Source organism: Shimia litoralis, from assembly GCF_005518135.1.
Lineage (GTDB): Bacteria > Pseudomonadota > Alphaproteobacteria > Rhodobacterales > Rhodobacteraceae > Shimia_E > Shimia_E litoralis.
In genome coordinates this window covers 1-56,743 of the sequence record NZ_SULI01000015.1, presented here as the reverse complement: position 1 = coordinate 56,743, position 56,743 = coordinate 1, and the positions used below count along the sequence as shown (strand labels likewise).

Genomic DNA, 56,743 nt, shown 5'->3' with positions numbered 1-56,743 from the left:
GCTCTTGATGCAATATCCAGTGATCCGCATTCTGAATGTCCACGCTCACGAGCTTCGTGCAGAAATCACCAAGCCCTTCGCGGGTCTCGGGCAACAAAGCCACATCCTGCGCCCCCCACAAAACAAGATGCGGCATGGTCACCTGCAACCGCGATACATCGAATTCTGGCATCGCGCCCGCCGCTAGGGGATGCCCCGGTCGCGCGACACGAAGGGGAGAGGCGCAATACCAATTCAACATGGCCTGAACACCCGCAACGCCCCCCCAAGCTTGCATATATTGGGCGCGTTTTGCCGGTGTCATCCAAGACATATCCATGTGCTTGCCGAAAAACTCCCACAGCAATCGAAAATCATCTTTTGCCAAAGCCTCGGCGGTACCTGCCTTGCGAAGCGCCAAGATATACTGGCTGGCCTTGGTCTGCGCCCCACCCGAGGCAAGCGCTCGCTGAAACGGGACAGGGTGTACGCCGTTCACAACCACCAAGTTTTCCAATATCTGCGGGAACCGCATCGCCAAAGCATAGCCCACCGACGCCCCCCAATCATGCGCGACTACTGCCGCCGCAGCTCGCCCCTGACCAAAATGTGCGATCATTGCAGCGGCGTCAGAGACAAGGTGCGGCATGGAATATTGCGCAACCTCAGAAGGCTTCCAAGATTGACCGTATCCTCTCTGGTCGGGCGCCACACAATAGAAGTGCGCCTCAAGGTGCGGAAACACATCGGCCCACGCCCCGGAATATTCGGGAAACCCATGCAAGCAAAGCATCAACGGGGCCTGTGGGTCGCCAGCAACCATCGCATGGTATTGCTGCCCTTGAACATCAAACTCTACACTATGCATCAGGACTGGTGCCCTCTGCATACGCCTTGCGCAACGTGAGCTTCGATACTTTCCCCGTCGCCGTCAGAGGGAGCTCGTCTACGAACACAACATCATCCGGCAGCTGCCATTTGGCAAAGTGCTCCTCAAGCAATGCCATGAGTTCGGCCACGTCGGGTTTGCCAGAGCCAGACGGAACGACAATCAGCAGGGGCCGTTCATCCCATTTGGGATGTGGCACAGCGATAACCGCGCAATTGGCCACCTGAGGATGTGCCATCACAGCATTTTCCAAATCCAGTGAACTGATCCACTCACCCCCCGATTTAATCAGGTCCTTGGCACGGTCTGTAATCGTCAAGAAGCCGTTGGCGTCGATGCTGGCCACATCGCCTGTTCCAAACCAACCCTCGTTATCAAAGGCTTGCGCGTCTGCATCCTCGTTACGATAATACCCAGAGGTGATCGTGTTGCCCCTGACAAAAAGCTCGCCAGCCGCAATGCCATCATGCGCCAGTGCCGTACCGTCTTCATCCACAATTTTCAAATCCACCCCAAAAATCCTTCGACCCTGTTTGGATTTTATCGCAACGCGTTCCTTTATCGGAAGGTGCTCAAGGTGGACCGGCAAATTTCCCTGAGTGCCGACTGGGCTCATTTCGGTCATGCCCCACGCGTGGCAGACATTCACCCCTGCCTGTTCAAAGGCTTCGATCATGCTGGCAGAGGCGGCCGAACCCCCGACGACCATGTCCTTCAGACCATTTGGCAGGCGGCCTTGTTTGGTGATTTCCCCTTGCAGCCCAAGCCACACCGTCGGCACGCCCCAGGCCGAAAACACGCCTTCGGCGTCCATAAGCCGAAACAGGCTTTCGCCATCCAACGCAGCGCCGGGGAAAATAAGAGACGCGCCGGTAAGGGGCGCTGCATACGGCAGCCCCCAGGCATTCACATGAAACAGCGGCACAACCGGCAGTATCTTTCGGCCCGGTTGTAACGCAGACGGCAGCGACAGCCCCACCATCATCGCATGTAAGACCGTCGAGCGATGCGTATACAGCGTGCCTTTGGGGTTACCGGTGGTGCCGGATGTATAGCACAATCCGGCGGCGGTTTCCTCGGGAAAGTCGGGCCAGTCAAAATGCTCAGACTGCCCTGCAAGCAAATCTTCATAACACAACGCCTCCACATCTTGGGGCATGTGCGCACGATCCGTCATCACAACGATCTGCAATCCGGCGGGCCACTGGTTTCGCAAAGATTGCACCAGCGGCACAAACGTCAAATCGACAAACAGCATCGTGTCTTCTGCGTGCGTGATAATATAGGTCATTTGCTCGGCCGACAGGCGCGGGTTAATGGTGTGACAGACAGCCCCCATCCCCGAAATCGCATAATACAGCTCAAAATGGCGATATCCATTCCACGCCAATGTCGCCACGCGATCCCCCATCTTGGCCCCTTGCGCCGCTAGCCCGTGTGCAAGACACGCAACGCGCTTGGCGGTTTGGGCATATGTTGTGCGGTGCACATCCCCTTCTGTACGCACAGACACAATTTCGCCGTGCGGGTGCACTTCTGCTGCGAATGTCAGAATGTCCGCAATTTTTAGCGGACGCATCATCATGGACCCAAACATATCAGCCCTCCCCTGCTGCAATGTTGATCATCACTGGTTCAAATCACTATGCGCCTGCCAAATCCCATGTCAAAACACGAAAGGCCAAGTTCCGCAGCGTCGTATCGACGTTCACCACGTACAGTTCATGAGCGCACAGACTGAGTTCACACAAACACACTTCGCGCTATTGCGCACATCACGCCTACTCCTTACTTTCCATTCAAAGGAGACCACCATGTCGATTAGACCTGTTCTTGAACAACGCGCCGCAAAGCCCACAACCGAAGGTGCCGGCGTACATCTGCATCGGGCCTTTGGCTTCTCGGATCCAGAAGAACTTGATCCGTTCTTGATGATGGATCACTTTCGCAATGATGATCCGGACAAGTTCAGCGCAGGTTTTCCGTGGCACCCGCATCGCGGCATTGAAACTATTACCTATGTCCTGTCCGGTTCTGTGGATCATCAGGATTCATTGGGAAACTCGGGATCCCTTGGCGCAGGGGATGTCCAGTGGATGACCGCAGGGTCTGGTATCATGCATCAAGAAATGCCTACACCAGACGCCCAAGGCACCAATCACGGCTTTCAACTATGGGCCAACCTGCCATCTGATCTCAAGATGACAGCCCCCCGATATCAAGATGTGCAAGCGCGTGAAATTCCAGAGATCACAGAAGATGACGGCACACGGGTTCGCGTCATTGTCGGAACATTCTGGGGCAAGCGCGGCCCCGTAGACGGGATCGCTGCCGACCCTCAATATCTTGATATCTATGTTCCACCCGGCCTAAAGAAGACATTTCCCGTCGACACCTATCGGCGCGCGTTTGCCTATGTCTTCGAGGGAGATGCCGCCTTTGCTGATGCATCCCAGCCGTCCGGGATATTGCTCGAAAAAGAAGTCGCAGGCACCGAGGTCAACATCCGCGACATGTCCGGAGACCGCACGCTCGTCCGGTTCGGCACTGGCGACGAGGTCACAGTGCAAGCTGGCGAGCAGGGCGTTAGATTTCTGCTCATCTCGGGTGCGCCGATCCAAGAACCCGTCGCATGGCATGGGCCGATTGTGATGAATACACGCCAAGAACTTGAACAAGCATTTTCCGAGTTGCGCAACGGGACGTTTATCAAACCCGCACATTAACACTCGGTATTCCGGCATGTACCTTGCGCGTTCGATCAGTCCTCCGAGCGTAGCGAGGCCCGGCCCAACCGGTGTCACATGCCGCAAGGCATGTGGTCACTGGGCGGGAGCATGCGGCCCATTCTGTGCATCACGCGGTGACGGCTTTGCGTACCATATCCGCATAGACCTGCTCGACCTCGTCCAATGACAAACGTCCTCCTTCTTGGAACCACGTATTCACCCCAGTGAGCATCGCAATCACAGCCAATGTCGCAATTTTGGTGTCCGGCACGGCAAAATCGCCAAGTTCTTGCCCTTGCTGCAAGATGGCTTCCAATTCATCTTCATATTCGCGTCGCAACTTCCCGATAATTTCAAAATTCTCGGGTGCCAGATTGCGCAGTTCCATATAGGCGATAAAGACCTCCTCAGGACGCTGCGAGTGAAACCGAATGTGAAACCGTGTAAAATTTTCTAAGCGGGCTATGGGCGAGTCCGGTACGACATTTTTTCTTCGGGCATCAAGCAAGTCGCACATGTGGGTGTTCATCAGGTCAAACAGCAACGTCTGTTTGTCCGGTGTGTAATTATACAAGGCGCCTGCCTGCACCCCCACTTCGCGCGCGATCTGGCGCATCGACACCGCAGCAAACCCATGCTGCGCAAACAGTTTGAGAGCCGCCGTGCGCACACGGGGGCCAGTGATGTCAGAGTGTGATCCGGTGGTGCGTGCCATATCCCGAGATTAACTGAACATTTGTTCACTTAAAACCCCTGCTTGCCCTGATCGCCGGACTGAGGCAAAACCAAACGACCAAATACTGAAAGAAACACCGGTATGCGCCGAAATCTGTTGCTCACTGTCCCAATCCTGCTTGCGTCCTGCGCCCAGTTTCCAGCCGTCGACAGTACCGAGGACCCGGCCTTGGCCGATGCGCCATATCCCGAACTGGTGCCCGTTGAACAGGTTCTCATCGACACCCCTCCCCGCCTTGACGAGAACAGCGCAGACCAATTGCAATCGCGCATCAACGGATTAAACCGCCGCGCAGACGCATTGCGCAACATTCCAACACAATAAGCCCCGGGCGCAACGCCCACATATATCCCGCCACAAGAAAACTTGCTGCGTTGCGCAGCCATGCGGAACGCGCTACACGCGCTCCCAGATATTCGCAAAGGAGAGAACGATGACCACCCCCCTGCGTCTTGGTATTGCCGGACTGGGCACCGTTGGTGTCGGTGTCGTAAAAATCGTGCGTCAAAAAGCCAACCTTTTGGCAGAGCGCACCGGGCGTCCCGTGGTCATTACCGCAGTATCTGCGCGATCTCGCGATAAAGACCGCGGCGTGAACCTAAGCGACTATGCTTGGGAAGATGATCCGGTCGCTTTGGCGAAACGCGATGATGTGGATGTCTTTGTCGAACTCATGGGCGGGCACGATGGCCCAGCCAAGGACGCAACAGAGGCCGCCTTGGCAGCTGGCAAGGATGTCGTCACCGCCAACAAAGCCATGCTGGCCCACTTTGGCCAAGAGCTGGCCATCGCAGCAGAAGATGCCGGACGTGTGATTAGATTCGAAGCCGCTGTCGCAGGCGGTATTCCCGTCATCAAAGCACTGACAGAAGGCCTTGCAGGCAATCAGGTCAGCCGCGTGATGGGGGTCATGAACGGCACCTGTAATTATATCCTCACACGCATGCAGGATTCGGGATTGCCATACGAAGATGTCTTCCAAGAAGCCAGTGATCTTGGCTACCTCGAAGCAGATCCGAACCTAGATGTTGGCGGCATTGACGCAGGTCACAAGCTTGCGCTTCTGTCGTCGATCGCTTTTGGCACGCAAGTGAATTTCGACGGCGTCGAGCTGGAAGGCATTCAGCGTATTTCCATCGAAGACATCCACCAAGCTGCCGAACTGGGCTATAAGATCAAACTGTTGGGCGTGGCCCAAATGACAGGTCGTGGGCTTGAGCAGCGCATGTCGCCGTGTCTGGTTCCCGAAGATAGCCCCCTGGGTCAACTCAAGGGCGGCACGAATATGGTTGTGATTGAAGGCGATGCCGTCGAACAGATCGTGTTACGCGGCCCCGGTGCTGGCGAGGGACCAACAGCCAGCGCGGTGATGGGCGACGTCTGTGATATCGCCCGCGGATTCCGACTGGCCACCTTCGGCGCTCCAGCACAAGGCTTGCAAAAAGCCAAGGTCGCGCAGTCAAACTCTCCGGCCCCATATTATTTACACCTGACTCTCGAGGATAAACCCGGAGCACTCGCCAAGATTGCCACCGTTTTGGGCGACAATGGCGTGAGCATTGATCGCATGCGTCAGACCCGTCACAACAACACCAACGCCCCTGTTTTGATTGTCACCCACAAGACCACCCGCGCTGCGCTGGACCTTGCGGTCACAGCGATGAAAGATACTGGTGTGATGGTGAACGACCCTGTGGCGCTTCGGATTGAAACCGTCTGAGACGAACGTCTAACGATGTCGTAAACCTGTTTCAGATGCGCCCCATATTTTGAGGCGCATCTTTTTTGTATTGTGAGTTTAGTAAATGTCATTGTTTTCTTCTGTTGATCTGTATTGCGAACGTCTTTCGCCCGAGTTTTGGGCCGAGCCGGTAAACGCATGGACCAATTTGGCCTTTGTAGCCGCCGCTCTTTGGGCGTGGACCGAAGCGCGCAAGCGCCCTCCCGTTCCTAGGGTCATCACATTACTGATCACTCTCACGGCGTTGATTGGTGTGGGCTCATTTCTGTTTCATACTTTTGCAAATGGCCTGACAGAATGGGCTGATGTGGTGCCAATCTGGAGCTTTATTGCGCTCTATGTGTTGACCGCGATTCATTTGGTTGGGGGTGTTCCGCCCCGTCGGCTTGTACGGATTGGGGCGATTGTCGCAGCCGTCGTTGTGGTCGTCTTTCTGGCGACGGGATCTTCGGAGCCCGCCTCGGGGCCATCAGTATTGAACGGATCACTACAGTATGCCCCCGCCCTGATTGCCCTGTGCGTGTTCTCCATTTTGACCCTTGCGCGCAAACATCCTCTGTCACCTTGGGCCGTTGCGGCAACAGTCGTATTTGCGATCTCGCTGGTGTTTCGCACAATCGACCTTGAAATCTGCGCCGACTTTCCGTTGGGAACCCACTTTATGTGGCACGTCCTGAATGGCGCGATGGTGGCGTTGCTGTTGCAGGCTTTGGTGCGCAACAGGCTTTGACGCTTGTGTGACGTGACATCGCCGTCTAACATTTCTGGATAACCATTGTATCTCACTCAGGGGTCTCATGTCCGGCAATTCAGATTTTCAAGACCGTATGCTCTCTCTGGGGTTGGCACGCGTTGCCGAACAAGCTGCACTGGCCTCCGCAAAGTTCATCGGGCGTGGGAACGAACAAGCCGCAGATCAAGCTGCGGTCAACGCCATGCGTGAACAGCTAAATATGCTTGATATTTCGGGTGTGGTTGTCATCGGCGAAGGCGAGCGTGACGAAGCCCCAATGTTGTATATTGGCGAAAAAGTTGGCACCGGAAACGGACCCGAGGTCGACATTGCGCTTGACCCGCTAGAGGGCACAACGCTGACAGCCAAGGACATGCCCAATGCCCTGACCGTCATTTCCATGGGGCCACGCGGATCGATGCTGCATGCGCCCGATGTTTACATGGACAAGTTGGCCATTGGCCCCGAGTACGCCAAAGATGTCGTATCTCTGGACATGTCGCCTGCCGAACGGGTGGTCGCATTGGCCGCCGCCAAACGCTGTGACCCCACCGATATTACAGTTTGTATTCTTGAGCGTCCGCGCCATTCGGACATGATTGCACAAGTCCGCGAAACAGGCGCGGCCATTCGCCTGATTACCGATGGTGACGTGGCAGGTGTCATGCATTGCGCCGAAAGCCGCATAACGGGCATTGATATGTATATGGGCACGGGTGGTGCCCCCGAGGGCGTGCTTGCGGCGTCTGCGCTTAAATGTATGGGAGGACAAATCTGGGGCCGCCTGATGTTCCGCAATGACGATGAACGGCACCGTGCCACAAACGCAGGCATCACCGATTTCAACCGAATTTATGCAAGAGATGACATGGTCACCGACGACGTCATTTTCGCCGCAACAGGAGTCACTCAGGGCTCACTGGTGTCCGGGATAAAACGTGAGGCAGGCTGGTACACAACCGAAACCCTGATCATGCGCTCGAAAACTGGCTCCGTCCGTCGCATGACCTATCGCACACCGGCCTGACCTGTCGTGACACGCGCCCTGTTATTGATCGATATCCAAGAGGGCATGGACAGCCCCGAGTGGGGATCGCGCAACAATCTGGATGCTGAACACAACGCATCACGCTTGCTAAGCCATTTTCGGCAAACCCACGCGGACGTGTGTCATGTGCGCCACCTGTCGACCAATCCAGATAGCCCTTTGCACCCTTCCCGTGCCGGGACATCGATCAAGGCCGAAGTCGCGCCCATGCAACAAGAGCCAGTGTTCCACAAGCATACGAATTCCGCGTTTATCGGCACCGCTTTGGAAGAATATCTAAAACAGCAACGCATCACAGGGCTGGTGATTGCAGGTCTATCCACGCCACAATGCATCTCAACATCTGTGCGCATGGCCGCGAATTTGGGGTTTGATGTATGGCTGGCCCACGATGCCTGCGCAGCCTTTGCACATCATGCGATCTTTGATTGGGCCCCCCACATCCCCACACTCTCCGCCCAAGACATTCACAATGCCGAAGTATCCATGCTACATGGCGAGTTCTGCCGCGCACGCAGTACCCAAGCAATCATTAGGGCCATGACATGAGCAATTTTCTAAACGTCTCGGCGTCACTGACAGGGAGAAAATGGGTTGGGCCCTCCATTGATGTGGATCGCGCGGCCTTGGCTCTGGCTCAGGACACAAATCTTCCGCCAGCCCTGTGTCAAATTCTGGCAAGGCGCGGTGTATCTTCTCATGACGCCTCGGTGTTTCTGGAACCCAAGCTCGCTGACCTGTTGCCCGACCCTCGCACGCTCAAAGACATGGAGCTTGCGACCACCCGCTTCTTAGACGCTGTCAAATCTGGCCAGAAAATCGCGGTCTTTGCAGATTATGATGTGGATGGCGGCACCTCAGCAGCGCTGTTGTTGACTTGGTTGCGCGACATGGGACATCGCGCGACGCTTTATGTCCCGGACCGGATTGACGAAGGCTATGGCCCCAACGAAGAGGCCATGGCGGAACTGGCGAAAACGCATGACCTGATTGTATGCGTTGACTGCGGCACCCTTTCACATGGACCGATCGCGGCTGCCAAAGGTGCTGACGTTATTGTTCTGGATCACCACCTCGGGGGCGAAACTCTTCCCGATGCGGTCGCGGTGGTCAATCCAAACCGACAGGACGAAGAAGGGCATCTGGCACATTTGTGCGCCGCTGCCGTGGTCTTTTTGATGTTGATCGACGCAAACCGGGTTTTGCGGGAAAATCAGACAAAGGGCCCTGATCTTATCGCTATGCTTGATCTTGTCGCATTGGCAACAGTGGCAGACGTGGCGCCGTTGATCGGGGTCAATCGCGCACTTGTCCGGCAGGGGCTGCGCATCATGGGACGGCGTGAACGCCCCGGATTGGTGGCCTTGGGGGATGTGGCACGTATGGATGCCGCCCCGACCACCTATCACCTTGGATTTTTATTGGGGCCTCGTGTCAACGCAGGCGGGCGCATTGGCCAGGCGGACCTTGGCGCTCGGCTGCTCACCACGGATAATCCCCACGAGGCGCAAGCCTTGGCTGAAAAACTGGATATTCTAAATACGGAACGGCGCGACATCGAAGCATCAGTGCGCGCAGCAGCCATGGAACAGGCCGAAGACCGCGGGTTCGAGGCGCCGCTTGTGTGGGCCGCTGGCGAAGGTTGGCACCCTGGTGTCGTGGGGATCGTTGCCTCGCGCCTCAAGGAGGCCACCAATCGCCCTGCGGTCGTCATCGGGCTTGAGGGGGACGAGGGCAAAGGGTCAGGACGTTCGATAAACGGTGTCGACCTTGGCGCGTCCATTCAAAAGCTTGCTGCCGAGGGTCTGTTGGTCAAGGGCGGCGGCCACAAGATGGCTGCGGGCCTTACTGTCAAACGCGACCAACTGGAATCGGCAATGGCGCGACTCACCGAGCTTTTGGCCCATCAAGGTGCGGGTGATGCTGGCCCTGCTGATCTCAAGTTGGACGGAATGCTTATGCCAAAGGCGGCGACCGTCGAATTGCTCGAAGACATCGACAAGGCTGGTCCTTTTGGCGCGGGAGCCCCCGCCCCCAGATTTGCATTTCCTGATGTCGAAATCCGGTTTGCCAAACGTGTGGGAGACAGTCACCTCAAGCTGAGCTTTGATGACGGGATGGGCACACGTCTTGATTCTATTTGTTTTGGGGCATTCGATACGCCGCTTGGTGCGGCCCTGTTGGCACACGGCGGTGCAAGGTTCCATTTGGCCGGCCGCTTGGAAATAAATGTGTGGGGCGGGCGGCGCTCCGTGCAATTGCGGCTAGAGGACGCCGCCCCCGCATAGGTCACAAGGCCTTGAGAAACTTACCAGACTCGCATGACCAATGCACGGCCTCAGGTCGCGCTTTCCGGTATGCCCATAGGGGTTTGGTAAAAAATCGAACGGACTCTGCAATTTATGCTTGCGCCCCGCAAAGCCATTGCCTAAATACCGCCTCACACTTCGGTATGGCCCGTTCGTCTATCGGTTAGGACGCCAGGTTTTCAACCTGGAAAGAGGGGTTCGATTCCCCTACGGGCTGCCACCGAGTGTAAAAGAGCAAAAGGACCAATTGGCCCTAATGTTTGTGNAAGAGCAAAAGGACCAATTGGCCCTAATGTTTGTGTGGCCCGTTCGTCTATCGGTTAGGACGCCAGGTTTTCAACCTGGAAAGAGGGGTTCGATTCCCCTACGGGCTGCCACAAAAATCCACACATCGTTGATTTTTCAGAGAAAACGCCAGATCTCAAGGCGGGTTACCCACCTCTTTTAATCAAGACACGCCTAAAGCGGTCCCGTTTGGTGACTACCATCAATACTCTGGCACGCGCGTCACTGACCAAGGACCAAAGGCCGATCAGCGCGCGCAGAATACTGTCATACTACAAGCCCTAGCTAGGATTTGATCTTGTCCATCGTTGGGTCAAACAACGGCCGCAAAGATGCAACTGCATCAATACGTGTGCCCGCCACATCAATCTGCCACCCCCCGTCGTGAACGATTGTGCTCGTGAGGGGTTCACCCAATTCGACAAAGCCGATTCCCACTGCCCCGCCAAGCGAGTGGCCATACCCTCCGATCTGCAGATAGCCGACCTCTTGGCCGTTCAGATAGATCAATTCGTTGCCATACAGCAGCGGCTCGGGGTCTTTCAGCAAAAACTGCAGCATACGGGTCGATGGCACGCCCTTGCCTTTGATCGCAGCCAGCGCATCTCGGCCAATGAAGCCGCCAGATTTGTCCAATTTGACCGCAAAACCCAACCCAGCTTCAATCGGATTGTCGGTGTTATCGACGTCCAGCCCAAAATCCCGATAGGCCTTTTCGAGGCGTAGACTGTTCAAGGTTTGCATCCCCGCATCACGAAGCCCGAACTCTTTTCCTGCCTCCTTGAGCAAATCATAAACTTGCACTGCGGCGTAAGACGGCACCTGTAGCTCCCAGCCCAGTTCGCCCACAAACGTGACGCGAAAGGCTTTGATGACCCAATACCCGACATCAATGTCCTGCCATGTCATAAACGGGAATGCCGCATTCGACAGATCAGCGCTGGACACTTTTTCCATCAGATGGCGCGCCTTGGGGCCATGGATGTTAATTTGCGTGATCGCAGGTGTCAGATCGGTGATGACGACCACCTCTCCATCTTGGATATGGCGCTTCATGTGCATCAATGTATGACCATGGCTGTTTTCACCAACCACCACCATAAACTTGTCTTGCGCCAGGCGTGTCACGGTCAGATCGGCCTCAAAGCCACCCTGTTCATTGACCCATGCCGTGTATACCAGACGCCCAACGGCGACGTCCACGTCGTTACACGACAATCGGCTCATCAATGCCAACGCGCTTGGCCCTTCGACATTGAATTTGGACATCGTGGACATATCCATAATGATCACATCTTCACGCGCGGCACGGTGTTCCTCGGCATGCCAATCGAACCAATTCTGGCGATGCCAGCTATAGTTCTCGATTTTGGCTTGGTCTGGCGTCGGTGCGAACCAGTCCGGCATTTCCCATCCATGACCATCGACAAAAAATGCGCCACTCGCAGCCAGTCGGTCATGCAAGACCGACCGTTTAAGATCGCGCGCAGTTTCATAGCCTTCGTTATGATAGTGCTGACCAAACATTTTCCCCAACAGCTCGGGGCCACGGTCCCGGCGGAATGCGCGAGTCGCTTCGTGACGTGTAAACCGGTTTACGTTGATACCCGTCACATCAACGGGGGGGATGCCATCGACAATCCAGTGCGCCAGCACCTTCCCGGTGCCCGCGCCATTCAAAATGCCCAGTGAATTCATACCACACGCGACAAAACAATTGCGCAATTCTGGTGTCTCCCCGACCAGAGGTGCCAAATCCGGCGTAAAGCTTTCGGGACCGCAAAACAGTTTGCGTACGCCAATATCCAAGGTCGACGGAACCCGAGAATAGGCCTTTTCAAGATGCGGTGTCACGCGATCCCAATCCGGATCAATTTCACCGAACGAAAAATCCTCGGGAATGCCATCAAGCTTCCAAGGAGCGGCACCCGGTTCGAACAGACCAAGCATCAGCCCCCCTACCTCTTCGCGGTAGTAAGTATAGGTCGACGGGTCTTCGAGAACAGGCAGATCACGGCTTAGACCCGGCACATTTTCGGTGATCAGATAATAGTGCTCGGCGGCTTGCAGGGGCAGGTTTATCCCGGCCTTTGCCCCCAATTGACGCGACCACATGCCCCCACAGATCACCACGTTCTCGGCGGTGATTGTCTGCCCGTCCGCAGTTTTCACGCCTGTCGCGGTTCCATTCTTGGCCAAGATTTCCGCAACGATCACACCTTCAAAAATCTGGGCGCCGCCCATACGCGCGCCTTTTGCCAAGGACATCGTCACATCAACTGGGTTCACGCGCCCATCTTCAGGAATGTAAAACCCCGCATGGACATCAGACAGGTCACCAATGGGAAACAGCTCTGCGGCCTCTTGCGGAGAGACCTCGTGGATATTGATCCCTTTGCGGCGCATAAACGGCGCCAAGCGGCGCATTTCATGAACGCGTTCTGGGTTACTGGCGATCTGCAAATAGCCCACATCCCGAAACCCGGTCGGCAGGCCGGTTTCCTGCTCCAGATTGGCATAGAGATCGCGGCCATGTGTATAAATCTCGCACTCGGCCTCTGATTTGAGCAAACCCGCGACAACCAGCCCTGCGGCATGCCATGTCGTGCCACTGGTCAATTGATCACGCTCGAGCACCACGACGTCTTTCATTCCCAATTTGGTCAAATGATACGCCGTATTACATCCGATAGAGCCGCCACCAATGATCACTGTTTGAGCGTGTTGAGGAAGTGTCCGTGCCATCTTGGGGCTCCTTGACGCAAGAATTAAATTTGATCAAATTTGTGCATTATCCTCCGGGGTAAATCAAGTGAATGATTGAATGACCATTCAATAGATATCAGACAAAGCACCCTTTATCCTCAATCTGCATATCCCGATACTATCCTACGCGGTCGGATCAGCGCGTTTGACCGCTTGCATCCATAATGCCTGCATCACGTAACAGTTCGAATTTCACCCGCGTCGCACTGACCTCTCGATAAAACGCAATAAGAAAGGCTGTCGGCGCCTGAAGCCTCTGAAGCCCCATCACAGCGGCAACGATTGTTCCAACATCTGTACGCCCCTCAATAACCAATGATCCCCCAAGCAATAGAACGGCAACCGTCCCAGCGCCATTAAGCGAGCTTAAGATGAATTTAGTCGACAGCTTCCAACGGAATATACTGCGTCGTGCAGCATAGATATCGTCAAAGGCCTGATGCACCTCTCCTTCAAGTGCGACGGCATCCTCAGAGCTCATTTGGCGATTGGCGCGCCGCAAGATATGCACGCGCTCGGAGATCAGCCCGTTTATCTTGGCCTGCGTAAGCAAGACCACAAACACTTGCGGAAGGATCATGGCAATCGCGATCAACCCCAACCTTGGTTGTGTAGACGCAATAAAGCCGATCACACTGATCAATGTCCCCACTTGCATCACAGGTTCGGAAAATGCGCTGCCGGTGAATTTCCCCAACTCCTCGGCCTCGGCAGAGATCATTGTGGCGCTTGTACCGGCATAGCTGGGATCATGCGCCACCTTTTCGGCGGCGTCGCGCAGTACCAGCCGACGCAAGAGACGGATGATGTCCTCGCCCAGCAAATTCGCACGATACCCCATTACCCACTTAAGCGCTAAGCTGATGAGAATCGTCGCCATCATCCCTACGCACATCCACACCAACGCGGCCCTGTCCATGCCCCCATCTGTCAGCCCGTTAATGATGTCCTTTTGAAAGTTCAGTGGCACTGCCGCGAGAACTGCAATCAACAATGACAGTACAATAAGAACAATCTGGCGCTTGCCGCTGGCGCGCCATATGGCGGAATAGAGTTGAAACACTGAGCGCTCCGGACATTGTTTTCTAGATACTGCGAACTGACCGGACTATTGGCAAGCCTGTTCACAGCAAACAGGTCTGCAAACGCCCCTCAAGGCGACCGACGAGACTCGCCGCCATCTTGACGCAGATCGTTATGCAAGGCCAGTGGCTGGTAAATCGATACTGGGCAACCAGGGTTTGATATCCACCAGAGGCGTGCGGTCAAAACAATCGATGGCGTCGATCCCGATCCTGCCGTTGGCAATGTCTAGGCTTGTTATTGTCACCGTTGCCAATGACACGGGGTTTGGCCGATTAGGAGAGCGCAGGGAAAACGTCCCGCGGCTGTTCTCAAGGTGTTTCGGGGTTTGTGTGATCAAATCACGGCGTGCCCGATCCATCCAATACATCAATACGATATTTTGCCCGACCTCAATTCCTTTGAGCCCTGCAAGATATGCCGTGTCCAGTTCGACCCACGCGTTTCCCCCGTTTCACGGGCCTGAATGATGTTCTTGGGGCAATTTCCGCGTGCCCAAGGGGTTCGAATGACGCCCACAAAACAGATACCGACATCCGCGCGCTCTGATGGATCGAACTCAAGCATCTCTTCGCCTGGTCGCACATCTGGAAGGTCCATGGTGTTCTCCGGGTCAGAAAGGATTCAAAGGCACAAGCTTTTGCCCACTGCCCGCCTTCTTGGATACAGCAAGCCGCGCGGTGCGCAAAGCTTCGAAACGGGCCATCACATCATTCCACGATGCCTCGCCAGAGTGCGATACAGAGCCAAACCGCGCACGGCCAATTTCAAACAGGCTCTGCTCGAAGGCATCTACATCATTATCTGCAGCAGGTGTCGTGCGCCGTTCCCATATCTGGCGGGCATGTGCCGTCTCGTGTAAATCTCTGGCTTGGATGGCCGCGCGCACTAAAGACGCCGCATAGACTTCGCTTTGTAAGTATTGTTCTTTCCGACGCTGACGACGCAACGATATCACAGGCCAGACGTACCGAATAAACCCCCAGACAATCAGCCCCAGAACCACGGCGGCCCCAGCCAAAATGGTTATCTGCTTGGGGGTAAACAATGGCTCGCGTGGTGCGGCGGGGCCGTCCACATGAAACCTGTGTTCCGCAAGCGTTTCGGTCACAATGGCATCGTTTTCAATATCAAACCATTGCACCTGAATTTCGGGCAAGATCACCTGCCCCCCGTATCGCGCCACATAGGTCACCGTGTCGACCCGCACGCCGGATAAAATGCCCCGGTTCTCTGACTCTGTGACGGTCGCCTCTTTCGGATACGGCTGGATCGCTTCGTTCGCAAACGGTGCCAACAGAGGCGGCACGAACAATGGCGACGTTCCGGTCACCTTGGTCGTAATCGTACGCGTCACCGCGTCCCCGGGGGCAAGTGTATCTTCAAACCCTTCCAGTTCCTCGGTAAGCGTCAGCCCCTGCGCCACAATCAACGGGCTCAGATCGCGCGCGTCTTCTGGCACCGAGGCCACGAAGGTGAGCTCTGGCAGGGTGACCGAGGTTGACACCGGATCAGGTGTCGGTGGCGCGGCATAGACCAGTTCAATCTGTTGCGACGGCATCGTAAACCGCCCCGGAACCATCGGATACAAACGATACGCGCGGGAAATACCAGACCACGTCTGGCCATCAATTTTCTGACTGACAGGGCCAGATGCACGTTCGGGCAAACGCACCATCAGGTTCGGGGTCTCGAAACTTGGGAACACGGGCGGGCTGGGCATCCAAGTGGGCACCAAAACCGTGATCCGCAATACTACGGGCTGGCCGACGGCAACTGTCTCGGTACTTAGTTCAGCCGTGACCTTGGGGCGTGGTGGCACGTCTTCTGCGCGCCCAAAAGTAGGAGACCACATCAAGCACAGAGCCAAGACCGTAAGCAGCATATGTCTCATTTCTGTGCTCCTGCCGCTTCGAGCAAAAAGCGGCTTTTCAGAAAATCCGCCATATTGGTGTCAACAGACCGCATCCACTGTTCTGTGGATTGAAATTCAGGGCCCTTTTCTGCGTAATCTTTGACGGTCTCTGCCCCGCGTTCTGCTTCGTTGTCAAACACCACATCATCCGCTCCAAGTCCGGCCTCTTCGCCAGTGTCACCTTGCTCTCGTGCAGTTTCGACATATTCAAGGGTATACTTTGCGACCTCAAGGTTATGCTGTGCCTCTGGGAAATCAGGCTGCAATTCCAATGCGCGTTCATAGGCGGCGATGGCGGGCCGATACTCGCGGTTGCGTATGCGCGACATACCCTCGCCCATTGCGGCTGACGCTGTATCGATCCGCGCAAACATCTCTGCGGCTTCGGGATATTGCCCCGCGCGATATTTTGCATACGCGCGCCACATTGGATCAACAAACAATTCACCAGCGTCATCAAAGCGTTTGTCGTGATAGGCAAGCATCCCCTGCTGATCCGGCGTCAGAAACCAGTCGGCAACATCCGCCTGAGCCGATTGAGGCCCCATCACCGTACTTGCGAGACCCAGCAAGATGATCCAGCGCATTGTCCATCCTCTTCTGAACCAGAGCAGTAGAATGAGCATCGCAGGCCAACCAAACATCCAACCTCGATCATCCCAATCCAAACGATCATCTCCCAACAATGACGCCCGGTACGCAGCCGCCGCTGCGCGCTCGATTTGGTCAAGATCCGTGTCATCCACCGAAAGCGGTACCACCTTCACGTTCGTAAGTTGTGCAAGTGCGCCTTGGGAAACATTTTCTGGTGCTGCAAATAGCACAATCACAGGTGCCTGGTTTTCGGATATCGGCGAGAACGCCGCCACATCAGCATCATCCAACCCATCAAGCACCAACAAGATGGCCCCGGGTGTCTGCACGCGTGCCAACTCAGCGCGCGCAAGGTCAAGCGCTGCGGTCGCATTTTGTCCCGCAGACGGCATGATCTCGGGGGATAACCCCTCGAGCAGTGCTTTCAAGATATTTGGATCATCTGTAAGCGGTGCCACGCGGTGCGCCGTGCCACCATAGGCCACAAGAGCAGTACTCGCACCGGCGCGCCGTCCAACCAAATCTTGGATCTTGAAACGCGCCCGTTCAAGACGGCTTGGCGAAACATCAGGGTTGGTCATCGACTCGCTGACCTCTAGAGCCACCACCAAAGGCGCTGTTTGCGACAAAAAGGGATTGGGTACACGGCTCCATGTGGGTCCCGCAGCAGCCAAGGTTCCAAGGCAAAGTGCCAGCGCGATGCCATCGATGGGCTGAAGGTTTTTCGTAGCATTTGACCCCACCGTCAGGGCTTCAGCCAGATGTGGCGCAATCCCCGACGCAGCATCTTGATCTTGTGCACGCGGATTGCGGACATTCCACCAAAGACCCAATATCACCGGAATCGCGATAAGAAACCACGGCCGCAGCACATGCAGAACACTTATGGCATCAAGAAAGGCTTGCATTACGTGCGCCTCCGCGTGCTCGTCGTGACCAGCCAAATCATCGCCAGAAGCGCAACCAACATCCCTGCACCGAAAGCCACCCAACCCAACGGCTGGCGAGGCTGAAACGTGATCGTTTCGGTGATACGCGGATTTAGGCGTTCGATCTTTGCGTAAATTTCGGCCAGACCCGCTTGGTCAAATCCATAATAGAAGGATCCTTTTGCGCGATTTGCGATATCTTCCAAAGTTCCCAAATCCACACGATCATCCCCCCCTGCCTTGGGATCCCCGACACCAATGGTGTAGATGGTAAGACCTTCTTGTGCTGCAATTTCGGCGGCATTGATCGGACTCATCGTGCTGGATGTATCAGCGCCGTCAGACAACAAGACCAACAGCCGTTGATCGACCTGACTTGTTTCAAAGGTTCGAATGGCAAGACCAATTGCATCGCCAATTGCGGTGTCAGGCCCCGCCATACACACCTGAGTATCCCCGAGCATGGTCGCGACGCTCTCAAGATCTTCGGTAAACGGTGTTTGTACATAGGCACGCGAACCAAAAACAATCAGGCTAATCCGGTCGCCATCTCGCTGCGCAATGAAATCTTCGACCACATCTTTGACAACCTGCAACCGCTGCTGTGGCTTGCCATCTGCATCTTTCATGTCCCGCGCATCCATGGATCCCGACAGATCAACGGCCAACGCCAAATCACGCGCGGCCTTTTCAACTGTGACGCGCTGACCCAGCAATTCTGGCCGCGCAAGCCCGACAATCAACATCACCCAACACAGAACCGACGCAATCATCTGGATTTTACGCCGCCTGAGCACAACGGCCCCTTGCTTGGGCGTTAATCCAGTCGCCTCTGAAACCTCACGAAAGAACGGTATGCGAATGGCTTGGCTAAACGATCGATACGGCGGGGCATAGCGCCAGACAAGATATGGCGCGGGCAACAACAAAACGGCCCAAGGAAAGGCAAAAGACAACGTCATTATGCGTGCCCTCCGATCGGTTTTTGCGCGCGCACCCAAGTTTCGGCCAACTTCGCCAGCCCCGTCACTGGCGGCGCGTCTTTGGCATAGGGCGCGCGGGCAACAACTTGGCCTATCCCGCTCACAAACTCAGTGCCTGCATAATGCTGGTCCAGAAAATCAAGCCACTCTTTGCCGACCAGTCCAGCAACATCAGAGCGTGGATACGCGGCCAAGGCCGTGCGCCGCAAGATGTCCGCCACCATGACTGGATCGTCATGACAATTTTGCAGTTCTCGCAATGCAGCCCGCTGATAGGCTGTGCGCCGTCGATATGACATCCGGACAGCCACGGCCCATATGCAGAGCGCAAGCATGCCAAGCCCCAGCCAGATCCACCCTTGGGTCTGGGGCCACATCGAAATCGGCGCGGGCTCTGCTGGTGGGATCAACATGTCCAAGAGTTGAACAAGGTTCTTTCCCTCGAAATCCTGATCTGTCATCTGCCCGGCCTAGCCCCAAATAAAGCCAACATTTGCGGCAATGTCTCTTCGGCAGCACTGAGCGGCAGAACCGGAATGGCATATTTGCGACTCCAGTCAAGCAGCGGATCAAGCCGTTTGCCTAAATACTCTTGCAAGCCAAGACGCGTGGCCTTGTCACGCGTATCAAGCGCCATCTGCAGTGTTCCATCGGACGCGACGATACGAAACCCGTCAGGCATCTCTGCTCCACTGGGGTCCGAGATCGGGAAAAGAATAAGATCATTGTGTAATGCCAGACGATGCATCAACTTCTCGGTGCGGGCATCAATGCCATCAAAATCGCTAAAGACAAGGATCATCGCGCCTGTTTTAGAGATGCGCACCGCCGCTTCGAGCTGAGCGTTCAAGGTCACGGGGCCTGTCGCATCTTGTCCAGCATGCAGCCGTTGGTTGGCTTGCGCGAGAATGCCCAAAAACTGGTTCAACGCGACCGTGCTGGCCTTGGGCTTGAGTTCAGCAATGTGATCATTGCCAAACACCAGCCCCCCAACACGATCCCCCTGAATACGCAAGCGCCATGCCGCCAGCGCGGCGGCCTCGGCGGCGGTCACAGATTTCATGTTGCGCACGGTGCCGTAAAACATCGACATCCGCTGATCGACCAACAACAACGCAGGCCGGTCTCGCTCTTCTGTGTACACCCGCACATGGGGTTCGCCGGTGCGCGCCGTGACTTTCCAGTCAATCGTGCGAATGTCATCACCCTGTTGATAATGACGCAATTCTTCAAAGTTCAGACCACGCCCGCGCAGCTTGGACGCATGTCGCCCATTCAATGCAGATCGCGCCGGTTGCTTTGGCAAGAAACTGAGCGCGCGGGCATGCCGTTCCATACGCCGCAACTGTGCCATATCCACATGTACGCGTGGATCAAATGTCGGATTTGAAATCTTATCAGGCATCACCGTCTCAAGGCAAAGCCACAAGCGACAAGATACGCTTGATCACCTGATCTGCCGACATTCCGTCGCCTTGTGCCTCATAGCTCAGAGAAATACGGTGCCGCAAAACGTCGGGCGCAATGGCGCGAATATCTTCTGGATCGACATAGTCTCTGCCCGCCATCCACGCATGCACACGCCCACATTTATCAAGCGCCAACGATGCCCGCGGGGACGCGCCGATTTCGATCCACCGCCCCAGTTCTTCGTCCAAAGCAGCGGGCGTTCGCGTGGCCTGTACCAAATCCGCCATGTACCGATCCATGGCATCCGCAACATGGATTTCCCCAATCTCGGCGCGTGCATCAAACACCGCTTGCTGCGGGATAACCGCTGCGGCCTCCTGCGGTTTTCCATCTGGCGCGTTTGTGGCGTGCTCTTCTGCGCGCACAAGCCGGATCACTTCGACTTCGTCTTCCACCGGCGGATATTCGACTTTGACCAGCATCAAAAACCGGTCCATCTGCGCTTCGGGCAGAGGATATGTGCCTTCTTGCTCAATCGGGTTTTGCGTCGCCATCACAATAAACAATGGCGGCATTTTATGCGTCGTCCCTGCCACGGTCACTTGGCGTTCTTCCATGGCTTCCAACAGGGCGGCCTGAACTTTGGCAGGTGCGCGGTTGATCTCGTCAGCAAGCACGATGTTGGCAAAGATCGGCCCTGCCTCGAACCGGAATTCGCCGGTCCCACCTGCTTGATGGTATACTTCCGTGCCGGTCACATCTGATGGCAACAAGTCAGGCGTAAACTGGATTCGGCTAAAGTCCGCCTCAAGATTCTTGGTCATTGCTTTGACCGCGCGTGTCTTGGCCAACCCGGGTAATCCTTCGATCAACAGGTTTCCGTTGGCAAGCAAACCAATCACAAGGCGATCAATCACATCACGCTGACCAATGATTGTTTTGCCCATCTGTTCTTTGAGGGCCATGATTTGGGCGTGCGTCGTCATTGTTTTGAAGTCCTGCCTAAAGTTATTGTGGGGCCACTGGGAAAATCTTGGCCCAATCCTTGGCCATGTCGATCACCAACCAGCCTCGGTCCTCAGCTTCATCCAGCCCGCGTTTCAGAACACCGATGTGCCCATCACGATCATAGGCCCATTCGCGGTTTGCATCGGTGTGGTGCACATAGAGGCCAAGGCGCGCACCTTCACCGGCAGTTGTCCACTCGAGCATCTGGAAATCACCGTCAGAGTTGCCACCGGCCATAATTGGACGGCGTCCGATATGGCGGTCAATCGCGAGAGGTTTTCCCTCTTTGTCATCGTTGAAAAACAGTTCCGCTTCTTTTTGAATGACGGGCGTGGCCCCCGTCACATCATAGCTTGTGACGATTGATGATCCGATAACATGCTCAGGCGGAATGCCGTAGGCTTCCTCAGCAAACACGCGCATGAAATGGATGCCCCCACCCGAAACAATGTACGTATCAAAATCTTCGTCGCGCAAATACCGCAACAGCTCAAGCATGGGTTGATAGACCATCTGGTCGTACCGCAACCCTGTGGTTGGATGACGTGCAGTCTCTAGCCACATGGCTACACCAGCTTGAAAGTCTTCGACGCTTTGGCCCGCATGCGACAATGCCAGAACATCCAACAGCGCCGCGTTCCCGCCAGCCATTACGGCTTGCACGTCGCCTTTTGCGGCGGCCTTACGAGCGTCGGTTGTCAGGATAGACGGATCATCTTTGGCCATACGCGCGACGGTATCGACCGCATAAAACAATTGAAAATATAGCGGTTGTTCCGCCCAAAGTGTGCCATCGTTGTCAAATGTCGCGATACGCGCTGCGGGGGTCACATACATTTCGGAAGCTGGATCAGTGACAGCCTCAACAAAAGAGATAACCCGTGCTTTGGCCGCAGTGTCATTCCATGATGGCAAAGGGTCAGCACTGGCTCCGGTTGCAAAAAACAAAAGCATCCCAGCAGCCGGGACATGCCGAAAAAGGTGACGCAACATCATACTGAAGCCCTCAAAAATTAGGTGTGTACTCGAAATCTAGCACTTAAAATTGACACCGCCCAGCAAAGTTCATGCTGGGCGGTATGTTTGCTAAAGGTTACTTCGAACCCATTTGGCTAAAGATCTTGTCCTTGGCGTCGCCGATCGTAAAGCTGCCCGGTTTTTGACGTGGCGGGAACTCTTCAAAGGTAGCCAGGAACTGGGCGGTGTACTCTGCAGCAGGAAGCAACAGATAAACCCGATCCAAATACCAATCCCAATAGGTGTTGGATGTAATGGTGGCGCGTTCATATGGATCGCGACGCAAGTTGAACAACAGCGGAATACGCAACTCGGTCCAAGGCTCGGCCCAAGCTTGCAAAGTCTGCGGATAACGATGCTCTAGGAAGATTGCTTTCCAGTCATCATAGCGCAGCGCCGTCAGGTCACCATCATCCGAGAAATAGAAAATCTCGTGACGTGGGCCTTCTTCGGCTTCACCAGTCAGGTATGGCAAGAAGTTATAGCCATCCAGATGGACCTTGTATTCACGACCAATCGCCTGAACACCACCAGCTTTCAGCTGCTCTTTGATATCCGGGTTTCCGGCAACAGCCACATATGTCGGCAACCAATCCATGTGGTGCATGATTTCGTTGCTGACAGATCCAGCTTCAATCTTACCAGGCCAACGCACCATAGATGGCACGCGCCAGCCACCTTCCCAGTTGGTGTTCTTTTCACCACGGAACGGTGTCATCGCCGCATCAGGCCAGCTGTTCATGTGCGGGCCGTTGTCGGTGGAATAGTGCACGATAGTGTTATCGGCGATTCCCAGTTCATCGAGAACTGCGAGAAACTCACCAACATGCATGTCATGCTCGACCATGCCAGCCTGATACTCGTCAAGATGACGACCGGCCAACTCATCAGCCTTCACACGCATCTCGTCTTTGACGTGCGTACGGAAGTGCATCCGAGTACCCGACCACCAAACGAACCAAGGCTCACCTTCTGCAGTTTTACGCTTGATAAAGTCGATGGCAGCTGCGGATGTTTCCTCGTCCACAGTTTCCATACGTTTTTTGGTCAACGGGCCGGTGTCTTCGATGGCACCGTCAGCTGATGACTTGATCACACCACGCGGACCAAACCGCTCGCGGAACTCCGCATTTTGTGGATAATCTTCGTTCTCAGGCTCTTCTTCTGCATTCAAGTGATACAGATTGCCGAAAAACTCGTCAAAACCATGGTTGGTGGGCAGCATTTCATCGCGATCACCAAGGTGGTTTTTACCAAATTGGCCCGTGGCATACCCTTGTGCTTTCAAGAGGCCAGCGATGGTTGGATCTTCAATCTGCATACCTTCTTTGGCACCAGGCATACCCACTTTGGACAGCCCCGTACGGAACACTGATTGGCCCATGATGTAAGAAGACCGGCCTGCAGTACAGGACTGCTCGCCATAATAGTCAGTGAAGATCATGCCTTCTTTGGCGACGCGGTCAATATTCGGCGTTTGATAGCCCATCACGCCCATTGTGTAGGCAGAAATGTTTGACTGGCCGATATCATCGCCCCAGATCACCAAAATATTTGGTTTTTCATCTTGCGCCCATGCGGGCGCCGCAAGCATCACCGTCGCAGAGGCAAACGCCAGCTTTCGCAGCGGCTGTCGCCATCGGTTGTGTGAGAGGTTGGTTTGAAACATCAATATCTCCAGAACAAAGGCCCAAAAACAGCCCATAACGAAAAAAGAGTGCCGACCTGAACACCCTTCAGGTCGAACACACGAGAACTCGTGCAACGCACAGTATGGACAAAATCAGCTATATTGACATTGCCCCTTGAAACTAGACGAAAAAAAATACACCAATTCCATCAAATGAAGGAATTCACGTGAATGACCTACAAAATTCTACCCGGTGACGTAGCGCAAGTTTTGAAAACTGGATGGCTCTCGGAACGCGGGGAGAAGTTTCAAAAAGCGGCCCTGAAAATGGCCGTTCTCAGAACCTTTTCTGATGGCGAGATGCTGTATCACTATGGGGATCGCGCCGAAGGCCTGTATGCCATTGTGACGGGATCTGTCCGCGTTGCCGCCCCAGCAGACGACGGCCAAGAATTCACCGCACATCGCGGCGGAATTGGTTTTTGGATCGGAGACCTCGCCATGCTGTCAGACCAAACACGTCTGATTTCGCTTCAAGCCGTGGGCGATGTGCGCACTTTGATGCTCAAAAACTCAGAGATTCTCGAATTGGTGCGCAAGACGCCTGAATTTTACAAAGACTTTTACGCACTCACTCATAACAACATGAAAACTGCATTGCGCATTATGGCTAATCTCGCCGTTCAGCGCGCAGACCAGCGCCTCGCTCTGCGGTTGCTGCATTTGGCAGAAACAGCACATGATCACGAAGGGTGGATCAAAGCCTCTCAGGAGGAAATTTCTTCGATGATTGCCGCCTCTCTGCCGACCCTACAACGGATTTTACGGCGATTTTCCGACAGCGGGTATGTGGAAATCGGGTATGGTCGCATTCGCGTCAAAGATCGCAAAGCTCTGCTCGCGTTGTGCCAATCCTGACGTGTAACGGTTGTTTCAACCTACATGAAGTTTGGGCGTGCCTTCTTCAAAATTGGCGTTATGTATAGTGTTCGCTGGTCTTGTCTGTTCTGGACCAGTGTGTCGTCTTTACTTTCTGTCAGCGGGTCTAAGTGCAATGCGTGTCATGATTTTCCGATTATTTGCTTTGCCTCTGGGCCTTTACTTGCAGTTGTTTTCTGTATCGCTGGTGCACGCTCAGCCCGATTTCGTCGGAAGCGAGACCTGTATTGCCTGCCACAAAGACCAAGCCGAGGCATGGCGTGGATCACATCATGATTTGGCATGGACAGAGCCCAGCGCCGATACAATATTGGGCGACTTCGAGAATACCGAATTCACCCACCAAGGTGTGACGTCCAAGTTTTCAAAAGATGGTGACAGCTTCATTATTGAAACCGAAGGCCCGGACGGAGAAATGACCAAATTTCCCGTCAAGGCTGTGCTCGGGGTTGCTCCGCTTCAGCAATATGCCGTGGAAACAGAACCTGGGCGGCTGCAAAGCTTTGACATTCCGTGGGATGTTCCCCAGCAGGAATGGTTTCACATGTACCCCGACCAAAACCTGCCCGCTGGGGATGGCTATCATTGGACGGGGCCCTATAAAACTTGGAATGCGCGGTGTGCCGAGTGCCACGCGACGGATTATCAACGCAACTATGATGCCGCCACGCGCCAGTATTCAAGCACGCAATCCGAAATTGGCGTGGGCTGCGAGGCTTGCCATGGCCCGGGCTCATCGCATGTAGACTGGGCCAATGATGTCCCCATTCGCGAACGGGTCCACGGATTGTCGGACAAGGGTCTGATGGTCGACTATGCTGCGGGCGATGCGGAAACCGAAATTCAGCAATGCGCAAGCTGTCATGCGCGGCGCGAACCTCTCTTGGGTGGATCACCCGTTGCAGGCACGCCGTTCCATGATGCATATCGCTTGTCCACACTGCGCGCCCCCCTGTACGAGCCAGACGGGCAAATCCTTGACGAAGTATACGTATATGGCTCGTTTCTTCAGTCCAAGATGTACGACCGTGGTGTGACGTGTTCAAATTGTCATGACGTGCACGCTGCCAATCGTGTGGCAGAGGGCAACGCTGTATGCACACAGTGCCATTCTCCTGCTGCGAACCCCGATTTCAAAACGTTAAAAGCCGTGGATTATGATACGCCAGAGCACCATTTTCACGCCCAAGACAGTGAAGGGGCCCAGTGCAAAAACTGCCACATGATCGAGCGCACCTATATGGGCGTCGATGGCCGACGGGATCATTCTTTTCGGGTGCCACGACCTGATCTCACCGTAAAGACCGATGCCCCCAACGCCTGCAATGATTGCCATACAGACCAAAGCCCCCAATGGGCCGCGCGTCAGCTTGATAAGCAGTTTCCGAATTCCAAATATCGTGGAACCCACTTTTCCGAGACCTTCCATGCAGTCCAGCAAGGCACCCCAGATCAGGGACGCGCATTAGCTGATATTGCCTTGTACGAAGGCCTGCCCGCAATTGTACGCGCGTCTGCGCTCGAGATGATATTGCCCTATGCGACACCAGAGCTGGCCACAGATCTGCAAGGCCTATTGACCCACGAAGATGCACTCATTCGCGCCCATGCGGTGGCCGTACAAAGATCCGCATCATCCACGACCATGGTGCAAAATTTGGTTCCGATGCTTGACGACGCGCGACGCGCCGTTCGGATTGCTGCCGCGCGCGAGCTGCTTTCCGCTCCGATCGCTCGCCTGCCGAGCGCGATGGACAAAGCTCTCAAATCGGCAATGGCCGAATGGCAGTCATCGTTGCTGGTCAAGGCAGACTTTCCGGAAACACAGCTTGTGTTGGCAGGTATCGGCCTCACAACCCGCAACTATGCCTCTGCCCGGTCAGCTTTTGCAGAGGCCGTCGAACTTGATCCACAACTGGTGCAAGCATGGGTCATGATGGTGCGCATTGACGCCGCGCTGGAAGGCCCCGAGAAAGTGCGTGAAACGCTGAGGTCAGCATTGGAATTGAACCCGTCTGATCCAAACCTGCGCGCTCTTCAAGCGCAACTGGACGCAAACTAGCACTGCCCAAGCTGAGATTTTGCAACGGCCATAGGCGCTTCACGTGCGGATTTTGACATCACAAATCAAATTCCGCACATATCCTAGAAACAGTGCCTAGAATTCCTTCGTATTGTTGTGTCCAGAATATCAGTTTTAGGGAAAACTTGCCTAAAACCTTATTCTAGAGGACACTCTTGGAATATTATTAAAATAATTGACGCACATTTGTGAGGTTTTTGATGACCGTCTGTTCGGGCACAATGTTGCGTGGCACTCGGCTGGCTATCTCTGTGATAGCCGTCTCAACACTTGCACTCTGGACATCCGTCACCCCTGCGAGAACCGACACAAGCGGTATTGACGCACCATATCAGACCGTGACGTTTGCTGAAAATGACGTCCTGAGAAATCTTGTCCAAGAGCATCTGAATGATCCCGATCTCTGGCCAGTGATCTTGCGCATCAACGGCATTGACTCGGTGGCTGACCTGCACCCCGGCGTCGTTCTAAAGATGCCTGTGCAACAGGTTGCGGCCGCAGATCAGGCGCTGCACACGTCACTGAGTTCCATCCAAAAGGCGACATCTGTTGGCGCCCGCTTGTTTGCGCCGTCTGAAATTGGCGATGCGATCTCAAATCGGGATGCCGCCGTGAGCCGCCGCGAAGACGGCGATTGGGCCGAGGTGGTTTCGTTTTCCGGGCTTGCCAATAAGTTTGCGCTGGCTGCCATCGACATATCCTTACAGCAACGCAACCAAGCAGCAGAAGCGCTGGTCACCGACGTGCATGGCGACGTGGAAGGACGCGAACCCTCGGAAGTCACATGGAGCAATCGCGCACTGAACGACTCCCTTGTGGAATTCGAGCGCGTGCGCACGCTGTCGGACAGTACAACCCAAGTCACATTTCGCGACCTGAGCCGCCTGCGATTGAACCCCAATTCAAACGCCACCATTCAACGCATGCGCAGCGACCCTTTGACCGGTGGCGAAGTCACCAAGGTCAGCCTGACCAACGGCGACTTTTATGCCTTGCTCAGCCAGCTTTCTGAGACATCCGCGTTCGAAATTGACATCAAGGGGATCGAAACACGTACGGAATCAAGTGACTTTTGGGTAAAACAAGATGCCTCGGGCACGCGGTTCGTAAATTATGACGACGCCACACTGGATATCACACAGGGTTCCGAGACGATCAAAGTTGGCGCCAACGAGGGGATCGTGATTGATGGCAATGACGCCGTGCGATCAGATGTGCTCGCGCGGCCGACACTTAAGGCGCCCGCGCTTGGTGGCATGGTGTACGGCACAACGGTCCTCTTGGAATGGGAACCTTTTGAAGGTGCGGCAGGGTATTGGTTCGAAGTCGCGCAGGACCCCGGGTTTCACCATATGAAAGCCACCGAATGGGGCATACGCGATACTGTTTTCGATGTTCAGAACCTTGAGCGCGGTCGATACCATTGGCGCGTCGCGGCCTTAGACGCGCTTGGCTTGCCGGGCGAATGGAGCCAAACCCGTGTCTTTTCACTTCAAGTGGATGACGCACCGCCATTTCTCAGTTTGCTGGCACCTGCGTCTGGGGCGCTTGTGAATTCTCCAGAAATCGAACTGTTCGGAGCCAGTGAGAAGGACGCTGCGCTAACCCTCGGAGTCACCCCGATATCGCTGAACAAAGACGGTAGTTTTGTGCATATGGCCATGCTGCAAAAAGGTGAGAATACTCTTGTTCTCAAGGCGGTGGACCCAGCAGGAAACCAGAGCGAAAAAACAATTCTGGTGGTTTACCGTCCGGACGAGAGGGTGACAATCTCACTGGATACGGGCATGGCACAGGACAAAGATGCCTATGTCAGCCGCACCGATACCTTGCTGATCTCAGCGTCATCCTCGGCAAACGAAGGGGCTGACGTCGTACTGAAATCGAACGCTGGCCAAACGGTTGCCCGCGCCAAAGTTCTCGCAAACGGGAAAATCTTGATATCCGCAGCTGCAACAGAAACGCCCACAATCTACCACTTGGACGTGTTGGCTCCCGATGGGACTGCTGAGGGCACGGTATCTCTGACCAGCCTGCGTGACAGCGCACCACCTGATCTCAAGCTGATCGCACCGCTCCCTTTGGCGACCACAGACGAGTCTCTGCTGATTTCGGGTGTCGCAAAAGACGCCAGAACCTTGGTGCTTGATGGCGCCCCGGTCCCCCTTGTCGAAGGCGCATTTTCTATCTCTGTGGAGCTAGAGCATGGAAAAAATTTCTTCGACCTACAGGCCACCGATGCAGCTGGAAACGTGTCGGTCCTAAGCCTTCAAACGTTATATGACATTGATCCGCCAGAAATTATCTCGGCTGAGATACGGCGTTCAGACGGCCAAGACGGCCCCATCGAGATCGTGGTTCAAGCGAGCGACGCCAGCGGCTTGCGCCAAGCTGCGCCGTTTTTGGTGATGATCGGCGACCGTGAACGCGACGGGTTTCTAAGGTGTGACACAACAAGCGGCATGTGCCGGGCAACGTTGCCCGCAGAGCCGGGCGAACTGGAATTGGTTGAAGTGGTTATCGAGGATTACGCGGGTAACGAAGCGATCGAATAGGACAGAGAAGGGAGTCGTGACCATGGGCGACAAGAAAACTCGATTTGGTGGACCTCGGACTTGGGGCTCTGTGCTGGCGTTGGCTTGCATGGCCCCACAGCCTGTGTTCGCCCAAAGCCGTGTCGCGTCTCCCGACCTTGGATTGCTTGTCGTCTATGGGGCCGCGGCCCAAAGCCGCGAAGGCGACGTAGACCACCGAGAACAGATTTTCTTCAGTGTCCCAGCAGATTTTCAGGATCGTCTATATATTCGGGTTTTCGATCCGGAAACCTCTGGCGATCAAGACTTCATCTATGGAAGCCCAGCCGATTCAGAAACGCGGTTTCGCATTTTTGGCGGAACAGGTGCCCTGAGCGGCATTCCATATCCGGACATGGTCGAGAACGGCGCCCGCCCGGTCCGCGCGCCTGATATCACGGCCTCTGGCAAGCAATTGCGGGAGAAAACCTATGACAGTGCACCGAAAACCGATGGCCGCTGGGTCACGTTAGGATCGGTACGCAGCAAACAGGGCGAAATCATTGATGGTCGTTCCTATTTCCGGATGGATGTCGAAGGCCTTAAAGGGAACGACGGAAATGGATATTCCATTGGGTTGAGCACCGCGCGTGACCGAAATCACCCCCCCGAAGATTTCGAAATTTTCTCATATCAGCCCACTATTCGCTGGCCAGGGGAAGGTCCTGCCACTCAGGTTTGGTTTTCCCATGAAGGCGGCCCGGTTACCGTGCAAAATTTTGACGGGGCCAATGGGTCTTTGTCTTTGGGAGAAATGTACAAAGACATCCCCCTCAGGATTTCCGGTCAAGATTTCTGGGCGTCCGATACTCTTACACCGCAGGGCAACAATCTTGCTTTGTCCTTAAGCGGAGGATTTGAGCGCCCGAACGATGTGTCGCTTATGGTGTTTGACAAAGACGGTGCGGCAATCGCGTTGACAATGCCGCCGCGCATCGCGCCAGTTCCTGCCCGTCCCACTGCCATAGCAAGTATCGCCCCTCTCTCAGACTGTGCCTCGGTCGCCTTTGATGGCAGCAGTTCACTAGGAAGCCCCGTTTTGACCTATGAGTGGGACTTTGGGGATGGGACAACGTCAGATGCGCCCGCAGGGGTACATCGCTATACCACCGCAGGGCGCTATGTGGCACAGCTTGGAGTCATCGAGTCCGGCGAGCGCCCAGCGCGCGGTGATCGGACAACTGTCGACGTACATGTGCGCGCCGCCCCGATGGCCCAAGCCGGAAGCGCTATCGGCGTGGCCCCCGGCGAAACCGTGGATTTTGACGCACGTGGGTCTTTGGCGTCTGACACGCCCATCACCAAATATATTTGGACGTTTGGGGATGGTGCCAAAGCTGACGGCGCAAGGGTATCGCATGTCTATCCCAAAGCAGGCGAGTACACGGCGACCCTGCGCGTCGAAGATGCCAGCGGACACCCCTGTTTCTATGCAATGGACACGCGCCAAGTGTTTGTGAACCACGCTCCGTTTGCCGAGGCTGGCACCGATCAAAGCGGTCCTGTGGGGCAAACTTTCAATTTCAGCGCCCAAGATTCCTATGACGTCGACGGCCAGATCCTTGACTATACTTGGGACATGGGAGACGGCGCTGTGCTTGCAGGGCGCGATGTGTCGCATCGCTTTGAAAGCCCCGGGCGCCATGTCGTACGTCTGACGGTGACAGACGACAGTGGCGTGCGCAATCAGTCATCAAATGACGCGATGATTGTGGATGTAAACGCACCTCCTCAACCCAATTTTGTGGCCGCTCCTCGTGCTTTGGCTACGGGCGAAGCTTTCCAACTTGATGGGTCACTATCCACAGACCCCGACGGGACAATTCTCTATCATTTCTGGGATTTCGGAGATGGCAACATCGGCGAAGGACCGGTTGCGACGTATGCATGGAACACGCCGGGACGGTATGACGTCACGCTGACCGTCGTCGACAACAGCGATACGTCGTCCGGCTCGCAATCTGTCCGCCAACAGGTGATCGTGAATGCCGCACCCACCGCCCATGCTGGCGAAGATCAGTTCGTGACGGCCAGCGATCTCTGGTTCGATGCGGGGGCTTCTACAGATCAAGATGGCCGCATTATCCAATACGAGTGGGATTTTGGCGACGGGACCACCGGAACGGGTGCCAAAGTGCGCCACGCCTATGCACGACCGGGCACCTATGACATCGCCCTGACCGTACAAGATGACAGCGGCGCGCCCCGCAATCGAGACCGCGATGTCGCGCAGGTGACGGTAAACGCGCGGCCCATCGCAGATGCCGGTGCGCCACAAACGGTGGCACCCGGCCAAATGTTCGTGGTGGATGCTGGCGCATCACTTGATCCAGATGGTGCCATCAAAGACTATGCGTGGATCTTTCCAGACGGCACTACCAAACACGGCGAACGGGTAGAGCATCACTTTGACACCGCAGGGCTGCACCGTGTGCGCCTGAGCGTGACCGATGATTTCCCGACCGAAGCCGGACAAGACGAAACGGAAATTCTGATTACGGTGAATGCCGCCCCTGTTTCGGTCGCGGGGACCGATATCGTTGTCGCACCGGGCACTATGGTCTCCTTTGACGGGTCGGATTCTTTTGACCCAGATGGGGGCGCGCTGAGCTACCGTTGGGAATTCGATGATCTTGCGCTGCCTCTTAACGCCGCAAAAGTCGAGCGCGCATATGTCAGCCCTGGTGTCTGGGGCGCGCAATTGATTGTCACAGACGACAGCGGCGTCGCAAACGCGACCGCGGTCAACAGCCGCACCATTCGGGTAAATCATCCCCCTATCGCAAACGCTGGCCCCGAAATTTTGACCGATACCCTCAAGGTCGAGCTGGACGCATCGGCCTCGTCAGACGCCGACGGGGACACGCTGTTGTATCGTTGGGATCTCGGAGATGGCTCTCCTGTGCGATTTGGGCAAAAGATCACGCATTTTTATACCAATGCGGGACACTATCCCGTGACGCTTCAGATTGATGACGGGTCTGGCGTAGAAAACGCAACTGCAATTGATGCAACATCCGTCTCCATCAATGCCCGTCCTGTTGCCCAAGCGGGCAGGAATCGTGATGTCTGTTCAGGTGAACCCATCTTGTTTGATGCCTCTGCCAGTCGTGACGCAGATGCAGATTTGCTCCGGTATCGGTGGAATTTCGGAGATGGCACAAACGCAGATATCGTCAACCCAACCAAGACCTATGAACAGCCGGGCACATATGCTGTGACCCTCGAAGTCCAAGACGAGACCGGTGGGGTGCACGGAACCGATGTGGATCGTATCGCCGCCATTGTGCGTGAAGGCCCGATTGCCGATGCTGGCCAAGATCGCACCGTCTGTACAAACCAACAAATCCGCATGGATGGCTCTGGATCAACGGATGCCGATGGCGCAGTAAATGCCTTTGCATGGAGCTTTGGCGATGGCCGCGAAGCAAGCGGCGAACAACCGGTACACATTTTCAAACGCCCCGGTGTTCATACGGTGACCCTCACGATTACGGGTGAAGCGCATGGCACCTGCAGCCCTCTGGACACAGATACCGCGATCTATACTGTTGTGGCATCGCCTGCTCAAATGATTGCTGCGCCGCTTCGTGCGGCCACAGGCAAGCCCATCTTGTTTACCGCTCTTCTCAAAGATGCCGGCGATGCGACACCCATCAGCCATAGCTGGAATTTTAGTGATGGAGTAACAGGAAGCACCGCAGAGGTGATCCGAAGCTTTGACACACCGGGTGTGTATGATGTGACGCTGCAAACCAGCCTTGAAGGTGGAAACGCAGGGTGCAGCACGTTGGACACGGTGCATCGCATCGTTGTCAACAGCGCCCCCATTGCAGCGCTGGATGCCCCTGCCTCCATTGCTTCGGGCGAGGCATTGGTACTTGATGCGAGCGGTTCCACCGATACAGACGGTGCCATCACCCAGTTCCTGTGGGATTTTGGCGACGGGCACACATCGCAGGGTGTATTGGGCGCGCACAGATATGAGACCCCCGGCGACTATGTCATTACGCTCAGTGTCACGGATGACGCAGGGGTGGCCAACTCGACGACTGTTGCGGAAACCGCGATCACGGTAAACCCAAGACCCTTGGCAGGGTTAACTAACCCCGGCCCACTTTGTGTCCAGTCGCCGCGCGAGTGGGTTGCGAACGTTGGGCCAGATATGCAGGCCACGTGGGATTTCTCCGATGGAACCGCCGCACAAGGTAACACGGTGTCACACGCATTTTCTGCCTCGGGCCAATATCCTGTGACCCTGACATTGGATGACGGCAAAGGGTTGGCAAACTCGGTGAGTACCGAAGTGATCGTTGCTCAGGTGAATGCCCCCCCCACCGCACTTGCGGGTGCGGACAGAATTGTATGCCCCGGTGACACAGTCGCCTTGGATGCAAGCAGTTCAACCGACTTGGACGGCACCATTACCGAGTGGCTCTGGGAGTTCTCGGATGGTGTTGAAATGCGCGGCAAGCGTATTGAACGTGCGTTTGACCAACCCGGCCAGATCACCGCCCGCTTGACGGTCACGGACGACAGTGGTGCCACCTGCAATACCGCATTTGACGAGGCCAGTATTCTAGTGAATGCACCTCCCGTCGTGTCCGCAGGCACAGATCGCTCGACGCTGATTTCAGGGGCGCACGATTTTGTTAGGTTTGACGCGAGCGAGGCACGTGACCCAGATGGGCACGGCGTCTTTATTAATTGGGATTTCGGCGATGGGTCAAACGCCCCCGGCGCCGTGGCACGTCATAAATACAGTGCCCAAGGCGATTTCTCTGTTACGGTGACGGCGACAGACTCAACAGGGTTGGCGTGCGGGGTGTCGATGGACACAATCACGGTCAAAGCCCGCGAACGAGATGAATCCGGCTGATGCGTTTCCCTCTACCTCTCAAGTTTTTTGTGTTTGCGGCCAGCATTGCAATCGCCCCCTTGGCGATGGTCGGTGAAAACCTTGTGCGGATCACACGCGACGAACTCAAGAGTGCTGCGAATGAAGACCTGACCGCTGTGGCCACACAATTGCGCAGCGAATTTGATAACGCGTATCGCGGGTTGTGGCTGACTCCCTTGCAGGTGATCCGCAATGGTATCGACAACGACGAATTGGGCGTCGCCCAAAAAGTGTCCTTGCTGACGCTCGGCCTCAAAGAGCTGCCGGATGTGATCGCCTTGCAACTAGCAGTTCACGGGTCGGATTTGCCGATGCTGGTGACGGACCAGACCTATTCCGAAACGCTTCAAGCCCTGAATTTCGACCCTGTTTCAGAGCTCGCCACCAGTGGCGACTTGATTGCGTCGATCAAGGCAACTGGCCAACATGGTCGGCCGCTGGTGTCTCGTATGGCGGGCACAAACGACTGGATTGCCACGGTTGCCCTGCCTCTACAAACCCGCATTGCAGGGCGCGAGGTCACTTTGGTGGCCAAGGTCAATATGAATGCCTTGGGCACCATTGTACAAAATCACCCGTTTCGGCACCGCGGAGAGATCACGGTGATCGATCAGGCTGGGCGCACCGTCCTAAAGCAAGAATCTGAGCTCTTGCTTCAAAGGGATATTGTAAGCTCTGCCATGCCGCTGATCGTAGCGGGCATGCGCGCAGACGCGCTTGTGCCCTACGTGCGGCCCGATGGCACCGCAATGCTGGGCGCCTATGCCTTTAGTGACTGGTTCCCTTGGGCGATCATCACCGAACTGTCAGAACGCAACGCCTATGCGGTCGTATACGAGATGACCCGCCGGATCACGATCGTCGGCCTAATCGGGTTCTCGCTGGCCAGCTTGGCAGCGCTCTTTTTTGCGCGCCGCCTCACCAATCCGATTCTCAGCATTGGACGGGTCGCAGAGCGTGTGGGCGACGGTGATTTTACCGCGCGGGTCGACAACGTGCGCTCCAAAGACGAAATCGGCGATCTTTCTGCGCGCATCAACGTCATGGCGGCGCAATTGGGCGAACGTCTGGAATTGATGAAATTCGTATCACACGGCACCATGAGTGCGATCCAAGAAGCCAAACAAGCTGGCATGTCGCGCGGCGGCAGTCGTCACAGCGTGTCTGTCTTGTTTTCAGACATTCGTGGATACACCGAATTTTCCGAGAGCGTCGCACCCGAAGTCGTGATCGACATGCTGAATATGTATTTAGAAGTCCAGTCGCGCATTGTCGAAGAGCACGGCGGGGATATCGACAAGTTCATCGGCGATGCGCTCGTCGCCGTGTTCGAGGGCGACACAATGGAACAACGCGCTGTGGCCTGTGCCGTTGAGATCAAGCATTCGATGGCGACCCTATTGGCCCAGAACCCAAAATACGGGCTGGATGTAGGGTTGGGTATAGCATCCGGAGAAGTCGTGATGGGTGCCATGGGGGCAAGCGACCGCATGGACTTTACCGTGTTGGGCTCGGTGGTGAATCTCTCGGCGCGTTTGTGTGGCAAAGCCGCGCCCGGAGAGGTTCTTGTCGATCAGGCCACATTCGACGCAAACGCCGGTCTGGACACAGTCAAATTCGACTTGCCTCCTCCGATCTCGCTCAAGGGCTATGCCGCGCCAGTCCAAGCCTATTCCGCGATACCGCAAAAGACGCCTGCACGTGCCTGATTGAATTCAACAGTGCGGCGAAAAAGTGTCTGGACCAACGACCTTGAACCCACGATATCTCTGCACGGGTTGCTGTTCTTAAAACAAATGGTAATTCTGACAATCTGGGCTTGTCGCTTGCGTCGTCATGACGAATGATACGTCCACTATATTCATGTCTCGAAACACGGTTTCGCAAAGACTGTCCGCCGCGCGACCAATTGGCCTCAGGAATCCTGATCTGGCGCAATTTTTGCCCTAGGCGTGGACGATCAGCGCCAAAAACAGCCCTGTCTTCGCTTCATGAACACACGAGGTCTTGCCTAGCGCGAGAAAAACATTAGGCCTATCGGAACGCTTGGGAACAGGCGCCGACTGAAGGAGAATGCTGTATGTCGCTGGTCTTGATCGCGCTGTTGCCGTTTTTGGGCGCTATTCTTCCCCCACTTTTGATCCGTGCTGGCCGAAATGCCGCCGCATGGTCAGCGGGCGGAACAACGCTTTTGGCGCTTGTAGGGTTGTTAACCCACGCCCCAGAGGTGATGCGCGGCGAGGTGTTAACCGCACGCATTGAATGGGTGCCGGCCCTCGGCTTGAATATGAACTTTTTCCTCGATGGTCTTGGCCTCTTGTTCGCGGGTCTTATTCTTGGAATAGGGCTTTTGATCATTCTCTACGCCCGGTTTTATCTGTCACGCGAAGACCCGATGGGGCAGTTTTACGCATATCTTCTGATGTTTCAGGGGGCGATGGTTGGCATCGTTTTATCCGACAACATCCTGCTTTTGCTGGTATTCTGGGAATTGACTTCACTTTCGTCGTTCTTGCTGATTGGCTTTTGGAAGCACCTGCCAGAAGGGCGCCAAGGCGCTCGGATGGCTTTGACCGTCACTGGTTTGGGCGGGCTGTCCATGATTGCAGGGCTTTTGATCTTGGGACAGATCGCCGGCAGCTATGATCTCAGCGTGATCCTGACGCAGAAAGACGCCATTCAGGCGTCTCCGTACTACCTTGTTGCGTTGATCCTGATTCTGATCGGGGCCTTTACAAAATCCGCCCAGTTCCCCTTTCATTTCTGGCTTCCTCACGCCATGGCTGCTCCGACGCCGGTCTCGGCGTACTTGCATTCGGCCACGATGGTCAAAGCAGGCCTGTTCCTCATGGCGCGTCTCTGGCCCGTGTTGGCTGGAACACCCGAATGGTTCTATATCGTGGCCACGACCGGCCTGGTAACCATGGTCGTCGGCGCCAAGATCGCGTTGTTCAAAGACGATCTGAAGGCGCTTCTGGCGTTTTCGACCGTCAGCCATCTGGGTCTGATCACCATGCTGTTGGGGTTCGGCACCAAAATCGCGGCTGTCACCGCGGTGTTTCACATCATCAATCACGCAACGTTCAAAGCGGCCCTTTTCATGTCTGCGGGGATTGTCGATCATGAAACCGGTACACGCGATATCAAGCGTCTTGGCGGGTTGCGCAAATTGATGCCAATCACATTCGCCATGGTGACGCTGGCCAGCCTGTCGATGGCTGGCATTCCACCACTGAACGGGTTTCTATCCAAGGAAATGATGCTGGAAGAGGCCGCGCATACGGTCTGGTGGCATTCGCATTATCTGCTTCCGGCGCTTGTCGTGCTGGGTGCATTGTTCTCGGCTGCGTATTCCTTCCGACTGATTGCACACACGTTCCTCGGCCCCCAGCGCAACGATTATCCTGCACACCCACATGATCCGGGTCCCGGGCTGTGGTTGTCACCCGCGATTTTGGTCAGCCTTGTGGTGCTTATTGGCCTGTTTTCCAAAGCGATTGCAGGGCCGATTGTTGCCGTCGCATCGCAGGCGGTCATCGGCGATGCCGAGCTGCCTTACTATTCTCTCAAAATCTGGCACGGGTTTACCCCAGCCCTCTACATGTCAGCCTTTGCCACTGTGGCAGGTCTGTTTTTGTTGTGGCAACACAAGCCGCTCGAGCGTCTATGGAATGCGTTACCGCGCCCCGAGGCGAAAACCATTTTCGAAGCTTTGATCGCCATGCTAGTGCGCGCGAGCGAACGCCTGACCAATGCCCTCCACGACGGATCATTGACGCGATATGCTGGCATCTTTGTGGTCTTTGTCTTCGGTATGGCCAGCTATGCCTATTTCACAGGAAATGCACCGGCACACATCAAACCGCTTGGCGACCTTGGCCCCTTGGCAGTGATGGGTTGGGTCTGTTTGGTTGTGTCAGCGTCATGTGTGGTGCTGTACCATCGCAATCGCCTCTTGGCTTTGGTCATTATCGGCGTCACTGGCCTGATGGTGTCTTTGACGTTCAACTATTTCTCGGCTCCGGATTTGGCGCTGACCCAGATCTCGGTCGAGGTGGTGACGATCATCCTCCTGCTTCTGGCATTGAACTTTATGCCCAAAGACACACCCATTGATTCGACCAAGGCCCAACGGGTCCGCGATGTGGTCATTTCGATCATCGCCGGTGTGGGTGTGGGTGGACTTCTGTATGCCGTCTTGTTGGGGGATTTCTCGCAACCGTCGATTTCCGAGTACCACCTGGCCAATTCTTATAAAGGCGGCGGCGGCACCAACGTCGTGAACGTGATCCTTGTCGACTTCAGAGGGTTTGATACCTTTGGCGAGATCATCGTTCTGGGTATCGCGGCCGTGGTCATCTTTGCCCTGACAGAATCCGTGCTGGCCTCAAACGTGCGCGCACGACTGCTTAACCGTGAACCAGATCAGCCGATTGCCGGTGATGCCCACCCAATGATGATGGTCGTTGCGACACGTGTGATGATGCCGATCGCCTTGTTGGTGGGGGTCTATATCTTCTTGCGTGGGCACAATCTTCCGGGAGGTGGGTTTATTGCTGGACTGGTCGTCGCCACAGCCTTTGTCATGCAATACATGGCCTCTGGATTTGCTTGGGCGTCCGCCCGACAGACATTCCCATATCACGGGATCATCGGTGGAGGTGTCCTGATCGCCGCAGCCACTGGCATGGGCGCATGGTTCAATGATCTTCCGTTCCTAACAAGCGCCTTTGGATATGTGTATTTGCCGGGACTGGAGAAATTCGAATTGGCCACAGCGGCACTATTCGACCTGGGTGTGTTCCTTGCCGTATTCGGCGCCATCATGCTCGCATTGGAGAGCTTTGCACGATATGCGTGGCAACCCGGCATCGAAAGCGAACATCCAATGGATATCAATCCCGAACGGGATGATCCGAAAGTAAGTGAAGGGGAAGCTTGATATGGAAGCTCTTGTCGCAAGCGCCGTCGCTGTTTTGACCGCATGTGGGGTTTATCTTGTCCTGCGCCGTCGCACCTTTCCGGTCATCTTGGGGTTATCCCTGTTATCGTATGCGGTGAACGTTTTCTTGTTCGCAACGGGTCGGCTTGTGCAAAACATGCCGCCAATCCTGAGCAAATATGCGGACGCCACTTATACTGACCCACTGCCTCAGGCCTTGGTTTTAACCGCGATTGTGATTTCGTTTGGGATGACTGCGCTTGTGGTGATGATTGCCTTGGGTGCATTCCTGTCGTCTGACACGGATCGGATCAACACCACGGACACCCCCGAGTCGGGAGATAACGCATGAGCCACTTGATTATCTTGCCGATTGTTCTTCCGGCCATTCTTGCGCCGTTCATGCTCATGGTGGTGCGTCACCATCTGGATTTGCAGCGTATCTTTTCTGTCGCGGGAACAATGGCTTTCTTGGGCATCGCCATTGCGCTTACCGCTCAAGCGTCAACCGGCGACATCCATGTGTACGAGCTTGGGAACTGGTCTGCGCCCTTTGGCATCGTCTTGGTGCTGGATCGGTTATCAGGTCTTATGGTTCTGCTGACGGCCATTCTCGCCTTGGCAGTGCTGCTCTATAGTATCGGAACCGACTGGGACAAGCGCGGGCACCATTTTCACCCCTTGTTTCAGTTCCAATTGATGGGAGTTGCGGGGGCGTTTCTTACGGGTGACGCATTCAACTTGTTCGTGTTCTTCGAAGTCCTGTTAATCGCCTCATATGGATTGATGATCCACGGTGGCGGCGCCAAACGTCTGCGCGCAGGTTTGCAATATGTCGTCTATAACCTGCTGGGCTCTACACTGTTTCTGTTTGCTCTTGGCACCATCTATGCGGTGACCGGAACGTTAAACATGGCTGACCTCGCAGAGCGGGTGGCAGCCCTGCCCGCGGACGATACCGCCTTGATCCGCGTTGGGGCCATTTTGTTGTTGCTTGTATTCTCGATCAAAGCAGCAGTGCTGCCGCTGCATTTCTGGTTACCAGGAAGCTATGCAAACGCCCCTGGCCCCGTTGCCGCGCTGTTTGCCATCATGACCAAGGTCGGCGCCTATTCCATTCTGCGGATGTACACATTGGTCTTTGGCCCAGACCTAGCGCTAAGCTCGAGTTTGGTTGGGGAGTGGTTGTTGCCAGCCGCCCTGCTCACCTTGGCCGTAGGAATGATCGGCACGCTTGGCACGCGTGACATTTCACGTCTGGCAGCATTTTCCGCAATTGGCTCAATGGGAACTTTGCTTGTTGCAATTTCCATGTTCACGCCCCTCGCGACAGGGGCCGCCATTTATTACATCGTGCACTCGACTTTGGCGACGGCGCTCATATTCTTGATCGCTGATATGGTCGTGGAACGGCAAGGCCCAGCGATCACCCCCACAGTACCGATGGCCCAAAGCGGGCTTATCTCGGTGTTATTTTTCATTGCCGCCATCGCCATGGCGGGCATGCCGCCGCTGTCGGGTTTCTTGGGCAAGATCATGGTGCTTCAGGCCGCTGCGAATACCCCCCAACAAACCCTGATCTGGTCAGTCATCCTTGTGTTTTCACTGGTGGCCATGGTCGGGCTTGCTCGTGCAGGCACAATGGTCTTCTGGAAGACACCGGACGGTTATGAACCCCCAGAGCCCAGCGACGATGCAGACGAACCAGAAGATGCAGTACTGTCTGCGCGCGTGTCGCGTCTGCCATTTGTCGCGGCATTTGGGTTGGTCGCCATGCTTGTCGCTATGACAATCTTTGCGGGGCCTGCCCTGACCTATGCAGAGGCAACCGCCGAACAATTGTTTGACTCAGAGCCATATCGAGACGCCGTCTTACGGAAGGATGCACAATGACCTTGTTACGCAAGCTTTTCCCGCACCCTGTGCTCAGCGTGCTTTTGACCGTTGTCTGGCTGTTGTTGGTCAATCGGTTCTCGATCAACTCTCTGCTGTTTGGCGCCCTTATGGGGGTGATCATTCCCTTTATCATTCGCCCCTATTGGCCGAACATGTTGCGCATGCGCCATCCGCTTAAGATCGCGGAGTTCTGCCTTGTTGTGCTTTGGGATATCGTGGTGGCGAATGTTGTCGTTGCCAAGCTGATCGTGTTCCGCCGCAACAAAGATTTGAAGCCCGCATGGGTGACAGTTCCGCTTGATCTGCGCTCACCAGAAGCCATCACAGTGCTTGCTGGCACAATTACCCTGACACCGGGCACCGTATCGAGCGATATGTCCAGCGAAGGTCACGCCATTCTGGTGCACTGCCTGAATGCCCCCGACCCCGATGCTGTTCGCGACGAAATCAAGTCTCGGTATGAACGCAGACTGAAGGAGATTTTCGAATGATTGATATCGCCATCCACTTCACGTTTGGTTGCTTTGGCGCCGCGCTGTTAATGAACCTATGGAAGATCCTGCGCGCGTCGGGCGTGGGGGATCGTGTGCTGGCCCTTGATACGATGGTCATCAACGTGATTGCCATGATCGTGCTTTATGGCATGTGGTTCAAATCCGAGATCATTTTCGAAAGCGCGCTCATCATTTCCATGCTGGGGTTTGTGTCCACGGTTGCCTATACGCGGTTCATGCTGCGCGGCAACATCATCGAGTGAGGTCCACATGGAACAAGTCTATGAAATTCTAATTGTATTCTTTCTTGTGGTTAGCGGCGTATTTGGTCTTGTCGGGTCTTTCGGTCTGGTGAAACTTCCCGACCCGATGTCACGTTTGCATGCCCCGACAAAGGCCACCACGCTTGGCGTCGGCGGCGTTCTGTTGGCGTCCATGCTGCATTCGGTTCTGATCGAAGGCCGCCTGTCTCTGCACGAACTGCTGATTACGCTGTTTCTGTTTCTCACAGCGCCAATCACGGCCCATTTCATTGCCAAGGCACATATCCACCGCCACGTGAAGTCGGAAGAGCTTCCCAAGCCCGGTGGCGACCATGACTGGGCCTCTCTGGACCAGAGCGACAACACGGCCCCCTAGAACCGCAACACCCCTGTGAGCGCGTAAATACCGCGCTCACAAACATCTAGGCCTCACAACATAGCACAAAAAAAGGCGCCCTTGGAAATCCAAGGGCGCCTAATACTTTCAAAACCGAAGAAGCTTACTCGCGCTCTTCGATGATCTCTACAAGATGCGAAATCTTGTTGACCATGCCGCGTACGGAAGGTGTGTCTTCCAATTCGCGGGTTTTGTGCATTTTGTTAAGACCCAAACCGATCAGTGTTTGACGCTGATTTTCAGGGCGACGGATCGGAGAACCGATCTGTTTAACGACGATAGTTGCCATGTGTCGATCTCCTTACGCTTCTGCTGCTTCAGGGGCTGCGGCAGGGGCTTCGTCCTTTTTCAGGATGTCAGCAACCTTTTTGCCGCGACGTGCTGCAACCATACGAGGGCTCGACTCTTTGTTGAGACCATCAATGGTAGCGCGGATCATGTTGTAAGGGTTTTGCGAACCCAGCGATTTCGAAACAACGTCTTTGACGCCGAGCATTTCGAAAACGGCACGCATTGGACCACCTGCGATGATACCAGTACCTTCAGGTGCTGTCCGCATCACAACTTTACCAGCGCCGTGACGGCCCTCGATATCGTGGTGCAGTGTACGACCTTCACGCAGAGGCACGCGGATCATTTGGCGCTTGGCTTGCTCAGTGGCTTTACGAATGGCCTCAGGGACCTCTTTCGCTTTACCTTTACCAAAGCCTACGCGGCCTTTTTGATCGCCAACAACAACCAGAGCAGCAAAGCCGAAGCGCTTACCACCTTTTACGGTTTTGGATACGCGGTTAATCGCAACCAAACGGTCCGCGAATTCAGGGGTCTCGTCACGATCGCGGCGATTGCCACGACGATTTTCACGTTCTGCCATAAGGCTTTCCTTTTTTCTGGCGCGAGGCGCCGATTATTCCAATCCAAGTGGGCGCACCTGAGATAGGTGCGCCCCTGGATCATCGGGGCGGCGCGAGCGCCGCCCTCAAGTCTTAGATTTTCAAGCCACCTTCACGCGCAGCGTCGGCCAGAGCCTTGACTTTGCCGTGAAACAGGAAACCACCACGATCGAAATACGCTTCGGTCACGCCAGCTTTCACAGCACGTTCGGCAATCGCTGCACCCACTTTTGTGGCTGCTTCGATGTTGTTTTTGCCAACAATGCCCAGATCCTTTTCCATAGAGGAAGCGGATACCAGTGTTACACCGTTTACGTCGTCGATCAGCTGGACGCTGATGTTCTTGTTGCTGCGGTGAACAGACAGACGCATTTTGTCTGTGTTCACTTTGCGAAGTTTGTTCCGGACGCGCAGGCGGCGCTTCAGAAACAGGGTTCTTTTGCTGTTTGCCATTTGTCTGGTCCTTACTTCTTCTTACCTTCCTTGCGGAAGATAAATTCACCTTTATAACGAATACCTTTGCCTTTGTAGGGCTCGGGTTTACGCCACTCGCGAATGTTTGCTGCAACTTGGCCGACCAATTGAGAGTCAGTGCCTTCGACGATCACTTCAGTTGGCTTAGGAGCCGTCACTGTGATGCCTGCTGGCACCTCAAAGTTCACATCGTGTGACAAACCGAGCGACAGCTTCAGAACATTGCTGCCCTGCATCTGTGCACGATAACCAACACCTTGGATCTCAAGTTCTTTTTTGAAGCCCGAAGTCACACCAGTCACCATGTTAGAGATGACTGTCCGTGACATACCCCATTGCTGACGTGCACGCTTGGACGAGCCGCGCGGTGTCACAGTCACAACGTTGCCGTCTACTGCAAGCGTGACATCGTCAGTTGCGGTAAAAGACTGAGTGTCTTTTGGACCTTTGATTTCGATGGTCTGGCCGGACAAGGATGCCGAAACACCCGAGGGCAGCTCGACCGGTTTTTTACCAATACGAGACATAGCCTACTCCTTAGAAGACCATGCAGAGTACTTCGCCACCAACATTGTTGGAGCGTGCACTTGCATCCGACATCACACCCTTGGGGGTGGAGACAATCGACACACCGAGGCCCTGACGGACAACTGGAATGTCATTGACGCCCATGTAAACGCGACGACCAGGGGTAGAAACCCGCTTGAGTTCGCGAATAACAGGAGTGCCTTCGTAATACTTCAGGCTGATTTCGATGGCCGGGTGGCCGTCTGCGCCTGTCGTAGCTTCGTAGCCGCGGATGTAGCCTTCGTCGGCCAGTACATCCAGAACCCAACCGCGCAGTTTCGATGCAGGTGTCGACACAGTCGACTTACCACGCATTTGACCATTACGGATACGAGTCAGCATATCACCGATAGGATCGTTCATATCTGTCTCTCCTTACCAGCTCGATTTCACCATGCCGGGGATTTGGCCATTCGAACCAAGTTCCCGCAGCGCGATCCGGCTAACCTTCAGCTTACGATAGTAAGCGTGGGGACGGCCAGTCAGTTGGCAGCGATTGTGCAAACGAGTAGCCGAGCTGTTGCGCGGCAATTTTGCCAGTTTCAGACGCGCTTTGAAACGCTCTTCCATTGGCAGATTCTCGTCATTCGCGATTTCTTTAAGCTCGGCACGTTTGGCAGCATACTTAGCCACCAGACGTTCGCGCTTTTTCTCGCGTTCGATCATAGATTTTTTAGCCATGAGGTCCTCTCCCGCGCTTAGCTGTTGAAGGGCATGTTGAATGCTTTCAACAGTGCCTTCGCTTCAGCGTCGGTTTTCGCGTCAGTTGCGATCACGATGTCCATTCCCCAGTTTTCGTCGACTTTATCAAAGTCGATTTCTGGGAACACGATGTGCTCTTTCAAGCCCATGGCGTAGTTGCCACGGCCATCAAAAGATTTGCCCGATACGCCGCGGAAGTCGCGGATACGAGGCATAGCAATCGTGGTCAGACGATCAAGGAATTCATACATTTGATCGCCGCGCAGGGTCACTTTGGCGCCCATGGGCATGCCTTCGCGAACGCGGAAACCAGCAATCGAATTCTTCGCAATGGTGGTCAGAGCTTTTTGACCAGCAATCAAGGACAGGTCGGCTTGCGCAGACTTGGCTTTTTTGCTGTCTTTTACGGCTGCACGGCCACAGCCGATGTTCAAAACGATTTTCTCCAATTTGGGGATCATCATTTCGTTTTTATAGCCGAACTCTTCTTTCAGAGCGCCACGAATGGTCTCTTTGTAAAGAGCTTTCAGACGCGGGGTGTATGTTGCAGTATCAAGCATCAATCACGTCCCCCGTGGTTTTTGCAAAGCGGACTTTCTTGTCGCCTTCCATTTTAAAGCCAACGCGAGTGGCTTTGCCGTTCGCGTCTACGTATGCCAGGTTCGACAGAGCGATTGGCATGGCTTTTGGAATACGACCACCTTGATCGGTTTGCGACTGACGTGTGTGACGGATGGCCATGTTAACGCCATCGACAACAGCTTTGCCAGCTTGAGGATCAACCGAAGAAATCGTTCCGGTTTGACCTTTGTCCTTGCCAGCAAGAACGACGACTGTATCGCCTTTTTTCAACTTAGCAGCCATATCACAGCACCTCCGGCGCGAGCGAGATGATCTTCATGAAGTTTTTGGCGCGCAGCTCACGAACAACTGGTCCGAAGATACGTGTACCTACGGGCTCGTTGCTGTTGTTCAAGATTACAGCTGCGTTGCGATCAAAGCGGATCGCTGTGCCATCTTCACGACGGACTTCTTTAGCGGTGCGTACGACGACGGCCTTACGGACGTCACCCTTCTTTACGCGACCGCGAGGGATGGCTTCTTTAACCGAGACAACAATGATGTCGCCTACGGAAGCGTATTTACGCTTGGAACCACCCAAAACCTTGATGCACTGAACTCGGCGAGCGCCGGAGTTGTCAGCAACATCTAGATTGGTCTGCATCTGGATCATGCGGTTTCTCCCGACCTATGGGGGACCTATCCAATGGCCATTTCCCCAGGGTTTCGACAAACTGTCAGGTCTACTGGCTTACGCCTGCAGAACCTCCCAGCGTTTCGTTTTCGATTTCGGCGCGCATTCGATGATACGAACTTGATCGCCGACCTTGAAAGCGTTGGCTTCATCGTGAGCCCGGTATTTTTTGGACTTACGGATGGTTTTCTTCAGAACAGGGTGCGTAAAGCGGCGTTCAACAGAAACAGTTACTGTTTGTGCGTTGGCATCGCTTGTCACGGTGCCTGTGAGAATACGTTTGGGCATCTATCAGGCTCCTATTCTTGCGCTGCCGAAGCAGCTTTTTCATTCAGCACGGTCTTCACGCGCGCAGCGGCACGACGTGCAGCTTTGATGCGAGCGGGATTTTCGAGCTGTCCGGTGGCCTGTTGAAAGCGCAAGTTAAAGCTTTCTTTCTTCAGGTTTGCCAGCTCATCACGGAGCTGATCCGGCGTTTTGTCACGCAGTTCGTTGGCGTTCATAGCCTATTCCTTTTCTCATACACCAGAAGGCCCCCAGAGGGTCACCTTTGACCTGATGGATAAATAGTAAACACGCGAATCCCGAATCCGGAAATCGCGCGATGTGGCTCTATACGAGGTGGGCTTGGTAAGGGCAAGGGAAAAGGCTGGTTATATTGGCTAAGGCGCTTTTGCGCCGTCGCAGTCGCTTGGCGGATCTTTCGCAAGTCCGCGTAGGGTTAACATTCCCGACACCTGATCAAGACATACGCTCCGCGCCTATCGCGAACGATACCAGTCTCGCCAGCTGCTCTTGTGTCGGCATCCCCACCCTTGTGCGGCAAACATGGTTTCAAGCGCGGCTTCTTGCTCTGAAGACACCCAAACCGTCAGAAAGAACCGCTCTACGACATCGCCCACGTGACACACGAGAATTCCGTCAGGGGTGAATAAATAGGCCTCACACTGTGGGTACTTCAGATCGGGCCCAGACATCAGCCAAGACAGCGCGCCAAAAAACGCCTTTCTCAGCGGACGATCACGATCAAAATCGCGCCATTCTGCAAGGTCATACTTAATTTCGGACCGGACTTCACCAAAGTGATGCCGCAAACCTTCAAGAACGTCGTCCAAATCGCCGAGCGGCGCGCCATGCAAACCTTCGACAATATAGTGGCGCTCGCGTGCCGTCATTGGTGTGCCCTGTATATGGGGTCAATCCCAGCGGTAGTTGAAACTCACTGAAATGCGTTCGTCTTCTGCCATATTCATGGGCACCTCGTGGCGCAGCCAACTTTCCCAAAGCAGGACATCGCCCACCTCAGGCTTCACATAGATAAAGGGCTGTAGCTCCTGCCGTGCTGTCTTGGTGCGCGTCGGGGCGGCCATCATCCGTGCCGAACGCGGGTCTTCGAGCTTTAGCGCGCTCGCCCCGCCGGGCATGGCAACATAGGTCGTGCCAGAAATTACCGAATGTGGATGCAAATGGGAAGAATGGGTGCCGCCTTCTGGCAGGATGTTGATCCAGATATCTTCAAGCTTAAGCTCGCGGCCATCGAGATCAAACTCAAGATCTTTCACAAACTCTGCGACATGTAGATCAAGCGCGGCCACAATGTCTGCAAAAATTGGAAAGCGCCACGCAAGGTCGGTCAACGACGCATAGCTTGTATATCCAGGATACCCGTTTTTCTCGCACCAAGCCTGACCGGCTTCGTCATCTTCCGCAATTGAATAACAGGACGCTTCCAGCTCTTCGGGATCAATGGCGGTGCCATGTTCAGAGAGCTTCGCGCGGTAAAGTCGGGTCACAAAGAGGGATTCGATCTGGGCCATGAGCTGGGTTTAGCGCAAGCCGGTAAAAAGAGCGAGAGCCAGATTTCGCGTGCTAACGGTCTGTGCATCCTTCCGGAAACACGTATTCCAGAAACACCAAATACGGCGCTATTGATATATCGTTGGCATTCTCTGCGTATCGTGACACGTATCCGAACCCCATTGCTTCATACATGGAGAGCATGGCCCGATTGCCTTTGACCGTATCAGCATAAAGCGTGCGGCAGCCCATTTCACGTGCCTCTGCCATACGCATTTCAAACAACTTTCGCCCTACTCCATGACCTTGCGCTTCTGGACGTACAAACATGCGTTTCAATTCCGCCGCATCTTGGCGGATTTTACGAATGACGCCACAACCCAGCAACCGACCATCGTCTTGGGTCGCCAGCAAGGTCCGGCCCTCTGGTGGCATCAGGTCCTCGATATGGGTCATCGTATCTTGAGCAAGCGCGTCCGCCGACAGACGCGGCCCGCCTGCCGCATGCAGCTTGTTCAGCATCACAGCATAATATTCTTTCATCAATTCGCGAAAGGCGTCTGGATCAGGAAGCTCAGAAACAAAAGAGTAATGGATTTTCATCCAGCCAGCCTAGCGCATTCGCACACAGGTGTCTTGCTTGTATCGTCGGGGTACTTTTCTGTTGAGCATCAAGGTGATTGTCGACACACTTTGATCGATTGTCACCACACTGGAATTCAAAATGCCCCAGAGTCGCCCCGATCAAATTCGTGCCCTGTTGAAAAGCATCGAAACAGGTGACCCCGCCGCAATTTCAGTGGTCAATCAGGCCAAATACATTCAGCACAACCCCCAAACCCAAGAGGGCAGCGAAGGCCTTGAAGCATTGTTCAAGCGTCTGTCCCTGACCAACCCCATGGTCAACATCGTGCGTGCCTTTGAGGACGGAGACTATGTGTTTGGGCACACGGAATACGACTTTTCCAGCCGCCGGATCGGGTTCGAAGTTTTTCGATATGAAGACGATCGGGTGGTTGAGCATTGGGACAACATTCAGCCCCGCCAAGGCCCCAACCCGTCGGGGCGTACGATGGTTGATGGCCCGACCGAGGCCACCGATCTGGCCGCGACAGAAGCCAACCGTGCCCTCGTGCAAAGATTTATTGAGACCGTTCTAATCCCGCGCCAGTTTCAAGATGCCGATGCCTATTTTGATGACCGTAAGCTTGTTCAGCATGATTCAAATTTGGAAGACGGGCTGGACGCCCTGTTGGCAAGTTTAGGCAATGAGGACGCTGCGAAAACATACTCCCGCTGCCATCGCGTCTTGGCGCAAGGCAATTTCGTACTGGCCGTTTGCGAAGGGTATCAAGCAAACCAGCATTGCGCGTTTTACGAAATGTTTCGCGTTCACAATGGGCTGTTGGCCGAACACTGGAACACAGTCGAAAAGGTCGCCCCGCGCGACCAATGGAAAAACACCAACGGCAAGTTTTGAAGCCGACCCATACGAAACGAAAAAGCCCCTGCCGACAATCCGGCAGGGGCTTTTAAATTTTCTAAAGTATGATGCGTGGGATCACGCAGCAGACCTTACCAGTCTTCACGAACCACGATGCGGGTTTTGATAGGCAGTTTCATCGCAGCAAGGCGCAGGGCCTCACGTGCAACTGCATCATCAACACCATCGATTTCGAACATCACACGACCTGGTTTAACCTTGGCCGCCCAAAAATCGACAGAACCTTTACCTTTACCCATACGGACTTCGGTAGGCTTGGACGTGACGGGCAGATCTGGGAAGATCCGGATCCATACACGGCCCTGACGTTTCATGTGACGTGTCATCGCACGACGCGCAGCTTCGATTTGACGTGCTGTGACACGCTCTGGCTGCAATGCCTTGAGGCCGAAGGAGCCAAAGTTCAGGTCAGACCCGCCCTTTGCCAAACCCTTGATGCGGCCTTTGTGCATCTTACGGAATTTAGTACGCTTTGGTTGAAGCATTTCTCAGTCTCCCTTAGCGACGACCGCCGGCACCGCGAGGTGCTGGGCCGTCCTGGACTTCTTGTGCCTTACGGTCACGCGCCTGAGGATCGTGCTCCATGATCTCGCCTTTGAAGATCCAGGTTTTGATACCAATGATCCCATAAGCGGTCGTGGCTTCCACATGTGCGTAATCGATGTCGGCGCGCAAGGTGTGCAAAGGTACACGACCTTCACGATACCATTCGGTACGAGCGATTTCAGCACCACCCAAACGACCAGCGACGTTCACCCGGATACCCAGAGCGCCCATACGCATTGCGTTTTGAACGGCACGCTTCATCGCGCGACGGAAGGACACACGACGTTCCAACTGCTGAGCGATAGACTCGCCAACCAGCTGTGCGTCCAGCTCGGGCTTGCGAACTTCAACGATGTTGAGGTGCAGTTCCGAGTCAGTCATCGAAGCGATCTTCTTGCGAAGGCCTTCAATGTCTGCGCCTTTTTTACCAATGATCACACCGGGGCGTGCTGTGTGGATCGTGACGCGGCACTTTTTGTGCGGGCGTTCGATGATCACACGGGCGATACCGGCTTGCTTGCACTCGTCCTTGATGAACGCACGGATACGCAGGTCTTCCAACAGAAGATCGCCGTAGTCCTTAGTGTCAGCATACCAGCGGCTGTCCCAGGTACGGTTGACCTGAAGACGCATGCCAATCGGATTGACTTTATTACCCATTAGGCTTGCTCCTCGACTTGACGTACCTTGATGGTGAGCTCCGAAAACGGCTTGATGATCTTGCCGAAACGGCCACGAGCCCGCGGACGACCGCGCTTCATGGTCAGGTTCTTACCAACATAGGCTTCGGCAACGATCAGATCGTCGACGTCCAAGTTGTGGTTGTTCTCAGCATTTGCGATTGCAGACTGAAGGCATTTCTTCACGTCAGCAGCGATCCGCTTGTTAGAGAAAGTCAGGTCGGTCAATGCCTTCTCGACTTTTTTGCCGCGGATCATCGCAGCAACCAGGTTCAGCTTTTGCGGGCTTGTGCGAAGCATGCGCAGTTTTGCCATTGCTTCGTTGTCAGCCACGCGGCGGGGATTTTTATCCTTGCTCATGGCTTATTTCCGCTTCGCTTTTTTGTCAGCAGCGTGACCATAATAGGTCCGAGTTGGTGAATACTCACCGAACTTTTGACCGATCATGTCTTCTGTGATGTTGACAGTGACGTGTTTGTGGCCGTTGTAAACACCAAACGTCAATCCCACGAATTGGGGAAGGATCGTCGAGCGACGCGACCAGATCTTGATAACTTCATTACGACCCGACTCGCGCGTTGCTTCGGCTTTTTTCAGCACATAAGCATCGACAAAGGGGCCTTTCCATACAGAGCGAGACATAGATTAACGTCCCTTCTTCTTGGCGTGACGCGAGCGGATAATAAGCTTTTGCGACGCTTTGTTCTTGTTACGGGTGCGGTAACCTTTTGTCGGTTTACCCCAAGGCGAAACCGGGTGACGACCACCAGATGTCCGACCTTCACCACCACCATGAGGGTGATCGACAGGGTTCATAACAACACCACGAACCGAAGGACGCTTGCCTTTATGGCGCATACGACCGGCTTTACCGTAGTTTTGGTTAGAGTTGTCAGGGTTCGACACGGCACCAACGGTGGCCATGCATTCCTGACGAACCAAGCGCAATTCGCCCGAGCTCAGACGGATCTGAGCGTAACCACCGTCACGACCAACGAACTGAGCATATGTACCAGCAGCGCGGGCAATTTGACCGCCTTTGCCAGGCTTCATTTCGATGTTGTGAATGATGGTACCGATTGGCATGCCAGAGAATGGCATCGCGTTACCAGGTTTGATGTCTGCCTTGGCAGATGCAATCACCTGATCACCAACGGCCAAACGCTGAGGTGCCAGGATATAGGCCTGTTCACCATCTTCGTATTTGACCAATGCAATGAATGCGGTCCGGTTCGGGTCATATTCGATCCGCTCGACGGTTGCCGCTACATCAAATTTGTTCCGTTTGAAGTCTACGATCCGGTAAAGGCGTTTTGCCCCACCACCACGACGACGCGAGGTGATCCGTCCGGTGTTGTTCCGGCCGCCCGACTTTGTCAAACCCTCTGTGAGGGCTTTGACAGGACGTCCTTTCCAAAGCTCCGAACGGTCGATCAGCACCAGCCCACGCTGGCCCGGCGTAGTCGGCTTATACGACTTAAGTGCCATGCTTTCTGTCTTCCGTTTAGCAACGGCGGGTAAACCCGCCTTATGTTTAGCCCCCCGTAGGTGGCCATAGGTATAGGCCCCCGTAGGTGCCAGATTAAACGCGCAACCGGCCCCAGAACGAATCTGAGGCCAGCCGACTGGCGGGATGTAACAGGGTCAGGGGTGGCTGGCAATAGGATTGGCCATATTTCTTTGGGGTTTGATGCATGCCGAGATTGTGTGCATCAAAGACGCGCGCGGTGGCGATCCGTCCTGAAAGGATAGCAGTTTATCCTCGCCAAATCCGTGTGCCTTAACAATGTCGCGCTTGCCGCACCAAATCGCCGCCGCGTGGGTGCGCGTCAGCGGTGCACGAGCGGCCTAGGGGCCGCTGCCTCATGCAATCTCGTCCACTGTTTGTGTAATCTACTGACATAACAAAAGGAAAATACCGGATACCAAAACAGGCCAAGAAATAAGGAAGCTCGCACTTCCAGCCAGCCCAAAAGCTATGAGGTTCAGAATAGATATTGCCCAATACAACCCACGAAAGTGCTTAGCATAGACACCACGAAGTGCGTTCATGAAGAACAAGGCGACCACAAAGATGCACACGACCAAAAGCCTGTGCTCGTGGTAAGGATCGAGCTCGATCCAAACCCTCAAGACCAACGCAACTAGAGCATTAATGACAAGGAAAATTGCGGCTTCTGTCAATCTACTTCGATAGCGCATAATTGCTCCAAATGGGATTTCCAACAAAAAAGCCCCCCGCTTCACAGCGAGGGGCTTTCTCTTTTTATTAAGGCGTAGGGCCGGGCTATCCCGACCTAACAATCACAGTCCGGTGGACACGTCGATTGTGTTGCCCTCTTCGAGGGTAACATATGCCTTTTTGACATCCTTACGGCGGCCCATTGTGCCTTTGAACCGTTTGGTTTTGCCTTTTGTGATCGAGGTGTTAACAGCTTTGACCTTCACACCAAACAGAGCTTCTACAGCTTGTTTGATTTGTGGTTTGTTGCTGTCGATCGCCACTTCAAACACGATCGCACCGTTTTCCGACGCCATGGTCGCTTTTTCGGTGATGATCGGCTTGCGGATCACGTCGTAATGTTCAGCCTTCGCGCTCATTTCAGTCGAGCCTCCAGTGCTTCCATACCCGCTTTTGTGATCACCAGAGTGTCACGCTTGAGGATATCATAGACGTTTGCGCCCATTGTCGGCAGGATATCCAAACCTTCAATGTTGCGCGCTGCTTTTGCGAAACCTTCGTTGACGGCTGCGCCATCAATGATCAAGGCGCGCTTCCAACCCAGGTTTTTCACCTGTTTGGCCAAAGCGGAGGTTTTGCCTTCCGATTCTGCATTTTCGATCACAACCAGCTCGCCAGCTTTCGCTTTGGCGGACAGGGCATGACGAAGACCCAGTTTGCGGAATTTTTTAGGCAGATCGTGGCCGTGCGAACGCGGTGTAGGACCTTTGTAGATACCACCTTTACGGAAGATCGGCGCGTTACGGTCACCGTGACGTGCGCCACCGGTGCCTTTTTGGCGATAGATCTTCTTGGTGGAATACGAAGTTTCCGACCGTGTCTTGACCTTGTGTGTGCCAGCTTGCGCGTTGTTACGCTGCCAGCGCACCACACGGTGCAAGATGTCTGCGCGTGGCTCAAGACCAAACAGCGCTTCGTCCAGATCGACAGAACCAGCGTTGCCGCCGTCGAGATTGATCACGTCAAGTTTCATGCTTCACCACCTTCCGCAGAGACTTCTTCTGCAGGCGCTTCAGTTGCAGCAGACTTCAGACCAGCCGGGAAAGGCAGACCTTCAGGTGCTTTTTTCTTCACGGCATCTTTGACAGTGACCCATCCACCTTTGGAACCGGGAACGGCGCCTTTGATGAACACGAGACCGCGGTCGGCATCCGTTTTAACAACTTCAAGGTTCTGAGTTGTTACACGAACAGCGCCCATGTGGCCCGCCATTTTCTTGCCTTTGAAAACCTTACCGGGATCCTGACACTGACCAGTCGAACCATGCGAACGGTGCGAAATCGAAACACCGTGTGACGCACGCAGACCGCCAAAGTTGTGGCGCTTCATAGCACCTTGGAAGCCTTTACCAATCGAGGTACCGGCAACATCAACTTTTTGACCTTCAAGGAAGTGTTCTGCCGAAATTTCGGCACCAACTTCAATCAGGGCATCTTCGGATACGCGGAATTCTGCAACTTTACGCTTAGGAGCAACGTTTGCCGCAGCAAAGTGACCACGCATAGCTTGCGAAGTACGTTTTGCTTTGGCAGCGCCTGCGCCCAACTGAACAGCGGTGTAACCGTCTTTTTCAGTGGTGCGTTGTGCTACAACTTGCAGACCATCAAGTTCAAGAACGGTTACAGGAATCTGCTTGCCGTCTTCCATGAACAGGCGAGTCATGCCTACTTTTTTTGCGATAATACCAGAGCGCATAATTCTATACCCTCCTTAGACCGAAATCTGGACGTCAACGCCAGCCGCAAGGTCGAGCTTCATCAGCGCGTCCACGGTCTGTGGTGTTGGGTCTACGATATCAAGCAAACGCTTGTGTGTGCGGATTTCGAACTGATCGCGAGATTTCTTGTCAACGTGTGGACCACGTAGAACAGTGAATTTTTCGATCTTGTTCGGAAGCGGGATCGGGCCACGTACCTGTGCGCCTGTGCGCTTGGCAGTGTTTACGATTTCCTGAGTGCTGGCGTCCAGTACACGGTAATCGAATGCCTTGAGCCGAATGCGAATGTTTTGGCTTTGCATTTCTTAGCCTTTATCTAGGCGTTGGAGTTGAGAGGAGGACCAGCGACCACCGCGAAACCCTCTTCGAACCCAAAAGGCGGGAATCACCCCGCCCAGTTGTCGCAACTGCGAACTCGCGCCATATACAGGGGGGATTTCAGGCTGACAAGGGACAATGTCAGATGCGCCCAAAATGCCTTTGTGCACTGACCAACGACATCTCACATTTCAACACAACACGCCACCCGCCCCTAGGCCCGCTATTCTCGACGTCGTCCATAAGGAGTGTGAGATTTTTGTTCTTCATTTGTACTAAAAGTGTATAATTTTCCCTGAAGCAAGCCATGAGGACACACATGCAAGACACTCAGACCAAGTTCGCCAACTTCAAAGCGCTCCACACAGGCAAGACAGCGTTTGTGATGCCGAACCCCTGGGATGCGGGCTCTGCGCGCTTGCTCGAGAGCTTGGGCTTTGATGCGTTGGCAACCACCAGCGCAGGCTACGCATTTTCCAAAGGCAAGCGGGACTCGGTGGCTGGGATCACACGCCGTGAAATATTGGAGAATGCAGTCGAGATCGTCGACGCCACTGATTTACCTGTATCTGCCGATCTTGAAGACGGATTTGGAGCAACCCCGGAGATATGCGCCGACACAATATACCTTGCTTCACAGGCCGGTCTGGTAGGCGGGTCCATCGAGGATGCCTCGGGAAATGCCGATCAGCCCATCTTTGACTTTCAATTATCCGTGGACCGCATTCGCGCCGCAGCAGAAACTGCGCAGGAGCTCCCGTTTCTACTGACGGCCCGCGCCGAGAATTTCCTTTGGGGTAATCCTGACCTGAAGGATACGATCAAGCGTCTTCAGGCCTATTCTGACGCAGGTGCAGATGTTCTCTATGCCCCCGGGTTGCCCGATCTGACAGCGATCCGCGAGGTCTGCCAATCGGTGGACAAGCCGGTCAACGTCGTGATGGGACTTGGGTCGGCGACCTATTCGCTTGAGGACCTAAGCCATGCAGGTGTCGCCAGGGTCAGTGTCGGAGGATCTTTGGCCCGCACGGCGTTCGGGGCCATTTTACGTGCCGCCAACGAAATAAGAGAAACGGGCACATTCCATTATTCCGCCGACGCCATTCCAGATTCGACAATCAGTCAACTGATGAAAGATACCAAAGGCCGGGACAGGATATAATATGAAAGAGCGTGCCGACAGCATCACACGCCTAAAGAACTCTGGCATGCGTCTGACTTTGGGGCCTCGCCCCGGGAGAAAGTCGGTCGATAGACTGCGCGAGCTGCAACTTACGCATTGTTGCACATTGCTCAGTGCACGCGAGGGGGCGCCGCTAATCGAAAAGGTTTGCCAGAGAATACGCACACCAGAGGCACCATTCACATGGGTTTGGCTTCCCATTGAAGGAGGCAACCTCGAGGTATTGAGACACACATCAATATTGCCATTGCTGGATACACTGGCGACATCCATCGCCACCGAGACAACACCCCACGTATACCTGCACTGCTCTGCTGGCATACATAGGACCGGCTTTTTCGCCTATATCCTGCTTCGCATCTTGGGGCATGACGCCGCTGCTGCCATCGAAAAACTTGCTGAACTGCGCACGGTCACTTTTGCGCAAGTCGGCGACGAACGCTTGGAACTGGCTGAGCACGTTGTTCAAGGATTGATTTCACCTCTCGATCTGCAGCGCTAATCCGACACGCACATACCAGCTCAACCCCGTTTAACGCAAAAGGGCCACCCTAAGGTGGCCCTTTTCAAATCTCCGCGTGTGCGGTGATTATT

General features: G+C 54.8%; 59 protein-coding genes and 2 tRNA genes (1 of these 61 cut by a window edge). 23 read left to right on the top strand and 38 right to left on the bottom strand.

Annotated features, from left to right (window positions below):
* Positions 1 to 847, bottom strand: partial view of an alpha/beta fold hydrolase gene (locus FAP39_RS12345; RefSeq protein ID WP_138016709.1) — the 5' portion only. 41 nt of this gene lie to the left of the window's left edge; 847 of the gene's 888 nt are visible here — the first part of the coding sequence; its start codon is at positions 845 to 847; its stop codon lies off the left edge, out of view.
* Positions 840 to 2,465 carry a long-chain fatty acid--CoA ligase gene (locus tag FAP39_RS12340; protein WP_138016708.1) on the bottom strand — a complete coding sequence of 542 codons (1,626 nt, stop codon included), beginning with the start codon at positions 2,463 to 2,465 and terminating at the stop codon, positions 840 to 842. Before FAP39_RS12340 ends, FAP39_RS12345 begins: the two co-directional genes overlap by 8 nt.
* Positions 2,466 to 2,682: 217 nt before the next feature.
* On the opposite strand from FAP39_RS12340, the gene FAP39_RS12335 reads away from it, so the two are divergent.
* Entirely contained in the window at positions 2,683 to 3,594 is a 912-nt protein-coding gene (locus FAP39_RS12335; RefSeq protein ID WP_138016707.1) for a pirin family protein, read from the top strand.
* A 130-nt stretch (positions 3,595 to 3,724) separates the two neighbouring features.
* Here the strand turns inward: FAP39_RS12335 and FAP39_RS12330 are convergent, their stop codons facing one another.
* The gene (locus FAP39_RS12330; RefSeq protein ID WP_138016706.1) at positions 3,725 to 4,312 is read right to left on the bottom strand and encodes a TetR/AcrR family transcriptional regulator; all 588 of its coding nucleotides are present in this window, start codon (positions 4,310 to 4,312) and stop codon (positions 3,725 to 3,727) included.
* Positions 4,313 to 4,414: 102 nt separating this feature from the next.
* On the opposite strand from FAP39_RS12330, the gene FAP39_RS12325 reads away from it, so the two are divergent.
* From FAP39_RS12325 to FAP39_RS12290, 8 genes are all read left to right on the top strand, one after another.
* Positions 4,415 to 4,657 (top strand): hypothetical protein, encoded by a 243-nt coding sequence (locus FAP39_RS12325; protein WP_138016705.1) that lies wholly within the window; start codon positions 4,415 to 4,417, stop codon positions 4,655 to 4,657.
* A 109-nt stretch (positions 4,658 to 4,766) separates the two neighbouring features.
* Positions 4,767 to 6,053, top strand: coding sequence for a homoserine dehydrogenase (locus FAP39_RS12320; protein ID WP_138016704.1), 1,287 nt, complete (start codon positions 4,767 to 4,769; stop codon positions 6,051 to 6,053).
* 85 nt (positions 6,054 to 6,138) lie between these two features.
* Entirely contained in the window at positions 6,139 to 6,804 is a 666-nt protein-coding gene (locus FAP39_RS12315; protein WP_138016703.1) for a DUF6962 family protein, read from the top strand.
* A gap of 67 nt (positions 6,805 to 6,871) precedes the next feature.
* A complete protein-coding gene (gene glpX, locus FAP39_RS12310; RefSeq protein WP_138016702.1) occupies positions 6,872 to 7,834 on the top strand; it encodes a class II fructose-bisphosphatase in 963 nt (320 codons plus the stop codon).
* 6 nt (positions 7,835 to 7,840) lie between these two features.
* Positions 7,841 to 8,404 (top strand): cysteine hydrolase family protein, encoded by a 564-nt coding sequence (locus FAP39_RS12305; RefSeq protein ID WP_138016701.1) that lies wholly within the window; start codon positions 7,841 to 7,843, stop codon positions 8,402 to 8,404.
* The gene (gene recJ / locus FAP39_RS12300; protein WP_138016700.1) at positions 8,401 to 10,143 is read left to right on the top strand and encodes a single-stranded-DNA-specific exonuclease RecJ; all 1,743 of its coding nucleotides are present in this window, start codon (positions 8,401 to 8,403) and stop codon (positions 10,141 to 10,143) included. The genes FAP39_RS12305 and recJ overlap by 4 nt, the downstream gene beginning before the upstream one ends.
* Before the next feature lie 166 nt (positions 10,144 to 10,309).
* A tRNA-Glu gene (locus tag FAP39_RS12295) sits at positions 10,310 to 10,384 on the top strand.
* A gap of 82 nt (positions 10,385 to 10,466) precedes the next feature.
* Positions 10,467 to 10,541, top strand: a tRNA-Glu gene (locus FAP39_RS12290).
* Positions 10,542 to 10,734: 193 nt separating this feature from the next.
* On the opposite strand, the gene FAP39_RS12285 is transcribed toward FAP39_RS12290, so the two are convergent.
* The 12 genes from FAP39_RS12285 to FAP39_RS12235 form a co-directional block, all read right to left on the bottom strand.
* On the bottom strand, positions 10,735 to 13,194 hold the full coding sequence (locus FAP39_RS12285) for a GcvT family protein (protein WP_138016699.1): 2,460 nt from the start codon (positions 13,192 to 13,194) through the stop codon (positions 10,735 to 10,737).
* 157 nt (positions 13,195 to 13,351) lie between these two features.
* Positions 13,352 to 14,278 carry an ABC transporter transmembrane domain-containing protein gene (locus FAP39_RS12280; protein ID WP_138016698.1) on the bottom strand — a complete coding sequence of 309 codons (927 nt, stop codon included), beginning with the start codon at positions 14,276 to 14,278 and terminating at the stop codon, positions 13,352 to 13,354.
* 132 nt (positions 14,279 to 14,410) lie between these two features.
* Complete coding sequence (locus FAP39_RS12275) at positions 14,411 to 14,695, bottom strand: TrmO family methyltransferase domain-containing protein (RefSeq protein WP_246059126.1); 285 nt, start codon at positions 14,693 to 14,695, stop codon at positions 14,411 to 14,413.
* Positions 14,668 to 14,898, bottom strand: coding sequence for a hypothetical protein (locus tag FAP39_RS17660; protein ID WP_212743421.1), 231 nt, complete (start codon positions 14,896 to 14,898; stop codon positions 14,668 to 14,670). The genes FAP39_RS12275 and FAP39_RS17660 overlap by 28 nt, the downstream gene beginning before the upstream one ends.
* A 13-nt stretch (positions 14,899 to 14,911) precedes the next feature.
* Positions 14,912 to 16,192 carry a BatD family protein gene (locus tag FAP39_RS12270; protein WP_138016697.1) on the bottom strand — a complete coding sequence of 427 codons (1,281 nt, stop codon included), beginning with the start codon at positions 16,190 to 16,192 and terminating at the stop codon, positions 14,912 to 14,914.
* The gene (locus FAP39_RS12265; RefSeq protein WP_138016696.1) at positions 16,189 to 17,715 is read right to left on the bottom strand and encodes a vWA domain-containing protein; all 1,527 of its coding nucleotides are present in this window, start codon (positions 17,713 to 17,715) and stop codon (positions 16,189 to 16,191) included. The genes FAP39_RS12270 and FAP39_RS12265 overlap by 4 nt, the downstream gene beginning before the upstream one ends.
* Positions 17,715 to 18,698 carry a vWA domain-containing protein gene (locus FAP39_RS12260; protein ID WP_138016695.1) on the bottom strand — a complete coding sequence of 328 codons (984 nt, stop codon included), beginning with the start codon at positions 18,696 to 18,698 and terminating at the stop codon, positions 17,715 to 17,717. Before FAP39_RS12260 ends, FAP39_RS12265 begins: the two co-directional genes overlap by 1 nt.
* Positions 18,698 to 19,180, bottom strand: a complete 483-nt coding sequence (locus FAP39_RS12255; RefSeq protein WP_138016694.1) for a DUF4381 domain-containing protein — start codon at positions 19,178 to 19,180, stop codon at positions 18,698 to 18,700. The genes FAP39_RS12260 and FAP39_RS12255 overlap by 1 nt, the downstream gene beginning before the upstream one ends.
* On the bottom strand, positions 19,177 to 20,124 hold the full coding sequence (locus FAP39_RS12250; protein WP_138016693.1) for a DUF58 domain-containing protein: 948 nt from the start codon (positions 20,122 to 20,124) through the stop codon (positions 19,177 to 19,179). The genes FAP39_RS12255 and FAP39_RS12250 overlap by 4 nt, the downstream gene beginning before the upstream one ends.
* A gap of 7 nt (positions 20,125 to 20,131) precedes the next feature.
* Positions 20,132 to 21,115 (bottom strand): AAA family ATPase, encoded by a 984-nt coding sequence (locus FAP39_RS12245; RefSeq protein ID WP_138016692.1) that lies wholly within the window; start codon positions 21,113 to 21,115, stop codon positions 20,132 to 20,134.
* Positions 21,116 to 21,137: 22 nt separating this feature from the next.
* On the bottom strand, positions 21,138 to 22,130 hold the full coding sequence (locus FAP39_RS12240) for an HAD family hydrolase (RefSeq protein WP_425471425.1): 993 nt from the start codon (positions 22,128 to 22,130) through the stop codon (positions 21,138 to 21,140).
* A 100-nt stretch (positions 22,131 to 22,230) separates the two neighbouring features.
* Positions 22,231 to 23,748 (bottom strand): arylsulfatase, encoded by a 1,518-nt coding sequence (locus FAP39_RS12235; RefSeq protein ID WP_212743422.1) that lies wholly within the window; start codon positions 23,746 to 23,748, stop codon positions 22,231 to 22,233.
* Positions 23,749 to 24,015: 267 nt separating this feature from the next.
* Between FAP39_RS12235 and FAP39_RS12230 the strand changes: the two genes are divergently transcribed.
* From FAP39_RS12230 to FAP39_RS12180, 11 genes are all read left to right on the top strand, one after another.
* A complete protein-coding gene (locus FAP39_RS12230; protein ID WP_138016690.1) occupies positions 24,016 to 24,702 on the top strand; it encodes a Crp/Fnr family transcriptional regulator in 687 nt (228 codons plus the stop codon).
* Between the two features lie 184 nt (positions 24,703 to 24,886).
* Positions 24,887 to 26,785 carry a multiheme c-type cytochrome gene (locus tag FAP39_RS12225; RefSeq protein WP_246059122.1) on the top strand — a complete coding sequence of 633 codons (1,899 nt, stop codon included), beginning with the start codon at positions 24,887 to 24,889 and terminating at the stop codon, positions 26,783 to 26,785.
* Positions 26,786 to 27,006: 221 nt separating this feature from the next.
* On the top strand, positions 27,007 to 29,361 hold the full coding sequence (locus FAP39_RS12220) for a FecR domain-containing protein (protein ID WP_138016688.1): 2,355 nt from the start codon (positions 27,007 to 27,009) through the stop codon (positions 29,359 to 29,361).
* Between the two features lie 22 nt (positions 29,362 to 29,383).
* A complete protein-coding gene (locus FAP39_RS12215) occupies positions 29,384 to 34,258 on the top strand; it encodes a PKD domain-containing protein (RefSeq protein WP_138016687.1) in 4,875 nt (1,624 codons plus the stop codon).
* Positions 34,258 to 35,988 (top strand): adenylate/guanylate cyclase domain-containing protein, encoded by a 1,731-nt coding sequence (locus FAP39_RS12210; RefSeq protein WP_138016686.1) that lies wholly within the window; start codon positions 34,258 to 34,260, stop codon positions 35,986 to 35,988. The genes FAP39_RS12215 and FAP39_RS12210 overlap by 1 nt, the downstream gene beginning before the upstream one ends.
* Positions 35,989 to 36,359: 371 nt before the next feature.
* A complete protein-coding gene (locus FAP39_RS12205; protein WP_138016685.1) occupies positions 36,360 to 39,221 on the top strand; it encodes a monovalent cation/H+ antiporter subunit A in 2,862 nt (953 codons plus the stop codon).
* Position 39,222: 1 nt separating this feature from the next.
* On the top strand, positions 39,223 to 39,573 hold the full coding sequence (locus tag FAP39_RS12200; RefSeq protein WP_138016684.1) for a Na+/H+ antiporter subunit C: 351 nt from the start codon (positions 39,223 to 39,225) through the stop codon (positions 39,571 to 39,573).
* A complete protein-coding gene (locus tag FAP39_RS12195; protein ID WP_138016683.1) occupies positions 39,570 to 41,114 on the top strand; it encodes a monovalent cation/H+ antiporter subunit D in 1,545 nt (514 codons plus the stop codon). Before FAP39_RS12200 ends, FAP39_RS12195 begins: the two co-directional genes overlap by 4 nt.
* On the top strand, positions 41,111 to 41,608 hold the full coding sequence (locus FAP39_RS12190; protein WP_138016682.1) for a Na+/H+ antiporter subunit E: 498 nt from the start codon (positions 41,111 to 41,113) through the stop codon (positions 41,606 to 41,608). The genes FAP39_RS12195 and FAP39_RS12190 overlap by 4 nt, the downstream gene beginning before the upstream one ends.
* Positions 41,605 to 41,874 (top strand): K+/H+ antiporter subunit F, encoded by a 270-nt coding sequence (locus FAP39_RS12185; RefSeq protein ID WP_138016681.1) that lies wholly within the window; start codon positions 41,605 to 41,607, stop codon positions 41,872 to 41,874. The genes FAP39_RS12190 and FAP39_RS12185 overlap by 4 nt, the downstream gene beginning before the upstream one ends.
* A 7-nt stretch (positions 41,875 to 41,881) precedes the next feature.
* Positions 41,882 to 42,250 (top strand): Na+/H+ antiporter subunit G, encoded by a 369-nt coding sequence (locus FAP39_RS12180; protein WP_138016680.1) that lies wholly within the window; start codon positions 41,882 to 41,884, stop codon positions 42,248 to 42,250.
* Between the two features lie 124 nt (positions 42,251 to 42,374).
* Here FAP39_RS12180 and rpmD read toward each other — a convergent pair whose 3' ends face one another.
* The 14 genes from rpmD to FAP39_RS12110 all read right to left on the bottom strand — a co-directional run bounded on the left by rpmD (position 42,375) and on the right by FAP39_RS12110 (position 48,562).
* A complete protein-coding gene (gene rpmD / locus FAP39_RS12175) occupies positions 42,375 to 42,560 on the bottom strand; it encodes a 50S ribosomal protein L30 (RefSeq protein ID WP_138016679.1) in 186 nt (61 codons plus the stop codon).
* Between the two features lie 12 nt (positions 42,561 to 42,572).
* Positions 42,573 to 43,145 (bottom strand): 30S ribosomal protein S5, encoded by a 573-nt coding sequence (gene rpsE / locus FAP39_RS12170; protein ID WP_138016678.1) that lies wholly within the window; start codon positions 43,143 to 43,145, stop codon positions 42,573 to 42,575.
* 112 nt (positions 43,146 to 43,257) lie between these two features.
* Positions 43,258 to 43,617 carry a 50S ribosomal protein L18 gene (gene rplR / locus FAP39_RS12165; protein ID WP_138016677.1) on the bottom strand — a complete coding sequence of 120 codons (360 nt, stop codon included), beginning with the start codon at positions 43,615 to 43,617 and terminating at the stop codon, positions 43,258 to 43,260.
* 11 nt (positions 43,618 to 43,628) lie between these two features.
* Entirely contained in the window at positions 43,629 to 44,165 is a 537-nt protein-coding gene (gene rplF, locus FAP39_RS12160) for a 50S ribosomal protein L6 (protein ID WP_138016676.1), read from the bottom strand.
* Between the two features lie 10 nt (positions 44,166 to 44,175).
* Positions 44,176 to 44,568 carry a 30S ribosomal protein S8 gene (gene rpsH / locus FAP39_RS12155; protein ID WP_138016675.1) on the bottom strand — a complete coding sequence of 131 codons (393 nt, stop codon included), beginning with the start codon at positions 44,566 to 44,568 and terminating at the stop codon, positions 44,176 to 44,178.
* A 12-nt stretch (positions 44,569 to 44,580) separates the two neighbouring features.
* Positions 44,581 to 44,886 (bottom strand): 30S ribosomal protein S14, encoded by a 306-nt coding sequence (rpsN, locus tag FAP39_RS12150; protein WP_138016674.1) that lies wholly within the window; start codon positions 44,884 to 44,886, stop codon positions 44,581 to 44,583.
* A gap of 17 nt (positions 44,887 to 44,903) precedes the next feature.
* The gene (rplE, locus tag FAP39_RS12145; protein ID WP_138016673.1) at positions 44,904 to 45,467 is read right to left on the bottom strand and encodes a 50S ribosomal protein L5; all 564 of its coding nucleotides are present in this window, start codon (positions 45,465 to 45,467) and stop codon (positions 44,904 to 44,906) included.
* Positions 45,460 to 45,771 carry a 50S ribosomal protein L24 gene (gene rplX, locus FAP39_RS12140; protein WP_138016672.1) on the bottom strand — a complete coding sequence of 104 codons (312 nt, stop codon included), beginning with the start codon at positions 45,769 to 45,771 and terminating at the stop codon, positions 45,460 to 45,462. The genes rplE and rplX overlap by 8 nt, the downstream gene beginning before the upstream one ends.
* Position 45,772: 1 nt before the next feature.
* The gene (gene rplN / locus FAP39_RS12135) at positions 45,773 to 46,141 is read right to left on the bottom strand and encodes a 50S ribosomal protein L14 (protein ID WP_005849814.1); all 369 of its coding nucleotides are present in this window, start codon (positions 46,139 to 46,141) and stop codon (positions 45,773 to 45,775) included.
* 78 nt (positions 46,142 to 46,219) lie between these two features.
* On the bottom strand, positions 46,220 to 46,450 hold the full coding sequence (gene rpsQ / locus FAP39_RS12130; RefSeq protein ID WP_138016671.1) for a 30S ribosomal protein S17: 231 nt from the start codon (positions 46,448 to 46,450) through the stop codon (positions 46,220 to 46,222).
* A gap of 11 nt (positions 46,451 to 46,461) precedes the next feature.
* Entirely contained in the window at positions 46,462 to 46,665 is a 204-nt protein-coding gene (rpmC, locus tag FAP39_RS12125) for a 50S ribosomal protein L29 (RefSeq protein WP_138016670.1), read from the bottom strand.
* 258 nt (positions 46,666 to 46,923) lie between these two features.
* On the bottom strand, positions 46,924 to 47,337 hold the full coding sequence (locus FAP39_RS12120; protein ID WP_138016669.1) for a hypothetical protein: 414 nt from the start codon (positions 47,335 to 47,337) through the stop codon (positions 46,924 to 46,926).
* Positions 47,338 to 47,358: 21 nt separating this feature from the next.
* The gene (locus FAP39_RS12115) at positions 47,359 to 47,979 is read right to left on the bottom strand and encodes a 2OG-Fe(II) oxygenase family protein (RefSeq protein ID WP_138016668.1); all 621 of its coding nucleotides are present in this window, start codon (positions 47,977 to 47,979) and stop codon (positions 47,359 to 47,361) included.
* A 52-nt stretch (positions 47,980 to 48,031) separates the two neighbouring features.
* Positions 48,032 to 48,562 (bottom strand): GNAT family N-acetyltransferase, encoded by a 531-nt coding sequence (locus FAP39_RS12110; protein ID WP_138016667.1) that lies wholly within the window; start codon positions 48,560 to 48,562, stop codon positions 48,032 to 48,034.
* A gap of 121 nt (positions 48,563 to 48,683) precedes the next feature.
* On the opposite strand from FAP39_RS12110, the gene FAP39_RS12105 reads away from it, so the two are divergent.
* Positions 48,684 to 49,439, top strand: coding sequence for a nuclear transport factor 2 family protein (locus FAP39_RS12105; RefSeq protein ID WP_138016666.1), 756 nt, complete (start codon positions 48,684 to 48,686; stop codon positions 49,437 to 49,439).
* Positions 49,440 to 49,534: 95 nt separating this feature from the next.
* Here the strand turns inward: FAP39_RS12105 and rplP are convergent, their stop codons facing one another.
* From rplP to rpsJ, 9 genes are all read right to left on the bottom strand, one after another.
* Entirely contained in the window at positions 49,535 to 49,948 is a 414-nt protein-coding gene (gene rplP, locus FAP39_RS12100) for a 50S ribosomal protein L16 (RefSeq protein WP_138016665.1), read from the bottom strand.
* A 13-nt stretch (positions 49,949 to 49,961) separates the two neighbouring features.
* A complete protein-coding gene (rpsC, locus tag FAP39_RS12095) occupies positions 49,962 to 50,669 on the bottom strand; it encodes a 30S ribosomal protein S3 (protein ID WP_138016664.1) in 708 nt (235 codons plus the stop codon).
* Positions 50,669 to 51,049: a 50S ribosomal protein L22 gene (gene rplV / locus FAP39_RS12090; protein WP_138016663.1), complete on the bottom strand. Its 381-nt coding sequence runs from the start codon at positions 51,047 to 51,049 to the stop codon at positions 50,669 to 50,671. The genes rpsC and rplV overlap by 1 nt, the downstream gene beginning before the upstream one ends.
* A 3-nt stretch (positions 51,050 to 51,052) precedes the next feature.
* Positions 51,053 to 51,331, bottom strand: coding sequence for a 30S ribosomal protein S19 (rpsS, locus tag FAP39_RS12085; protein ID WP_138016662.1), 279 nt, complete (start codon positions 51,329 to 51,331; stop codon positions 51,053 to 51,055).
* A 3-nt stretch (positions 51,332 to 51,334) separates the two neighbouring features.
* Positions 51,335 to 52,177: a 50S ribosomal protein L2 gene (gene rplB, locus FAP39_RS12080; RefSeq protein ID WP_138016661.1), complete on the bottom strand. Its 843-nt coding sequence runs from the start codon at positions 52,175 to 52,177 to the stop codon at positions 51,335 to 51,337.
* Between the two features lie 816 nt (positions 52,178 to 52,993).
* On the bottom strand, positions 52,994 to 53,290 hold the full coding sequence (locus FAP39_RS12075) for a 50S ribosomal protein L23 (RefSeq protein ID WP_138016660.1): 297 nt from the start codon (positions 53,288 to 53,290) through the stop codon (positions 52,994 to 52,996).
* Positions 53,287 to 53,904: a 50S ribosomal protein L4 gene (rplD, locus tag FAP39_RS12070; RefSeq protein ID WP_138016659.1), complete on the bottom strand. Its 618-nt coding sequence runs from the start codon at positions 53,902 to 53,904 to the stop codon at positions 53,287 to 53,289. The genes FAP39_RS12075 and rplD overlap by 4 nt, the downstream gene beginning before the upstream one ends.
* The gene (rplC, locus tag FAP39_RS12065; protein WP_138016658.1) at positions 53,901 to 54,626 is read right to left on the bottom strand and encodes a 50S ribosomal protein L3; all 726 of its coding nucleotides are present in this window, start codon (positions 54,624 to 54,626) and stop codon (positions 53,901 to 53,903) included. Before rplC ends, rplD begins: the two co-directional genes overlap by 4 nt.
* Positions 54,627 to 54,641: 15 nt before the next feature.
* A complete protein-coding gene (gene rpsJ / locus FAP39_RS12060) occupies positions 54,642 to 54,950 on the bottom strand; it encodes a 30S ribosomal protein S10 (RefSeq protein ID WP_044028221.1) in 309 nt (102 codons plus the stop codon).
* A gap of 335 nt (positions 54,951 to 55,285) precedes the next feature.
* On the opposite strand from rpsJ, the gene FAP39_RS12055 reads away from it, so the two are divergent.
* A complete protein-coding gene (locus FAP39_RS12055) occupies positions 55,286 to 56,128 on the top strand; it encodes an isocitrate lyase/PEP mutase family protein (protein WP_138016657.1) in 843 nt (280 codons plus the stop codon).
* 1 nt (position 56,129) lies between these two features.
* Entirely contained in the window at positions 56,130 to 56,651 is a 522-nt protein-coding gene (locus FAP39_RS12050; protein WP_138016656.1) for a protein-tyrosine phosphatase family protein, read from the top strand.
* Positions 56,652 to 56,743: the final 92 nt, after the last annotated feature.

Coding starts and splice junctions, on each gene's coding strand:
- FAP39_RS12340 (WP_138016708.1), bottom strand. CDS start 2,465: ATGTTTGGGTCCATGATGATGCGTCCGCTAAAAATTGCGGACATTCTG.
- FAP39_RS12335 (WP_138016707.1), top strand. CDS start 2,683: ATGTCGATTAGACCTGTTCTTGAACAACGCGCCGCAAAGCCCACAACC.
- FAP39_RS12330 (WP_138016706.1), bottom strand. CDS start 4,312: ATGGCACGCACCACCGGATCACACTCTGACATCACTGGCCCCCGTGTG.
- FAP39_RS12325 (WP_138016705.1), top strand. CDS start 4,415: ATGCGCCGAAATCTGTTGCTCACTGTCCCAATCCTGCTTGCGTCCTGC.
- FAP39_RS12320 (WP_138016704.1), top strand. CDS start 4,767: ATGACCACCCCCCTGCGTCTTGGTATTGCCGGACTGGGCACCGTTGGT.
- FAP39_RS12315 (WP_138016703.1), top strand. CDS start 6,139: ATGTCATTGTTTTCTTCTGTTGATCTGTATTGCGAACGTCTTTCGCCC.
- glpX (WP_138016702.1), top strand. CDS start 6,872: ATGTCCGGCAATTCAGATTTTCAAGACCGTATGCTCTCTCTGGGGTTG.
- recJ (WP_138016700.1), top strand. CDS start 8,401: ATGAGCAATTTTCTAAACGTCTCGGCGTCACTGACAGGGAGAAAATGG.
- FAP39_RS12285 (WP_138016699.1), bottom strand. CDS start 13,194: ATGGCACGGACACTTCCTCAACACGCTCAAACAGTGATCATTGGTGGC.
- FAP39_RS17660 (WP_212743421.1), bottom strand. CDS start 14,898: ATGGACCTTCCAGATGTGCGACCAGGCGAAGAGATGCTTGAGTTCGAT.
- FAP39_RS12270 (WP_138016697.1), bottom strand. CDS start 16,192: ATGAGACATATGCTGCTTACGGTCTTGGCTCTGTGCTTGATGTGGTCT.
- FAP39_RS12265 (WP_138016696.1), bottom strand. CDS start 17,715: ATGCAAGCCTTTCTTGATGCCATAAGTGTTCTGCATGTGCTGCGGCCG.
- FAP39_RS12260 (WP_138016695.1), bottom strand. CDS start 18,698: ATGACGTTGTCTTTTGCCTTTCCTTGGGCCGTTTTGTTGTTGCCCGCG.
- FAP39_RS12255 (WP_138016694.1), bottom strand. CDS start 19,180: ATGACAGATCAGGATTTCGAGGGAAAGAACCTTGTTCAACTCTTGGAC.
- FAP39_RS12250 (WP_138016693.1), bottom strand. CDS start 20,124: ATGCCTGATAAGATTTCAAATCCGACATTTGATCCACGCGTACATGTG.
- FAP39_RS12245 (WP_138016692.1), bottom strand. CDS start 21,115: ATGACGACGCACGCCCAAATCATGGCCCTCAAAGAACAGATGGGCAAA.
- FAP39_RS12240 (WP_425471425.1), bottom strand. CDS start 22,130: ATGTTGCGTCACCTTTTTCGGCATGTCCCGGCTGCTGGGATGCTTTTG.
- FAP39_RS12235 (WP_212743422.1), bottom strand. CDS start 23,748: ATGCTTGCGGCGCCCGCATGGGCGCAAGATGAAAAACCAAATATTTTG.
- FAP39_RS12230 (WP_138016690.1), top strand. CDS start 24,016: ATGACCTACAAAATTCTACCCGGTGACGTAGCGCAAGTTTTGAAAACT.
- FAP39_RS12220 (WP_138016688.1), top strand. CDS start 27,007: ATGACCGTCTGTTCGGGCACAATGTTGCGTGGCACTCGGCTGGCTATC.
- FAP39_RS12215 (WP_138016687.1), top strand. CDS start 29,384: ATGGGCGACAAGAAAACTCGATTTGGTGGACCTCGGACTTGGGGCTCT.
- FAP39_RS12210 (WP_138016686.1), top strand. CDS start 34,258: ATGCGTTTCCCTCTACCTCTCAAGTTTTTTGTGTTTGCGGCCAGCATT.
- FAP39_RS12205 (WP_138016685.1), top strand. CDS start 36,360: ATGTCGCTGGTCTTGATCGCGCTGTTGCCGTTTTTGGGCGCTATTCTT.
- FAP39_RS12200 (WP_138016684.1), top strand. CDS start 39,223: ATGGAAGCTCTTGTCGCAAGCGCCGTCGCTGTTTTGACCGCATGTGGG.
- FAP39_RS12195 (WP_138016683.1), top strand. CDS start 39,570: ATGAGCCACTTGATTATCTTGCCGATTGTTCTTCCGGCCATTCTTGCG.
- FAP39_RS12190 (WP_138016682.1), top strand. CDS start 41,111: ATGACCTTGTTACGCAAGCTTTTCCCGCACCCTGTGCTCAGCGTGCTT.
- FAP39_RS12185 (WP_138016681.1), top strand. CDS start 41,605: ATGATTGATATCGCCATCCACTTCACGTTTGGTTGCTTTGGCGCCGCG.
- FAP39_RS12180 (WP_138016680.1), top strand. CDS start 41,882: ATGGAACAAGTCTATGAAATTCTAATTGTATTCTTTCTTGTGGTTAGC.
- rpmD (WP_138016679.1), bottom strand. CDS start 42,560: ATGGCAACTATCGTCGTTAAACAGATCGGTTCTCCGATCCGTCGCCCT.
- rpsE (WP_138016678.1), bottom strand. CDS start 43,145: ATGGCAGAACGTGAAAATCGTCGTGGCAATCGCCGCGATCGTGACGAG.
- rplR (WP_138016677.1), bottom strand. CDS start 43,617: ATGGCAAACAGCAAAAGAACCCTGTTTCTGAAGCGCCGCCTGCGCGTC.
- rplF (WP_138016676.1), bottom strand. CDS start 44,165: ATGTCTCGTATTGGTAAAAAACCGGTCGAGCTGCCCTCGGGTGTTTCG.
- rpsH (WP_138016675.1), bottom strand. CDS start 44,568: ATGAACGATCCTATCGGTGATATGCTGACTCGTATCCGTAATGGTCAA.
- rpsN (WP_138016674.1), bottom strand. CDS start 44,886: ATGGCTAAAAAATCTATGATCGAACGCGAGAAAAAGCGCGAACGTCTG.
- rplE (WP_138016673.1), bottom strand. CDS start 45,467: ATGCTTGATACTGCAACATACACCCCGCGTCTGAAAGCTCTTTACAAA.
- rplX (WP_138016672.1), bottom strand. CDS start 45,771: ATGGCTGCTAAGTTGAAAAAAGGCGATACAGTCGTCGTTCTTGCTGGC.
- rplN (WP_005849814.1), bottom strand. CDS start 46,141: ATGATCCAGATGCAGACCAATCTAGATGTTGCTGACAACTCCGGCGCT.
- rpsQ (WP_138016671.1), bottom strand. CDS start 46,450: ATGCCCAAACGTATTCTCACAGGCACCGTGACAAGCGATGCCAACGCA.
- rpmC (WP_138016670.1), bottom strand. CDS start 46,665: ATGAACGCCAACGAACTGCGTGACAAAACGCCGGATCAGCTCCGTGAT.
- FAP39_RS12120 (WP_138016669.1), bottom strand. CDS start 47,337: ATGACGGCACGCGAGCGCCACTATATTGTCGAAGGTTTGCATGGCGCG.
- FAP39_RS12115 (WP_138016668.1), bottom strand. CDS start 47,979: ATGGCCCAGATCGAATCCCTCTTTGTGACCCGACTTTACCGCGCGAAG.
- FAP39_RS12110 (WP_138016667.1), bottom strand. CDS start 48,562: ATGAAAATCCATTACTCTTTTGTTTCTGAGCTTCCTGATCCAGACGCC.
- FAP39_RS12105 (WP_138016666.1), top strand. CDS start 48,684: ATGCCCCAGAGTCGCCCCGATCAAATTCGTGCCCTGTTGAAAAGCATC.
- rplP (WP_138016665.1), bottom strand. CDS start 49,948: ATGCTTCAACCAAAGCGTACTAAATTCCGTAAGATGCACAAAGGCCGC.
- rpsC (WP_138016664.1), bottom strand. CDS start 50,669: ATGGGTAATAAAGTCAATCCGATTGGCATGCGTCTTCAGGTCAACCGT.
- rplV (WP_138016663.1), bottom strand. CDS start 51,049: ATGAGCAAGGATAAAAATCCCCGCCGCGTGGCTGACAACGAAGCAATG.
- rpsS (WP_138016662.1), bottom strand. CDS start 51,331: ATGTCTCGCTCTGTATGGAAAGGCCCCTTTGTCGATGCTTATGTGCTG.
- rplB (WP_138016661.1), bottom strand. CDS start 52,177: ATGGCACTTAAGTCGTATAAGCCGACTACGCCGGGCCAGCGTGGGCTG.
- FAP39_RS12075 (WP_138016660.1), bottom strand. CDS start 53,290: ATGAGCGCGAAGGCTGAACATTACGACGTGATCCGCAAGCCGATCATC.
- rplD (WP_138016659.1), bottom strand. CDS start 53,904: ATGAAACTTGACGTGATCAATCTCGACGGCGGCAACGCTGGTTCTGTC.
- rplC (WP_138016658.1), bottom strand. CDS start 54,626: ATGCGCTCTGGTATTATCGCAAAAAAAGTAGGCATGACTCGCCTGTTC.
- rpsJ (WP_044028221.1), bottom strand. CDS start 54,950: ATGCAAAGCCAAAACATTCGCATTCGGCTCAAGGCATTCGATTACCGT.
- FAP39_RS12055 (WP_138016657.1), top strand. CDS start 55,286: ATGCAAGACACTCAGACCAAGTTCGCCAACTTCAAAGCGCTCCACACA.
- FAP39_RS12050 (WP_138016656.1), top strand. CDS start 56,130: ATGAAAGAGCGTGCCGACAGCATCACACGCCTAAAGAACTCTGGCATG.